49 protein-coding genes and 1 pseudogene (2 of these 50 cut by a window edge) are annotated in these 56478 nt (G+C 71.8%); 18 read left to right on the forward strand and 32 right to left on the reverse strand.

What is annotated here, in order from left to right:
• The 3 genes in view from ACYVMZ_RS24455 to ACYVMZ_RS24465 are tightly spaced (at most 22 nt apart) and all read left to right on the forward strand, a layout consistent with a single transcriptional unit that may run on beyond the window.
• Nucleotides 1–95 carry the final stretch of a YfhO family protein gene (locus tag ACYVMZ_RS24455; protein ID WP_461083097.1) on the forward strand. The gene continues 2728 nt to the left of window position 1, outside the view, so only the last 95 of its 2823 coding nucleotides appear in the window; its start codon lies beyond the left edge, outside the window; its stop codon occupies nucleotides 93–95.
• Between the two features lie 22 nt (nucleotides 96–117).
• Entirely contained in the window at nucleotides 118–1101 is a 984-nt protein-coding gene (locus ACYVMZ_RS24460) for a glycosyltransferase family 2 protein (protein WP_461083099.1), read from the forward strand.
• Nucleotides 1101–1499 (forward strand): GtrA family protein, encoded by a 399-nt coding sequence (locus ACYVMZ_RS24465; protein ID WP_461083101.1) that lies wholly within the window; start codon nucleotides 1101–1103, stop codon nucleotides 1497–1499. Before ACYVMZ_RS24460 ends, ACYVMZ_RS24465 begins: the two co-directional genes overlap by 1 nt.
• Here ACYVMZ_RS24465 and ACYVMZ_RS24470 read toward each other — a convergent pair.
• Complete coding sequence (locus ACYVMZ_RS24470) at nucleotides 1471–2040, reverse strand: TetR/AcrR family transcriptional regulator (protein ID WP_461083295.1); 570 nt, start codon at nucleotides 2038–2040, stop codon at nucleotides 1471–1473. The genes ACYVMZ_RS24465 and ACYVMZ_RS24470 overlap by 29 nt on opposite strands.
• 147 nt (nucleotides 2041–2187) lie before the next feature.
• On the opposite strand from ACYVMZ_RS24470, the gene ACYVMZ_RS24475 reads away from it, so the two are divergent.
• Nucleotides 2188–3081 carry a DMT family transporter gene (locus tag ACYVMZ_RS24475; RefSeq protein WP_461083102.1) on the forward strand — a complete coding sequence of 298 codons (894 nt, stop codon included), beginning with the start codon at nucleotides 2188–2190 and terminating at the stop codon, nucleotides 3079–3081.
• 224 nt (nucleotides 3082–3305) lie between these two features.
• Entirely contained in the window at nucleotides 3306–4508 is a 1203-nt protein-coding gene (locus ACYVMZ_RS24480) for a Cmx/CmrA family chloramphenicol efflux MFS transporter (RefSeq protein ID WP_461083104.1), read from the forward strand.
• A 4-nt stretch (nucleotides 4509–4512) separates the two neighbouring features.
• Here the strand turns inward: ACYVMZ_RS24480 and ACYVMZ_RS24485 are convergent, their stop codons facing one another.
• The 8 genes and pseudogenes from ACYVMZ_RS24485 to ureA form a co-directional block, all read right to left on the reverse strand.
• On the reverse strand, nucleotides 4513–5868 hold the full coding sequence (locus tag ACYVMZ_RS24485; RefSeq protein WP_461083106.1) for a hypothetical protein: 1356 nt from the start codon (nucleotides 5866–5868) through the stop codon (nucleotides 4513–4515).
• 109 nt (nucleotides 5869–5977) lie between these two features.
• A pseudogene (locus tag ACYVMZ_RS24490) lies at nucleotides 5978–6181 on the reverse strand (hypothetical protein); the annotation flags it as partial.
• Between the two features lie 183 nt (nucleotides 6182–6364).
• A complete protein-coding gene (cimA, locus tag ACYVMZ_RS24495; protein ID WP_461083108.1) occupies nucleotides 6365–7969 on the reverse strand; it encodes a citramalate synthase in 1605 nt (534 codons plus the stop codon).
• A 307-nt stretch (nucleotides 7970–8276) separates the two neighbouring features.
• Nucleotides 8277–8411: a hypothetical protein gene (locus ACYVMZ_RS24500; RefSeq protein ID WP_461083110.1), complete on the reverse strand. Its 135-nt coding sequence runs from the start codon at nucleotides 8409–8411 to the stop codon at nucleotides 8277–8279.
• 134 nt (nucleotides 8412–8545) lie between these two features.
• Nucleotides 8546–9091: a TetR/AcrR family transcriptional regulator gene (locus ACYVMZ_RS24505; RefSeq protein WP_461083297.1), complete on the reverse strand. Its 546-nt coding sequence runs from the start codon at nucleotides 9089–9091 to the stop codon at nucleotides 8546–8548.
• 149 nt (nucleotides 9092–9240) lie between these two features.
• A complete protein-coding gene (locus ACYVMZ_RS24510; RefSeq protein ID WP_461083112.1) occupies nucleotides 9241–10287 on the reverse strand; it encodes an agmatine deiminase family protein in 1047 nt (348 codons plus the stop codon).
• Nucleotides 10288–10297: 10 nt separating this feature from the next.
• Nucleotides 10298–11968: an urease subunit alpha gene (locus tag ACYVMZ_RS24515; protein ID WP_461083114.1), complete on the reverse strand. Its 1671-nt coding sequence runs from the start codon at nucleotides 11966–11968 to the stop codon at nucleotides 10298–10300.
• Nucleotide 11969: 1 nt separating this feature from the next.
• Complete coding sequence (gene ureA, locus ACYVMZ_RS24520) at nucleotides 11970–12647, reverse strand: urease subunit gamma (RefSeq protein ID WP_461083116.1); 678 nt, start codon at nucleotides 12645–12647, stop codon at nucleotides 11970–11972.
• 138 nt (nucleotides 12648–12785) lie between these two features.
• Between ureA and ACYVMZ_RS24525 the strand changes: the two genes are divergently transcribed.
• Complete coding sequence (locus tag ACYVMZ_RS24525) at nucleotides 12786–14231, forward strand: cytosine permease (protein WP_461083118.1); 1446 nt, start codon at nucleotides 12786–12788, stop codon at nucleotides 14229–14231.
• Here ACYVMZ_RS24525 and ACYVMZ_RS24530 read toward each other — a convergent pair.
• Together ACYVMZ_RS24530 and ACYVMZ_RS24535 are read right to left on the reverse strand one after the other, a co-directional pair.
• Nucleotides 14228–15316 (reverse strand): branched-chain amino acid aminotransferase, encoded by a 1089-nt coding sequence (locus tag ACYVMZ_RS24530; RefSeq protein ID WP_461083120.1) that lies wholly within the window; start codon nucleotides 15314–15316, stop codon nucleotides 14228–14230. The genes ACYVMZ_RS24525 and ACYVMZ_RS24530 overlap by 4 nt on opposite strands.
• A 282-nt stretch (nucleotides 15317–15598) precedes the next feature.
• Nucleotides 15599–16642 carry a 3-isopropylmalate dehydrogenase gene (locus tag ACYVMZ_RS24535; RefSeq protein WP_461083122.1) on the reverse strand — a complete coding sequence of 348 codons (1044 nt, stop codon included), beginning with the start codon at nucleotides 16640–16642 and terminating at the stop codon, nucleotides 15599–15601.
• Between the two features lie 132 nt (nucleotides 16643–16774).
• Between ACYVMZ_RS24535 and ACYVMZ_RS24540 the strand changes: the two genes are divergently transcribed.
• Complete coding sequence (locus tag ACYVMZ_RS24540; protein ID WP_461083124.1) at nucleotides 16775–18346, forward strand: purple acid phosphatase family protein; 1572 nt, start codon at nucleotides 16775–16777, stop codon at nucleotides 18344–18346.
• An 84-nt stretch (nucleotides 18347–18430) separates the two neighbouring features.
• On the opposite strand, the gene ACYVMZ_RS24545 is transcribed toward ACYVMZ_RS24540, so the two are convergent.
• Nucleotides 18431–18562 (reverse strand): hypothetical protein, encoded by a 132-nt coding sequence (locus ACYVMZ_RS24545; protein ID WP_461083126.1) that lies wholly within the window; start codon nucleotides 18560–18562, stop codon nucleotides 18431–18433.
• A 247-nt stretch (nucleotides 18563–18809) separates the two neighbouring features.
• Nucleotides 18810–19352, reverse strand: coding sequence for a GNAT family N-acetyltransferase (locus ACYVMZ_RS24550; protein WP_461083128.1), 543 nt, complete (start codon nucleotides 19350–19352; stop codon nucleotides 18810–18812).
• 52 nt (nucleotides 19353–19404) lie between these two features.
• On the opposite strand from ACYVMZ_RS24550, the gene ACYVMZ_RS24555 reads away from it, so the two are divergent.
• Entirely contained in the window at nucleotides 19405–20361 is a 957-nt protein-coding gene (locus ACYVMZ_RS24555; RefSeq protein ID WP_461083130.1) for an NADP-dependent oxidoreductase, read from the forward strand.
• A 111-nt stretch (nucleotides 20362–20472) separates the two neighbouring features.
• Complete coding sequence (locus ACYVMZ_RS24560) at nucleotides 20473–21339, forward strand: alpha/beta fold hydrolase (protein ID WP_461083132.1); 867 nt, start codon at nucleotides 20473–20475, stop codon at nucleotides 21337–21339.
• A 278-nt stretch (nucleotides 21340–21617) separates the two neighbouring features.
• Here ACYVMZ_RS24560 and pruA read toward each other — a convergent pair whose 3' ends face one another.
• Nucleotides 21618–23249 (reverse strand): L-glutamate gamma-semialdehyde dehydrogenase, encoded by a 1632-nt coding sequence (gene pruA, locus ACYVMZ_RS24565; RefSeq protein ID WP_461083134.1) that lies wholly within the window; start codon nucleotides 23247–23249, stop codon nucleotides 21618–21620.
• Between the two features lie 43 nt (nucleotides 23250–23292).
• Entirely contained in the window at nucleotides 23293–24219 is a 927-nt protein-coding gene (locus ACYVMZ_RS24570; protein ID WP_461083136.1) for a proline dehydrogenase family protein, read from the reverse strand.
• A gap of 169 nt (nucleotides 24220–24388) precedes the next feature.
• On the opposite strand from ACYVMZ_RS24570, the gene ACYVMZ_RS24575 reads away from it, so the two are divergent.
• From ACYVMZ_RS24575 to ACYVMZ_RS24595, 5 genes are all read left to right on the forward strand, one after another.
• The gene (locus ACYVMZ_RS24575; protein WP_461083138.1) at nucleotides 24389–25657 is read left to right on the forward strand and encodes a PucR family transcriptional regulator; all 1269 of its coding nucleotides are present in this window, start codon (nucleotides 24389–24391) and stop codon (nucleotides 25655–25657) included.
• Between the two features lie 107 nt (nucleotides 25658–25764).
• Nucleotides 25765–27276, forward strand: coding sequence for an ABC transporter substrate-binding protein (locus ACYVMZ_RS24580; protein WP_461083140.1), 1512 nt, complete (start codon nucleotides 25765–25767; stop codon nucleotides 27274–27276).
• Nucleotides 27273–29039 carry an ABC transporter permease subunit gene (locus tag ACYVMZ_RS24585; RefSeq protein ID WP_461083142.1) on the forward strand — a complete coding sequence of 589 codons (1767 nt, stop codon included), beginning with the start codon at nucleotides 27273–27275 and terminating at the stop codon, nucleotides 29037–29039. Before ACYVMZ_RS24580 ends, ACYVMZ_RS24585 begins: the two co-directional genes overlap by 4 nt.
• Nucleotides 29032–29997: an ABC transporter ATP-binding protein gene (locus tag ACYVMZ_RS24590; RefSeq protein ID WP_461083144.1), complete on the forward strand. Its 966-nt coding sequence runs from the start codon at nucleotides 29032–29034 to the stop codon at nucleotides 29995–29997. The genes ACYVMZ_RS24585 and ACYVMZ_RS24590 overlap by 8 nt, the downstream gene beginning before the upstream one ends.
• Nucleotides 29994–30716, forward strand: a complete 723-nt coding sequence (locus ACYVMZ_RS24595; protein ID WP_461083146.1) for an ATP-binding cassette domain-containing protein — start codon at nucleotides 29994–29996, stop codon at nucleotides 30714–30716. The genes ACYVMZ_RS24590 and ACYVMZ_RS24595 overlap by 4 nt, the downstream gene beginning before the upstream one ends.
• Here the strand turns inward: ACYVMZ_RS24595 and ACYVMZ_RS24600 are convergent.
• Nucleotides 30670–31254 carry a TetR/AcrR family transcriptional regulator gene (locus ACYVMZ_RS24600; protein ID WP_461083148.1) on the reverse strand — a complete coding sequence of 195 codons (585 nt, stop codon included), beginning with the start codon at nucleotides 31252–31254 and terminating at the stop codon, nucleotides 30670–30672. The two genes, ACYVMZ_RS24595 and ACYVMZ_RS24600, sit on opposite strands and share 47 nt — an antisense overlap.
• A 95-nt stretch (nucleotides 31255–31349) precedes the next feature.
• On the opposite strand from ACYVMZ_RS24600, the gene ACYVMZ_RS24605 reads away from it, so the two are divergent.
• Nucleotides 31350–32888 (forward strand): MFS transporter, encoded by a 1539-nt coding sequence (locus ACYVMZ_RS24605; protein ID WP_461083150.1) that lies wholly within the window; start codon nucleotides 31350–31352, stop codon nucleotides 32886–32888.
• Between the two features lie 121 nt (nucleotides 32889–33009).
• On the opposite strand, the gene serA is transcribed toward ACYVMZ_RS24605, so the two are convergent.
• The 6 genes from serA to ACYVMZ_RS24635 all read right to left on the reverse strand — a co-directional run bounded on the left by serA (nucleotide 33010) and on the right by ACYVMZ_RS24635 (nucleotide 42998).
• The gene (serA, locus tag ACYVMZ_RS24610; RefSeq protein ID WP_461083152.1) at nucleotides 33010–34599 is read right to left on the reverse strand and encodes a phosphoglycerate dehydrogenase; all 1590 of its coding nucleotides are present in this window, start codon (nucleotides 34597–34599) and stop codon (nucleotides 33010–33012) included.
• A gap of 269 nt (nucleotides 34600–34868) precedes the next feature.
• Nucleotides 34869–35867: a ketol-acid reductoisomerase gene (gene ilvC / locus ACYVMZ_RS24615; RefSeq protein ID WP_461083154.1), complete on the reverse strand. Its 999-nt coding sequence runs from the start codon at nucleotides 35865–35867 to the stop codon at nucleotides 34869–34871.
• A gap of 120 nt (nucleotides 35868–35987) precedes the next feature.
• On the reverse strand, nucleotides 35988–36512 hold the full coding sequence (gene ilvN, locus ACYVMZ_RS24620; protein WP_344605993.1) for an acetolactate synthase small subunit: 525 nt from the start codon (nucleotides 36510–36512) through the stop codon (nucleotides 35988–35990).
• A gap of 29 nt (nucleotides 36513–36541) precedes the next feature.
• Nucleotides 36542–38392: an acetolactate synthase large subunit gene (locus ACYVMZ_RS24625; RefSeq protein ID WP_461083156.1), complete on the reverse strand. Its 1851-nt coding sequence runs from the start codon at nucleotides 38390–38392 to the stop codon at nucleotides 36542–36544.
• Nucleotides 38393–38611: 219 nt separating this feature from the next.
• Complete coding sequence (locus ACYVMZ_RS24630) at nucleotides 38612–41620, reverse strand: putative bifunctional diguanylate cyclase/phosphodiesterase (RefSeq protein ID WP_461083158.1); 3009 nt, start codon at nucleotides 41618–41620, stop codon at nucleotides 38612–38614.
• Between the two features lie 427 nt (nucleotides 41621–42047).
• The gene (locus tag ACYVMZ_RS24635; protein ID WP_461083160.1) at nucleotides 42048–42998 is read right to left on the reverse strand and encodes a 2-hydroxyacid dehydrogenase; all 951 of its coding nucleotides are present in this window, start codon (nucleotides 42996–42998) and stop codon (nucleotides 42048–42050) included.
• A gap of 77 nt (nucleotides 42999–43075) precedes the next feature.
• On the opposite strand from ACYVMZ_RS24635, the gene ACYVMZ_RS24640 reads away from it, so the two are divergent.
• Nucleotides 43076–44074, forward strand: a complete 999-nt coding sequence (locus tag ACYVMZ_RS24640; RefSeq protein WP_461083162.1) for an aldo/keto reductase — start codon at nucleotides 43076–43078, stop codon at nucleotides 44072–44074.
• A 200-nt stretch (nucleotides 44075–44274) separates the two neighbouring features.
• Nucleotides 44275–45444 (forward strand): PQQ-dependent sugar dehydrogenase, encoded by a 1170-nt coding sequence (locus ACYVMZ_RS24645; RefSeq protein WP_461083164.1) that lies wholly within the window; start codon nucleotides 44275–44277, stop codon nucleotides 45442–45444.
• A 50-nt stretch (nucleotides 45445–45494) separates the two neighbouring features.
• On the opposite strand, the gene ACYVMZ_RS24650 is transcribed toward ACYVMZ_RS24645, so the two are convergent.
• From ACYVMZ_RS24650 to ACYVMZ_RS24680, 7 genes are all read right to left on the reverse strand, one after another.
• Nucleotides 45495–45689, reverse strand: a complete 195-nt coding sequence (locus ACYVMZ_RS24650) for a DUF6191 domain-containing protein (RefSeq protein ID WP_461083299.1) — start codon at nucleotides 45687–45689, stop codon at nucleotides 45495–45497.
• Between the two features lie 41 nt (nucleotides 45690–45730).
• Nucleotides 45731–48787 carry a helix-turn-helix transcriptional regulator gene (locus ACYVMZ_RS24655; RefSeq protein ID WP_461083166.1) on the reverse strand — a complete coding sequence of 1019 codons (3057 nt, stop codon included), beginning with the start codon at nucleotides 48785–48787 and terminating at the stop codon, nucleotides 45731–45733.
• 182 nt (nucleotides 48788–48969) lie between these two features.
• Nucleotides 48970–49155 carry a hypothetical protein gene (locus ACYVMZ_RS24660; protein WP_461083168.1) on the reverse strand — a complete coding sequence of 62 codons (186 nt, stop codon included), beginning with the start codon at nucleotides 49153–49155 and terminating at the stop codon, nucleotides 48970–48972.
• 198 nt (nucleotides 49156–49353) lie between these two features.
• Nucleotides 49354–49917 carry a hypothetical protein gene (locus tag ACYVMZ_RS24665; protein WP_461083170.1) on the reverse strand — a complete coding sequence of 188 codons (564 nt, stop codon included), beginning with the start codon at nucleotides 49915–49917 and terminating at the stop codon, nucleotides 49354–49356.
• 35 nt (nucleotides 49918–49952) lie between these two features.
• Nucleotides 49953–50525, reverse strand: coding sequence for a GNAT family N-acetyltransferase (locus ACYVMZ_RS24670; RefSeq protein WP_461083172.1), 573 nt, complete (start codon nucleotides 50523–50525; stop codon nucleotides 49953–49955).
• Nucleotides 50503–52749: an MMPL family transporter gene (locus tag ACYVMZ_RS24675; protein ID WP_461083174.1), complete on the reverse strand. Its 2247-nt coding sequence runs from the start codon at nucleotides 52747–52749 to the stop codon at nucleotides 50503–50505. The genes ACYVMZ_RS24670 and ACYVMZ_RS24675 overlap by 23 nt, the downstream gene beginning before the upstream one ends.
• Nucleotides 52750–52997: 248 nt before the next feature.
• Nucleotides 52998–53414 carry a hypothetical protein gene (locus ACYVMZ_RS24680; protein WP_461083176.1) on the reverse strand — a complete coding sequence of 139 codons (417 nt, stop codon included), beginning with the start codon at nucleotides 53412–53414 and terminating at the stop codon, nucleotides 52998–53000.
• 189 nt (nucleotides 53415–53603) lie between these two features.
• On the opposite strand from ACYVMZ_RS24680, the gene ACYVMZ_RS24685 reads away from it, so the two are divergent.
• Nucleotides 53604–54398, forward strand: coding sequence for an SAM-dependent methyltransferase (locus ACYVMZ_RS24685; RefSeq protein ID WP_461083178.1), 795 nt, complete (start codon nucleotides 53604–53606; stop codon nucleotides 54396–54398).
• A 142-nt stretch (nucleotides 54399–54540) separates the two neighbouring features.
• Here the strand turns inward: ACYVMZ_RS24685 and gatB are convergent, their stop codons facing one another.
• The 3 genes in view from gatB to gatA are tightly spaced (at most 15 nt apart) and all read right to left on the reverse strand, a layout consistent with a single transcriptional unit that may run on beyond the window.
• Nucleotides 54541–56055 carry an Asp-tRNA(Asn)/Glu-tRNA(Gln) amidotransferase subunit GatB gene (gene gatB / locus ACYVMZ_RS24690; protein ID WP_461083180.1) on the reverse strand — a complete coding sequence of 505 codons (1515 nt, stop codon included), beginning with the start codon at nucleotides 56053–56055 and terminating at the stop codon, nucleotides 54541–54543.
• Between the two features lie 15 nt (nucleotides 56056–56070).
• Nucleotides 56071–56310: a hypothetical protein gene (locus ACYVMZ_RS24695; RefSeq protein ID WP_461083182.1), complete on the reverse strand. Its 240-nt coding sequence runs from the start codon at nucleotides 56308–56310 to the stop codon at nucleotides 56071–56073.
• Nucleotides 56307–56478: the end of an Asp-tRNA(Asn)/Glu-tRNA(Gln) amidotransferase subunit GatA gene (gatA, locus tag ACYVMZ_RS24700; protein ID WP_461083184.1), read on the reverse strand. 1322 nt of this gene lie beyond the right edge of the window; only the last 172 of its 1494 coding nucleotides appear in the window; its start codon lies beyond the right edge, outside the window; its stop codon occupies nucleotides 56307–56309. Before gatA ends, ACYVMZ_RS24695 begins: the two co-directional genes overlap by 4 nt.

Below are 56478 nucleotides of genomic sequence, written 5' to 3' on the forward strand. Positions count from 1 at the left end.
TCCTCGGCGCCGTCCGCGGGCGGCGCGTCATGCCCCGCCCGGCACCGCCTACGACCACGACTCGACCGCCCGAGCGCACCACCAGCGCTCTGTGACCGCACCCAGGGGGAGAGAACCATGCTCATCTCGATCGCCGTGCCCTGCTACAACGAGGAAGACGTCCTCGAGCGCTTCCACGACCATGTCCGCAAGGTCGCCGAGGACCTGCTGCCGCAGGGCCACGACATGGAGTTCGTGTACGTCGACGACGGCAGCCGCGACCGGACCCTCGCCGTCCTGCAGCGGCTGGCCGACGTCGACCCGCGCGTGCGGTACGTCTCCTTCAGCCGCAACTTCGGCAAGGAGGCGGCGCTGCTGGCCGGCCTGCGCCACGCCTCGGGGGACTGCGTGGTCGTCATGGACGCGGACCTGCAGCATCCGCCGGAACTGGTCACACGCATGGTGGAGCTGCGCGGGCAGGGCTACGACCAGGTCATAGCCCGGCGCACCCGGACCGGCGACCGGATCACCCGCACCCTCACCGCCCGCCTCTACTACAAGATCGTCAACCGGCTCGTCGACGTCGAACTCGTCGACGGCGCCGGCGACTTCCGGCTGCTGTCCCGCCGCGCGGTGGACGCGGTCCTCGGCCTCACCGAGTACAACCGCTTCTCCAAGGGCCTGTTCGCCTGGGTCGGCTTCCCCAGCACCACCTTCGAGTACGAGAACGCCGTACGGGAACACGGCCGCAGTTCCTGGAGCCTGCGCGCCCTGCTCGACTACGGGCTCGACGGACTGCTCTCCTTCAACAACCGGCCGCTGCGGGCCGCCCTCCACCTCGGCCTGGGCCTGCTGCTGTGCGCGGGGCTCTACACGGCGTGGATCGTGGGCGCCGCGCTCGTCAACGGCGTGCAGACCCCCGGCTATGTCACGACCATCACCGTCGTGACCGCGCTCATCGGCGTGCAGATGGTCATGCTCGGAGTCATCGGGGAGTACACCGGCCGCATCTACTACGAGGTGAAAGGGCGCCCGCACTTCCTGGTGAAGGAGACCAACGTGAAACCGGCGGTGGCGGACGAGTGCGCACCGCGCGGCACGACGCAGGACCTCATTCCCTGATGGCCACGGCACAGGCGCGCCCGATACGCGGCCAGGTCCTTTCCTTCGCCCTGATCGGCGTCGTCAACACGATGACGCACTACGCTTTTTACCTGCTGTTCCTTTACCGTCTGCCGTATCTCGCCGCGCACATTCTGGCGGCCGTCCTCAGCATGATCGGGTCCTTTTTCCTGAACGCCAGGTTCACCTACCGGACGCGGCCGACGTGGCGGAAATTCCTGCTCTTTCCGCTGACGAACGCGTCCAATTTCCTGGTCACGACGGCAGGCGTGTACGTGCTCGTCGACGTGCTGGGCTTCGGGGACCGGTACGCCCCGCTGCTCGCCTCCATGGCGGCGATTCCGGTGACCTTCGTCCTGGCCCGCACGATCATGACGCCGAGGGGTGAGCGCGGCTGAGGAGTTCGCCGGCCTGCTCGCGGGCGTGTGCGAGGGGGTCCGGGAAGACGTGCAGGCCGTGGGCGACGAGCGCCCCCTCGTGCAGCAGCATGAGGGTGCGCCCGAGACGGTCGCCGCCGCCCGGCACGAGGTCCTCGGCGAGGCGTGTGAACAGGGCGAGCATCCACGCCTTCTGGCCGGTGATGATCGGGTGGGCCGGGTGGGCGGGGTCGCTGATCTCGGCGTGGGCGTTGACCATGCTGCACCCCTTGGAACTGTGCTCCGCGGCCCACGCGCGTGAGGCGTCGAAGACGGCCAGGATGCGCGCCCGCGGCGCCGGTGGCGCGGCGTCCAGGTACTGGTCGAGGAACTGCCGCCAGCGCTCGTCGCGATCGGCGAGGTACTCCACGACGATCTGCTCCTTGGCGCCGAACCGGTCGTAGAGGGTCTTCTTCGTCACCCCCGCCTCGGCGGCGATGAGATCCACGCCGACGGCGTGGATGCCGCGCTCGTAGAACAGCCGCGCGGCGGCCGCCAGGACGCGGCGTGCTGCGGGCGTCATCGTGACCCGCCGTGGCTTCTCCGCGGGAACCGCGCCGGCCATCGCCTCCATGCCAACCATCGCATCCATACCCAGAAGTATACCGATCTGTATAGTGGGCACCAGACCCAGGTAGACAGACCTGTTTAGTGGGTGTGGTGACCTGACGTGAACGTTCTTCTCTCGATCGCCTTCGTGGTGTGCTGGAGCTCCGGCTTCATCGGCGCCAAGCTCGGCACGGGGAGCGCCTGCGCGCTCACGGTCCTGATGTGGCGGTTCGTGCCGCTGGCCGTGGTCCTGATCGCGGCTGCCGCCGTCACCCGGGCGTCCTGGCGGGGCCTCACGGCGCAGGATGTCGCACGGCAGGCCGTGATCGGCGTGCTGTCGCAGAGCGGCTACCTGCTCAGCGTCTACTACGCGATCCAGCTCGGCGTCTCCAGCGGCACCACGGCCCTGATCGACGGTGTCCAGCCCCTGGTCGCCGGAGCGCTCGCCGGACCACTGCTGCGGCAGTACGTCTCCCGCCGTCAGTGGCTCGGCCTGTGCCTGGGGGTGTGCGGGGTGGCCGTGGCCACCCTGGCCGACGCCGCGGGCACCGGGGTGACCGCGTGGGTCTACGTCATCCCGTTCCTCGGCATGTTCTCGCTGGTGGCGGCGACGTTCCTGGAGAGCCGCTCCGGCTCCCCCGTCGCGCCCGGCGTGTCGCTGACCGTCCACTGCGCCACCAGCGCCGTCCTCTTCACCGCCCTCGCGGTGAGCACCGGAGCCGCGCGACCGCCCGCCGAGATCTCGTTCTGGGCCGCGATCGCCTGGCTGGTCGCCCTGTCCACGTTCGGCGGCTACGGGCTGTACTGGCTCATCCTGCGGCGCTCGGGCGTCACGAAGGTCAACACCCTCATGTTCCTCATGGCGCCCGTCACGGCGGTCTGGGGCGCCCTCATGTTCGGTGAGCCGTTCGGCCCGCAGACGGCCCTCGGCCTGGCGATCGGCCTCGCGGCCGTCGTCATCGTCCACCGCGGCGGCACGCGCGCACCCCGGACTCGCGCCTCCGCCACCACCTGACCCGGCTTGCCCGACGCCATGGTGCGCCGGGAAATTAGGTGGACCCGCCCTACCGGGTCCGCCTAACCTGCACCTCGTGAACAGCCCCGAGGCATCCAGACTCCGGCCACCGGCTCTCCGGTGGCTGCTCGTGATGCCGGGCTGACCAGCCCTCTCGCTCCGCTGCCGGAAAGCCGTCCGACGTGTCGTGTTCGACGTCGACTTCCGGATGCGGAGTTTTCTTCATGCCGTTCGCTCTTTTCCTGCTGGGCCTTGCCGTGTTCGCGCAGGGAACGTCCGAGTTCATGCTGTCCGGGCTGGTGCCGGACATCGCGCGGGATCTGGGGGTGTCCGTACCGGCGGCGGGGGCGCTCACCTCCGCCTTCGCCGCGGGGATGGTGGCAGGTGCGCCGCTCATGGCCGGGCTCGCCCGGCGGTGGTCGCGGCGGGGAGCCCTGCTGGGGTTCCTCACCGTGTTTCTCGTCGTCCATGTCGTGGGGGGCGTCACCGACAGCTTCGGGGTGCTGCTCGCCACGCGGGTCGTCGGGGCACTCGCCAACGCCGGGTTCCTGGCCGTCGCCCTGGTGGCCGCGGTCGGGATGGTCGAGCCGGGGGCCAAGGGACGGGCGACGTCCATGCTGCTGGGCGGAGTGACGCTGGCGTGCGTGGTCGGGGTGCCCGCCGGAGCCGCGCTCGGGCAACTCTGGGGCTGGCGTGCGGCGTTCTGGGCCGTGGCCCTGGTGTCGATGCCCGCCCTGGTGGCGGTGGCCCGGTCCGTGCCGGGCGGCGCGGCCGACGGCGCACCGCCCGCGCTGCGCGGTGAACTCCGGTCGCTGCGCAGCCCCCGGCTGCTCGTCACCCTGCTGCTGGGCGCTCTCGTGAACGGGGCCACCTTCTGCACGTTCACCTATCTCGCGCCGCTCGCCACCGACGTCACGGGGCTGGAGAGCGCGTGGGTCCCCGGCGTGCTCGCGCTGTTCGGCGCCGGATCGTTCGTGGGCGTCGGTGTCGCCGGGCCGTTCGCCGATCGGCGGCCCGTGCCCGTCCTGGCCGGGGGTGGCGCCGGTCTGTGCGCCGGGTGGTGCCTGCTCGCGCTCGGCGCCGGGAACACCGCCGTCGCCCTGGTGCTCGTCTTCGTACAGGGCGCCTTGTCCTTCGGCGTCGGGTCCACGCTGATCTCCCAGGTGCTCTACGCGGCACCCGGCGCTCCCACGCTGGCCGGCGGCTTCGCGACGGCCGCGTTCAACGTGGGGGCCGCGCTGGGCCCTTGGGCCGGGGGTACGGCGATCGGGGCGGGCCTCGGATACCGGTCGCCGGTGTGGGTCAGCGCGGGGCTGGTCGCCCTGGCGTTCGCCGTGGCGGCGGTGGCGGCGGTGGGTTCCCGGCCGGGCCGGAAGGCAGCCGGGCAGGCGCGCCGACGCCGTACCCCGGCGTCATGGTCGGCATGAACCGTCAGAATCCGCCGCCGAAGTCGCCGCCTCCGCCCCAGTCACCGCCGCCGCCGAAGTCCCCACCGCCGAAGCCGCCCGAGAAGTCGTCGGTGTTGAAGTCGGCGCCGGAGACGTCGCCGCCCTCGTAGCCGCCGAAGTCGCCGTAACCGGCGCCGTAGTCGGCCGCGTAGGACGGGGTGGCCATCATGCTGCCGAGCATGGTGCCGATGAGGAGGCCGGGCAGGAGGCCGCCGCCGAAGTACCCGCCGGCCCAGGGGCCGTAGGCCGGGCCCGCCTCCCAGTAGGGGCGGCGGCCGTACTCGGTGTCGACCTCGCGGATCACCGGGTCGCGGCCGTCGGCCAGGCGGGTGGCGTCGGCCGCGCAGACCGGGACCTCGCGCGTGGCGCCGCCCGGCGGGGTCCAGGTGGCGTCGGCGACCGAGGGGCCGTGGCGCGGGTCGAAGAAGCAGGGCGGGCGGCGTTCGGGCAGCGGACGTCCCTCGCGGCGGGCGGCGAGGGCGGCGAGGGCGAAGCGGCCGTCCTCGATGGCCTGGGTGACGGCCTTGACGTCCTCGGGTTTCACCGCTGCCGCCATCAGCGACTTCGCCTGCTCGTAGGCGTCCAGGGCGTGCTCGTAGTCCGCGCGCATCGCGTCGTCGGCGCCGGGCTCGCCGGGGTGGAAGTCGAGGCGGTCCAGTTCCTCGCCGAAGGCGGTGATGTCCTCGTCGACCACCACCCGCAGCTTCTCCAGGGCCGCGCGCTGCTCCTCCTCGTGGCGGCGCCGGTTGCGCCGCGCCACCGCGTACGCTCCCGCGCCGCCGGCTGCCAGCAGCGCGCCGACGGTGATCAGCCCGCCGACCGGCACGTCACCGCGGGAGCCGTCGGTCCAGGAGCTCGGGGCCGAGCCGCCCACGTTGCGCAGCGCGTCGTCGACGAAGTCGTTCAGCTGGGCCTTGGCGTCACCCGCGTCCTGCACGGCCGTGACCAGGTTGGCCACCGCCTGGCGGCTCAGCACGCTGCTGTCGGCGCGTGCGTCGAACTCGTCGCCGAGGCGGACGCCGTACAGGCCGGTGACGCCGGTCTCGGTGCGCAGGTTCCGGAAGAGGTTCTCCGTGGGGTAGTCGGACGGCAGAACCGCCACGAAGACGGGCCTGTCCGCGTCCTTGATCTTGTCGGCGAGCGCGTCGGCGTCGGCCTCCGACAGCACGTCGGTCGCGGCCGGGTCCACGTAGACGGGGCTCTCGCGCAGCGCATCGGCGACTTTCGAGAGGTCGGTGGCCGCGTGCGCCCCCGGCGCACCGACCATCAGCGCCGCCAGTACGGCGGCGACCGGCACGATCAGCAGGCGTACGAGGGTACGCACCAGCGCGGCCTTCATAGGTTCGAAGCTACCTGAATCGGCAAAGAAACGGCATAGGAAGGCATAGGAAGAGACATCGGTCCTGGTGGGGACTTTCCCACCAGGACCGACACAAGGGACGTCCGCCTCAGGCGGCCTCGTACGCCGCCGTCAGTTTCTCCACCGCCTTCCCGCACCCGCCCGGCCGGTCTCGTCCGCGCCCGAGCGCCCTGAGGGTCGCCGCGCCGCCTTCCGGGACCTCGGTCAGGATGGTCCGGACCCAGCCGTACGGGAACTGCGGGTCGTACGAGGCGTCCCCGACGTTGATCGGCACTTGTGCACCACGGCCCGGTGCGCGGCGGACCCGATCCGCGAGGCGCCGGAGGTGTCCGCGCACGGCCTCTCGAACAGGCCGAGCCGGAACGGCGTCCCGCGACCCGTCAAGGCTTCACCCGCGGACCGGTGCATGCCCGACCCGCGTCCGGCTCAGGCACATCGCCCGTTCAACTGTGGACGCGCCCTGCTCGCAGCCCGTTCACTCCGCCGGAGCGACCCCCGCCCGCAGCAGCCCGTACGTGTAGGCGTCCTCCAGCGCCTGCCAGGACGCGGCGATGACGTTCTCGGCCACGCCGACCGTGGACCATTCGCCGGTGCCGTCGGAGGTGGAGATGAGGACCCTGGTCGTGGACTGGGTGCCGTGCACGCCCTCCAGGATGCGGACCTTGTAGTCGACGAGGTCCAGCTTGGCGAGCTGCGGGTAGATCTTCTCCAGGCCCACGCGCAGGGCACGGTCCAGGGCGTTGACCGGGCCGTTGCCCTCGGCGGTGGCGACGATGCGCTCGCCCTTGGCCCAGAGCTTGACGGTGGCCTCGTTGGCGTGGGTGCCGTCGGGGCGGTCCTCGACGATGGCGCGCCAGGACTCGACCTCGAAGTAGCGCAGCGGTTGGCCGTGGACCTCAGCGCGCAGCAGGAGCTCGAAGGAGGCGTCGGCGGCCTCGTAGGTGTAGCCCTTCAGCTCGCGTTCCTTCACGCGCTCCACGACGCGGCCGACCAGCTCCCGGTCGCCACCGAGGTCGATGCCGAGTTCCTTGCCCTTGAGCTCGACGGAGGCACGGCCCGCCATGTCGGAGACCAGCATCCGCATGGTGTTGCCGACCAGCTCGGGGTCGATGTGCTGGTACAGGTCCGGGTCGACCTTGATCGCGGAGGCGTGCAGGCCGGCCTTGTGCGCGAAGGCGGAGACGCCGACGTAGGGCTGGTGCGTGGAGGGGGTGAGGTTGACGACCTCGGCGATGGCGTGCGAGATGCGGGTCATCTCGCGCAGGTGGCCCTCGGGGAGGACCTTCTTGCCGTACTTCAGCTCCAGGGCCGCCACGACGGGGAACAGGTTGGCGTTGCCGACGCGCTCGCCGTAGCCGTTGGCCGTGCACTGCACGTGGGTGGCGCCCGCGTCCACGGCCGCGAGGGTGTTGGCGACCGCGCAGCCGGTGTCGTCCTGGGCGTGGATGCCGAGGCGGGCGCCGGTGTCGGCCAGGACGGTGGAGACCACGGCGTGGACCTGCGCCGGGAGCATGCCGCCGTTGGTGTCGCACAGGATCACCACGTCGGCGCCGGCCTCGGCGGCCGTACGGACCACGGACTTCGCGTACTCCGGGTTGGCGCGGTAACCGTCGAAGAAGTGCTCGCAGTCGACGAAGACGCGGCGGCCCTGGGAGCGCAGGTAGGAGACGGTGTCGCGGACCATCTCCAGGTTCTCGTCGAGGGTGGTGCGCAGGGCCAGTTCCACATGGCGGTCGTGGGACTTGGCGACCAGGGTGATGACCGGGGCGCCCGAGTCCAGCAGTGCCTTGACCTGCGGGTCCTCCGCCGCCTTCGCCCCCGCCCGGCGCGTGGCGCCGAAGGCCACCAGCTGGGCGTGCCGGAACTCGATCTCCTTCTGGGCCCGGGCGAAGAACTCGGTGTCCCGGGGGTTGGCGCCCGGCCAGCCGCCCTCGATGAAGCCCACACCGAAGTCGTCCAGGTGCCGCGCGATGGCCAGCTTGTCGGCGACGGTGAGGTTGATGCCCTCCCGCTGGGCGCCGTCGCGCAGGGTCGTGTCGAAGACGTGGAACGAGTCGTCGAGCTCGCTGGTTTCCGTCATGGTCGTGAAGGCTCCTGTGTTGGATCTCGGTCTACCGGAATGACCGGCTCCACCGTCCACTCATGGTCCCTCGCGCTCTCGCCTCCGGCTGTGGGTGGGCCAGAAATACGAAAAACCTCTCGCGGGTGCGAGAGGTCTGCGCGCGGGTCGAGGACGACGGTGTCCGCCCGTACCTGGTCGTACGTGACGGTCACTGCGGACCGGCGCGCCTGCTGCCAATAATCGTGGCGAACGAGAGCACGGAGGCAGTCTGGCACAACCTGCCCCCGTGCTCACCGTCCGTCTCAGGATGCGAGCAGCTGCGTGATCATCGCAGGTGGCGGACGATGCCGTCGCGGCTTGCGTCGGTGTCGCCCGGGGCGAGCCGGGCGGAGTCGCCGCCGAGGCCGACGTGCCTGCCTCCAGCGCTCACCGAGGAGACCGCCACGGCGGCGTTGGTCACGGACCCTCCGGCGACGGACGCGCTGACCAGACGGGTGGTGCCGGTGCGCAGGTCGCGGAGGTGGACGTCGACCGGCCCGAGCCACCCGTCCGCCGGCCGCGGCTCCGGTTCCGGCTCCGGTAGGTGACGTGCGCTCAGGTGTCCGCGAGGAGGCTGTCCGTCAGGAAGTCCCGTACGTGGCCGAGGACTTGTGCCCGGTCCGTGCCGCGCAGGCCGATCGCCACGTGGATGGAGAAGCCGTCCAGGAGCGCCCGCAGGCGGGCGGCGAAGCGGTCCGGGTCGACGGCCCGGAACTCGCCGCGGGAGATGCCCTCGGCGAGCAGGGCGACCAGGTCTCGGTGCCAGGCGCCCTCGATGGCGGCCTGCCGGTCGCGGGCGTCGTCGTCGGCGTTCTTCGAGCGGTTCCAGACCTCCAGCCACAGGGTCCAGTGCGGGTCGCCGTGGCCGTCGGGGACGTACAGGTCGACGTAGGCGTCGAGGCGTTCGCGGGCCGTGGCGGGGCGGGTGAGCAGGCGGCCGCGTTCGGCGCCGAGGCGGCCCTCGCTCCACTCCAGGGTCTGCAGCAGCAGTTCGTCCTTGGAGTGGAAGTAATAGAGGAGATGGCCGCTGCTCATGCCGACCTCGCGGCCCAGCGCCGCCATGGTGAGCTGCTCCAGACCGCGCTCGGCGATCATCTCCATGGCGGTGGCGAGGACGTCCTCGCGGGGCGGGGCGGTGTTGCGCCTGCGGGTCACGCGCCGGCCTCCCCGGGCATCGCGTCGAGGACCCGGACGGGCTCGGTCAGGCGGCGACCGCAGGCCGCGCGGAGCAGTACGTTCACCCGTACGTTCTACCTGACGCCGGCCTTCGGCTGCTGCTGCGTGATGCAGTGGATGCCGCCCCCGCCGGCGAAGATCGTCCGGGCGTCCACCAGGGTCACCGTCCGCTCGGGGAAGAGACGGCGGAAGATGCCGGCCGCGAGTTCGTCGCGCGGGTCGTCGAAGCCGCACAGCACGACGCCGCCGTTGCAGACGTAGTGGTTGATGTACGAGTAGTCGGCCCAGTGGCCGTCGGCCTCCAGGACGGTCGGGGCGGGGACCTCGACGACCTCCAGGCGGCGGCCCCGCGCGTCCGTCTGCGCCTTCAGCAGGCCGATGACCTCCTTGGTCACCTCGTGGTCGGGGTGGGCCGGGTCCGGCTGCGCGTGCGCGACCACCACTCCGGGGCGGGCGAAGGCGGCGACGATGTCGACGTGGCCGAGGGTGCCGTAGCCGTACGGGGGGTAGTCGCCGGTCAGGCCGCGCGGCAGCCAGATCGCCTTGCGGGTGCCCAGATGGGCGTGGATCTCCGCCTCGACCTGCTCCTTCGTCCAGCCGGGGTTGCGCTCGGGGCCGAGCTGCACGGTCTCGGTCAGCAGGACGGTCCCCTCGCCGTCGACGTGGATCCCGCCGCCCTCGTTCACGAGCCGCGAGGTGTACGTCCGCGCCCCCGCGAGGTCCGAGACGTGCGCGGCGATCTTGGCGTCGTGCTCCCAGCGGGCCCAGTCCTGGGCGCCCCAGCCGTTGAACGTCCAGTCGACGGCGGCCAGTTCATGCCCGTTCGTCAGGAACGTGGGCCCGATGTCGCGCATCCAGGCGTCGTCGAGGTCGCGTTCCACGGTCTCGACGCCCTCGCCCAGCAGGCCCCGCGCCTCGGCCGACTGTCCGGGGCCGCACACCACCGTCACCGGCTCGAAGCGGCGGACCGCCCGGGCCACCGCGGCCCAGGCGATACGGGCGGCGGCCAGGTCCTCGGCGTCGTCGAAGGTGGGGTTGGGGCCCGGCCACGCCATCCAGGTGCGCTCGTGCGGGGCCCACTCGGCGGGCATGCGGAAGCCGTCGGCGGCAGGCGTGTTCATGGCGGGGTCCTTAGAGGAAGTACAGGCGGTTGAGGGAGACGGACTCGGCGGGCTCGGAGCGCAGCGGTTCGCCGTCGAGGGTGACCAGGCCGGTGCGCTGGTCGACGTCGACGCTTCCGGTACGGGAGTTGAGGCGCAGGTCGGCCGGGCCGATGCCGCGGGTGCCGCGCACGGCGACCCTGCGGCGGCGGGTCGGCATCGTGTCGTTGCCCTGGTCGAGCGCGGCCTGCGCGACGAAGGCGACGGAGATGTCGGCCGGGGTGGCGCCGTGCGCGCCGAACTGCGGCCCCAGCACCAGGGGTTCGCACGTGTCCGTCGCCGCGTTGGGGTCGCCGACCACGCCGTACGCCGGGAAGCCGGCCTTGAGGACGAGCTGCGGCTTGGCGCCGAAGTACTCCGGCCGCCACAGCACGATGTCGGCGAGCTTGCCGACCTCGATGGAGCCGACCTCGTGCGCGAGGCCGTGCGCGAGGGCGGGGTTGATGGTCAGCTTGGCGATGTAGCGCAGGACCCGTTCGTTGTCGTGGTCGTCGGGGGCGCCGAACTCGGCCTTCATCTTCCCGGCCATGGCGAAGGTGCGGCGGACCGTCTCCCCGGCCCGCCCCATGCCCTGCGCGTCCGACGAGGTGATGCCGATCGCGCCCAGGTCGTGCAGCACGTCCTCGGCGCCCATGGTCCCGGCGCGGATGCGGTCGCGGGCCATGGCGGCGTCGCCCGGCAGGTCGGTCTTCAGGTCGTGGACGGAGACGATCATGCCGTAGTGCTCGGCGACGGCGTCCCGGCCGAAGGGCAGGGTGGGGTTGGTGGAGGAGCCGATGACGTTCGGCACGCCCGCCATCTTCAGGACGTTCGGCACATGTCCGCCGCCGCAGCCCTCGATGTGGAAGGCGTGAATGGTGCGGCCCTCGAGGACGCGCAGGGTGTCCTCGACGGACAGGCACTCGTTCAACCCGTCGCTGTGCAGGGCGACTTGGACATCGTGCTCCTCGGCGACGCGCAGCGCGGTGTCCAGCGCACGCGTGTGCGCGCCCATGTCCTCGTGCACCTTGAAGCCGGACGCGCCGCCCTCGGCCAGCGCCTCGATCAGCGGGGCCGCGTGCGACGACGAACCCCGCCCGAGGAAGCCGATGTTGACGGGCCACGCGTCGAAGGCGTTGAACGCGTGCCGCAGCGCCCACGGCGAGTTGACGCCGACGCCCCACACCGGCCCGAACTCCTGCCCGATGATCGTGGTCACCCCGGACGCCAGCGAGGCCTCCATGATCCGTGGCGACAGCAGGTGGACGTGGGTGTCGACGGCCCCGGCGGTGGCGATCAGGCCCTCGCCGGACACGATCGACGTGCCGGTGCCGACCACGACGTCCACGCCGTCGAGGGTGTCGGGGTTCCCGGCCCGCCCGATCGAGCAGATCCGGCCCTCCCTGATCCCGATGGACACCTTCCGGACGCCCTGCACGGCGTCGATCACGACGACGTTGCTGATGACGACGTCACAGGTCTCCCGGACGGCCGCCGCCTTCAGGTGCAGCCCGTCGCGGGCGGTCTTGCCGAACCCGGCGAGGAACTCGTCGCCGTACCGCTGGGCATCGGACTCGACACGGATCACCAGACCCGAGTCACCGAGCCGGACACGGTCGCCGGCCCGAGGGCCGTGCACCGAGGCGTACTCATGAGGATCCATCTCACGCTCCCAGATATCCGCAGGCCACAGCCCTGCGCAGGGCCTCTTCCCGCGCGCCCGGCGCGTCCAGCGGCCCGTCGACGAGCCCCGCGAACCCGATCGCGACCCGCTCGCCCCCGATCGGCACCAGCCCGACCTCGACGCGCTCGCCGGGCCCGAAACGGACGGAGGATCCGGCGGGGACGGCGAGCCGCATCCCGTAGGCCCGGCCGCGGTCGAAGTCGAGCCGCGGGTTGGCCTCGAAGAAGTGGAAGTGGGAGGTGACCGAGACAGGGACGGTCGCGGTGTTCGTGACCGTCAGCCGCACCGCCGCCTCGGGCTCGGCGTGCTCCGGCCCCGGCAGCAGCGCACCCGGGCCCCGCTCCCCCAGCCCGCCGCCGGTGATCGGGTCGGAGACGACCGCGAGCCGCGAACCGTCGTCGAAGACGGCCTCGACGTGCACCTCGGTGACCACGTCCGCGACACCCGGCAGGACGTCGTCCGGTCCGAGCACCGACCGGGCGCGCTCGATCGCCTCGGCCAGCCGGGCGCCGTCGCGGGCGGCCTCGCACACGGTGTCCGCGATGAGCGCGGTCGCCTCGGGGACGTTCAGCCTGAGCCCTCTGGCCCGGCGGGCGCGGGCCAGTTCGGCGGCTCCGAAGAGCAGCAGCCGGTCACGTTCCGTGGGGGTCAGTCTCATGACGCGGGCACCTCCTTGCCTCCCACACATTAGAGCATCACTCTAACCTCGGATTCTTTCGGCGGAACCATTGACGAGCGAGCGCGGGCAACACCAGATTGAACGGCGCTCTAATTTCCGAGGCGAAGGAGACCGGCCATGCCGATAGAACAGCGCGGAGTCGACACCATCCCCGAGGAGGAGCGCACGAGCGGGCCACGCGATCTCGTGTCGATCCTGCTGGGCTCCAACCTCTGCCTGGGCGTGATCGTCTTCGGCTGGCTGCCGCCGTCCTTCGGACTGGACTGGTGGGCGTCGGTCAGCGCGGTCGTCGTCGGCACGGTGGCGGGCACGGCCCTGACGGCCCCGCTGGCGCTGATCTCGCTGCGCACGGCGACCAACCTGTCCACGTCCTCCGGCGCCCAGTTCGGCGTGCGCGGCCGGCTCGTCGGCTCGGTGGTCGGGCTGCTGCTGGCACTCGGTTACACCGCGCTGACCGTGTGGATCGGCGGCGACGTGATGGTGAGCGTGCTGGGCCGGCTGGTCGGGCTGCCGGCGAGCGGAGTGTCGTACGGCCTCGTCTACGGGCTGCTCGCGGCGGCGACGGTCGCGGGCGCGGTGTACGGCTACCGGGTGCTGCTCGCGATGTCCCGCGTCCTGGCGTTCGGGATGACGGCCCTGCTGGTGCTGGGGCTGATCGCGTACGCCCCGGACTTCACGACCGGTGCGCTGCCGGAGGCGGGCGGCTATCTGCTGGGCGGGTTCTGGCCGACCTGGTTCCTGGCGATGGTGGCCGCCGGGCTGTCCGGCCCGGTCGCCTTCATCACCCTCCTCGGCGACTACACCCGCTACATCTCCCCGGCCCGCCACTCCTCCCGCCGCGTCCTGCACGCGACCTGGCTGGGCCTGATGCTGGGGCTGCTGGTGCCGCAGCTGTTCGGCACGTTCACGTCGTACGCGGCCCGTGCGGCCCTCGACTACGCGGACCCGCTGGTCGACGCGGCCCCCGCCTGGTACCTGGTCCCGCTGCTGCTCGCGGCCTCCGCGGGCTCGGTCGGCAACGCGGGGCTGATGCTGTACTCGATGGGCCTCGACCTGGACGCCATCGTGCCGCGCGTCTCCCGCGCCACGGCCACGTACACGGTCGCCGTGGTGGCCACGGCCTGCGTCTTCGCCGGCCACTACGCGTCCAGCGCCCAGGAGGCGATGACGTCGTTCGTACTGCTGCTGACGGCGATCGGCACCCCGTGGGCGGTCATCACCCTCATCGGCTTCGCCCGCTGCCGCGGGGTGTACGACGCCGACGCGCTCCAGGTCTTCAACCGCCGTTCGCGGGGCGGGATCTACTGGTACACGGCCGGCTGGAACATCCCCGCCACGGTGTCCTGGGCGCTCGGCGCACTGGTCGGCCTGCTCGCGGTGGCCCTGCCGTCGTACGAGGGTCCGCTGCTGGCGTGGACCGGCGGGGTGGACTGCAGCTTCCTGCTGTCGGGGGCCGTCGGCGGGGTGGTCTACCTGCTGCTGACGCCCGCCCGGGAACGCGCCGGGGCCGCCGCGGACACCGAGTCCGGGGCGGCCCTGAGCGTCAGCGGCGGCGAAGGCTAACCCAGCTTGTGCATCCAGCCGTGCTTGTCCTCGGCCGTGCCGCGCTGGATGTCGAGGAGGGCCTGGCGCAGGCGCAGGGTGACCTCGCCGGGCTCGCCGCCCGACTGCTGCCACTCGGCGCCGGCCCGCTTGACCGTGCCGACCGGGGTGATGACGGCGGCCGTGCCGCAGGCGAAGACCTCGGTGAGGGTGCCGTTCTCCGAGTCGCGCTGCCACTGGTCGACGGAGACACGGCCCTCCTCGGCCTCGTAGCCGAGGTCGCGGGCGACGGTGAGGAGGGAGTCGCGGGTGACGCCCTCCAGGATGGAGCCGGTCAGCGACGGCGTGACGATCTTGTCGCCGTAGACGAAGTACAGGTTCATGCCGCCGAGCTCCTCGACCCACCGGTGCTCCACGGCGTCGAGGTAGCAGACCTGGTCGCAGCCCTTGGTGGCGGCCTCGGCCTGGGCGAGCAGGGAGGCCGCGTAGTTGCCGCCGGTCTTGGCGTCGCCCATGCCGCCGGGGACGGCGCGGACGCGGTCCTCGGAGACCCAGATGGAGACCGGCTTGACGCCGCCCGGGAAGTAGGCGCCGGCCGGGGAGGCGATGACCAGGAACAGGTACTCGTTGGCGGGCTTCACACCCAGCCCGACCTCGGTGGCGATCATGAACGGGCGCAGGTAGAGGGACTGCTCGCCGCCGTGCGCCGGCACCCACGCCTTGTCCTGCTTCACCAGGGCGTCGCACGCCTCGATGAACGTCTCGACCGGCAGCTCGGGCATCGCCAGGCGGCGCGCGGAGCGCTGGAAGCGCTCGGCGTTCTTCTCCGGGCGGAAGGTCGCGACCGAGCCGTCGGGCTGGCGGTAGGCCTTCAGGCCCTCGAAGATCTCCTGCGCGTAGTGCAGGACCGTGGTGGCCGGGTCGAGGGAGATCGGCGCGTACGGGACGAGCTGTCCGTCGTGCCAGCCCCGGCCTTCCGTCCACTTGATCGTCACCATGTGGTCGGTGAAGTGGCGGCCGAACCCGGGGTTGGCCAGAATCGCCTCGCGCTCTGCGTCGGAGAGCGGGCTGGCGGAGGGCTTGAGCTCGATCGTGGGCGTCGTCATGGGTTGATGTCCTTCACCGGTTGTAGTGACGGGCCGCGCTCACGCCCGTACTGCCAGTGGCCAGTGCTAGGACGTCCGAGCATTCCCTCATTCGGCGGCTCCGCGTTCGATTATCGCAAGCGGAGTCCGCGGAAGAAATCGGCGTGAACGCGGTCCGGATGGTTGATGGTGACACCCGGCGGACACATGGGGAAGCCGCCGGATGCCTGATGACCCGGCGGCTTCGAGTACTTCGAGGAGCCTGGGGGTCCGTCCCCCCAGGCTCGTAAGGCTCTGGGAGGGTCAGCCGGCTACTCGTACGGCGAGCGCGTCGCCGATCTCCGAGGTGCTGCGGGCGGGCTTGCCGCCGCGCTCCGCGAGGTCGGCGGAGACCGCGTCCTCGATGCGGGCGGCCTCGGCCTCGTGGCCGAGGTGGCGCAGCAGCAGGGCGACGGACAGGACCGTGGCGGTGGGGTCGGCCTTGCCCTGGCCGGCGATGTCCGGGGCCGAGCCGTGCACCGGCTCGAACATGGACGGGAACTCGCCGCTCGGGTTGATGTTCCCGGAGGCCGCGACACCGATGCCGCCGGAGACGGCCGCGGCGAGGTCGGTGATGATGTCGCCGAAGAGGTTGTCGGTGACGATCACGTCGAACCGCTCGGGCTGCGTGACGAGGTAGATCGTCGCCGCGTCGACGTGCATGTACTCGGTGGTGACCTCGGGGTACTCCTCGGCCACCTTGTTGAAGATGTTCGTCCACAGGTGACCCGCGAAGGTCAGCACGTTGTTCTTGTGGATCAGCGCCAGCTTCTTGCGCGGGCGGGCCTGGGCGCGGGCGAAGGCGTCGCGCACCACGCGCTCGACACCGAAGGCCGTGTTGACGGAGACCTCGGTGGCGACCTCGTGCGGGGTGCCCTTGCGGATGGTGCCGCCGTTGCCGGTGTACGGGCCCTCGGTACCCTCGCGGACGACGATGAAGTCGATCTCCGGCTGGCCGGCGAGCGGGGTGGCCACACCCGGCAGCAGCTTGCTCGGCCGCAGGTTGACGTGGTGGTCGAAGGCGAAGCGGAGCTTGAGCAGGAAGCCGCGCTCCAGGACGCCGGAGGGGACCGACGGGTCGCCGATGGCACCGAGCAGGATGGCGTCGTGCTTCTTCAGGGCGTCGAGATCGGCGTCGGTGAGGGTCTCACCGGTGGCGTGGTAGCGCTGCGCGCCGAAGTCGTACTCCTTGGTCTCCAGCTTCACATCCTGCGGAAGGACGGCGGAGAGGACTTTGAGACCTTCGGCCACGACCTCCTGGCCGATGCCGTCACCGGGGATCACTGCGAGATTGATGCTGCGAGACATGCCGGGCACCCTACTCCTCGTCCCATGGGATGACACGCATTGTCCGCGATGCGGACAGGCCACGCCAGGGTGTCGGCTGCCGTTCACCCATGCGTGGGGCGGGTGTTGGCGTTCGCTGGGAAGTTCCCTTCCATGGAGATCCCCGACTTCGGCATCCCGCCCCGGCTCGCGCGCCGGATGAGCATGGCGGAGCAGCACGAGTACCTGCGCGCCCGCCTGTCCCGGCGCCGCACGCTGGTGACGGCGGGCATGGTGGCGGGCGGGCTGCTGACCGGCTGTTCCGGTTCGGGACCGGGTGCGAGCGGTACGGCGACCAGGAGTCCGTCACCGGCCACGTCCAAGGCCCCCGGCTCCTTCGTCACCCCCTTCGGCCGGCACCTCGCCTTCGGCGCCGACCCCAGGACGCAGATGCGGATCTCCTGGCAGGTGCCGCTCGCGGTGCGGAAGCCGTACGTCCGCATCGGTCTGCGCCCCGACGACCTGGGCCGCACAGTGGAGGCGGAGCTGCGCGACCTGCACACCCCGGAGCTGAAGGGCGTACGTCCGGCGGTCGAGCAGTACTACCTGCACGCGGCCCTGGACGGCCTGCGGCCCGGCACGACGTACTACTACGGCGTCGGCCACGAGGGCTACGACCCCGCGTCCCCGCAGCACCGGTCGGCCATCCACTCCTTCCGCACGGCACCGGCGAGTCCGCCGGAGCGCTTCGTGTTCACCGCGTTCGGCGACCAGGGGGTCGGCAGGGAGGCGGCGGCCAACAATCCCGTGCTGCTGCGCCAGAACCCGGCCTTCCACCTGCACGCCGGCGACATCTGCTACGCGAACCCCACCGGCAAGGGCAAGGAGTCGGACGCGTTCGACGCCACGCGGTGGGACCTGTTCCTCAAGCAGACCGAGCCGGTGGCGCGTTCGGTGCCCTGGATGGTGACGACCGGCAACCACGACATGGAGGCCTGGTACTCCCCCGACGGCTACGGCGGCCAACTCGCCCGGTTCTCCCTGCCGGACAGCGGCTTCGACCCGCGCACGGCGCCGGGCGTGTACGCGTTCACGTACGGCAACGTCGGCGTGGTCGCGCTGGACGCCAACGACGTGTCGTACGAGATCCCCGCCAACTTCGGCTACACGGAGGGCAGGCAGACCAGGTGGCTGGACCGGACGCTCGGTGAACTGCGGGCGTCGCGGGACGTCGACTTCGTGGTCGTCTTCTTCCACCACTGCGCGTACTCGACGTCGTCGCACGCCTCCGACGGCGGGGTGCGCGCCGCGTGGCTGCCGCTGTTCACGAAGCACCGGGTGGACCTGGTGATCAACGGGCACAACCACGTGTACGAGCGCACCGACGCGATCAAGAACGGCGAGGTCGGCAGGCCGGTGCCCATCGGCGGGTCGACGGATCCCGGGCGGGACGGGATCGTGTACGTCACCGCGGGCGGCGGCGGGAAGGACCTGTACGGCTTTCCGGCGGGCGTGAAGGAGAGCTACGAGGGGAACGTCGCCGACCGCGAGGCGGTGGACACCTTCCGGTGGACGAGGTCACGGCTCGCCAGGGCGGAGTCCGTGGAGTGGTCCCGGGTGCGCTACCGGGGCTTCTCCTTCCTCGCGGTGGAGGCGGTCGGCGGCAGCGCTCCGCGGCTGAAGGTGTCGGCGCTGGCGCAGAGCGGCGAGCGGATCGACCACTTCGAGGTGCGGCGCGGGGCATAGCGCCCCGCACCGCGCCCCGCGGGTGCGGCTCCCGGCAGGTGGGTTTCCGGCAGGTGGGTTTCCGGCAGGTGCGTTTTCCGGCGCTCAGTGGCCGGTCGCGCCGCCGTTGTCCCGGCGGTCGAGAGCGCGCTGGAGGGCGGCGGCGGCCTGCTTGCGGTCGGACTCGCTCGTACGGGAGACGTGACGGACTCGGCGGCGGACGGTCGTCTCGGCCATGGGAAATCGACTCCTTCGAGAACCTGGAGTGCGGAAAAGGGCTGTGAGACGCCGGATGGGGCGGGGAGCGGTGCCGCAGGGGTTGCCTGCACGGGGCCCGGCTCACGACCGCCATTCGCTTGATCGAGCGAGACGTTCGGCTCCTACAAACGTAAGGCAGGCCGGGGCGTCTGTCTCCACAATTACTCGGACTTCCTACTATCTGAGACAGTGCAGTGGCTCACACAGCGCTGAGCTGCGCAGATACTTACAGGACGTCGCCGTCGCGCCAGTCGAAGAGCAGTTCGCGGGCGGGGTCGAGCGGACCGGCGAGGGCGGGGCGGACGTACGTACTGCCCTCCTCCTCCGGCAGGCGGACGATGCCGTCCTCGGGGCTGAGGGCGTGCACCTGGCCGCTCCACAGCTGCCAGCCACGGCCGGTGTAGAGCCGGGCGCCGTCGTCGCTGGCGGAGAGGGCGCCGAGGTCGTAGGCGCGGTCGACGACGCGTTCCAGCTCGGCCATCACCCGGCCGCCGAGTCCGGTGCGGCGCACGTCGGCCCGTACGGCGACGTTCTCGACGTAGCCGAGCCGCAGCCACCGCCCGCGGTGCCGCACCCGGCGCATGACGACCGCCCCGTGCGCGGCGAGCCCGGCGTGGTCCTCGACCAGGGCATGCATGCCGCCGAGGCCGTGGTCCCAGTCCTCGTCGCCGAAGTCGCCGTCGAAGGCGGCGTCCAGGAGGGCACGGACGGCGCGGAGTTCGGCGGGGCTGAGGTCGGCGGTGTGGGCGGTGCGCAGTCGGGTGGTCATCGCCTCAGTATGCGAGCAGGATGGAAGGGTCCGGCTTCGGGAGGGAGACCCGATGACGACGGAACACCCCCGCACCCAGGTGATCACCCAGCACCGCTTCGGCGAACCGGAGGTCCTGGAGCTCGCGGAACGGCCATGTCCGGAGCCCGCCCCCGGTGAGATCCTGCTCCACGTCCACGCGGCCGGCGTCAACCCGGCGGACTGGCTGGCGCGTTCGGGGGCCGCCCCGCTGTACGGCGAGCCGCCGTTCACGCTCGGGCAGGACGTGTCCGGGGTGGTGCAGGCGGTCGGGGCGGGCGTCACGCGGTTCCGGCCCGGCGACGAGGTGTTCGGCCGGGTCGAGGGCGGCGGCCACGCCACGCACGTCACCGCGCCCGCCGGGCACTTCGCCGCCAAGCCGCCCTCACTGGACCACGTCCACGCGGCCGCCGCCCCGACGCCGGCCCTCCTCGCCTGGCAGGCCCTGATCGACATCGCCCGGGTCGGCCCGGGCAGCCGGGTGCTGATCCACGCGGCGGCCTCCGGCAGCGGACACGCGGCGGCCCAGCTGGCCAAGGCGCAGGGCGCGTACGTCATCGGCACCGCACGCGCCGAGGACCACGACTTCCTGCGCGAGCTGGGCGCCGACGAACTCGTCGACGACACGACCACCGACTTCGCCGAAGCCGTGCACGACGTCGACGCCGCCCTGGACCTGATCGGCGGCGACCACGGCCCGCGCACCCTGAACACCCTGCACCCGAACGGCATCCTGCTCTCAGCCGTGCCCGCCGACCTGGGCCTGTCCCCCGAGGACGCGGAGGCCCGCGGCCTGCGCTTCGCCGTCGTCGAGGCGAACCCCTCGGGGGAGCGCCTGACCAAGATCGCCTCCCTGCTCGCCGACCGGCGCATCCGGCTCCACGTGGCGGTGATGCTGCCGTTCGCGGAGGCGGCGAAGGCACATGAGCTGGGGGAGGCGGGGCGCACGAGGGGCGGGATCGTGCTGGTGGCACCCCACCTGACCGCCTAACCGCCTAACCGCCTAACCGCCTAAAGCAGCTTGACCGGTTGCAGGCATCCGTGATGCACTCACCACCGCAACCACCAAAGTGCGATTCACGGGTTAGAAGGGACGCCGGTCATGCCCACCCACCACCGCACCACCACGGTCCGCGGCCACGAGGTGTACTACCGCGAGGCGGGCCCGGCCGACGCCCCGGTCCTGCTGCTCCTGCACGGCTTCCCGACCAGTTCGCACATGTTCCGCGACCTGATCCCGCTCCTCGCCCATCGGTACCGGCTGATCGCCCCCGACCACATCGGCTTCGGCCGCTCGGCGACCCCCGCCCCGGCGGAGTTCCCGTACACCTTCGACGAACTGGCCGCCGTCACCGGGGAGTTCACCGAGCAGCTGGGCCTGACGGAGTTCGCCCTGTACATCCAGGACTACGGCGCCCCCATCGGCCTGCGCCTCGCCCTCGCCCACCCGGAGCGCGTGAGCGCGATCGTCACGCAGAACGGCAACGCCTACGAGGAGGGGCTGGGGCAGGAGGCCTGGGCGCCGGTGCTCGCGCTGCTCGCCGGGCGGACGCCCCAGACCGAGGCGCCGGTACGCGAGATCTACACCCTCGACGGCATCAAGTGGCAGTACCTGCACGGCGTTCCGGACCCGACCCTGGTCAGCCCGGACGCGTACGAACACGACGCGGCGCTGCTCGCCCGCCCCGGCCAGACGGAGATCCAGCTGGCCCTGATCTCCGACTACGGCGCCAACTTCGCCCTCTACCCGGCCTTCCAGGACTACTTCCGCACCAGCCAGGTCCCGCTCCTGGCCACCTGGGGCGCCCACGACGAGATCTTCGTCCCGGCCGGCGCGCTCGCCTTCCAGCGGGACCTGCCGAATGCGGAGGTGCACCTGCTGCCCACGGGGCACTTCGCGCTGGAGACGCACGCGGACCGGATCGCGTCGCTGATCGGCGACTTCCTCGGCCGGCACGTCAGCCCGTGAGGGCCCCTGCCACCGCCCCTCCCGGAAGCCCTCGGGGTGCTCGACCCGCGGCAGGTGCCCGGCCTCCTGGAACACCACCCGGGTCACGCGCGGCAGGGCCCGCTCCAGCGAGTCCACCGCGGAACGCGGCCGGATGTCCCGTGCGCCGTCGACGACGAGCACCGGCACGTCGTCCCGGACTTCGAACTCGGTCTTCGCCCCGGTCATGACGGCAGTCCGTCCGGCGGACACGCGGACGGGCCAGGTCGCACGACCTGGCCCGTCATCGCCCGGGGGTCTCAGCCCATGTGCGGGTAGGTGTAGTCGGTCGGCGGGACCAGCGTCTCCTTGATGGCGCGGGTCAGGGTCCAGCGCTGCAGGTTCTGCGGGGCGCCGGCCTTGTCGTTGGTGCCGGAGCCGCGGCCGCCGCCGAAGGGCTGCTGGCCGACGACGGCGCCGGTCGACTTGTCGTTGATGTAGAAGTTGCCGGCCGCGTAGCGCAGCTTCTCGGCCGTGTAGGCCGCCGCCGCACGGTCGTTCGCGATCACCGAGCCGGTCAGCGCGTAGTCCGCCACCGACTCCATCTGCGTCAGCATCTCCTCGTACTTGTCGTCCTCGTAGACGTGCACGGCGAGGACCGGGCCGAAGTACTCGGTGCGGAAGACCTCGTTGTCCGGGTCGGTGCACTCGATGACGGTCGGGCGGACGAAGTAGCCGACCGAGTCGTCGTAGGAGCCGCCCGCGACGATCGTGCAGGCCGGGTCCTCCTTGGCGCGGTCGATGGCGGCCTTGTTCTTGGCGAAGGCACGCTCGTCGATGACGGCGCCGATGAAGTTGGACAGGTCGGTGACGTCGCCCATCTTGATGCCGTCGACCTCGGCGGCGAACTCCTCCTTGAAGCCGGAGTTCCAGATCGACGCCGGGATGTACGCCCGGGAGGTGGCCGAGCACTTCTGGCCCTGGTACTCGAAGGCACCGCGGGTCAGGGCCGTCTTCAGCACGGCGGGGTCGGCGCTCGGGTGGGCGACGAGGAAGTCCTTGCCGCCGGTCTCGCCGACGATGCGCGGGTACGAGCGGTACTTCTCGATGTTGGCGCCGACCGTCTTCCACAGGTACTGGAAGGTCTTGGTCGAGCCTGTGAAGTGGATGCCGGCGAGGTCGCGGTGCTCCAGGGCGACCTCGGAGACCTCGATGCCGTCACCGGTGAGAAGGTTGATGACGCCCTTGGGCAGGCCCGCCTCCTCCAGCAGCCGCATGAGGAGGACGGCCGCGTGGGTCTGGGTCGGCGACGGCTTCCAGACGACCACGTTGCCCATCAGGGCCGGGGCCGTCGGCAGGTTGCCCGCGATGGCGCTGAAGTTGAACGGCGTGATCGCGTAGACGAAGCCCTCCAGCGGCCGGTGGTCGAGGCGGTTCCAGACGCCCGGGGAGTTGGCCGGGGGCTGCTCGGCCAGGATCTGGCGGGCGTAGTGGACGTTGAAGCGCCAGAAGTCGACCAGCTCGCAGGGGGTGTCGATCTCGGCCTGCTGGGCGGTCTTGGACTGGCCGAGCATGGTGGAGGCGGCCAGCGTCTCGCGCCACGGGCCCGCCAGCAGCTCGGCGGCGCGCAGGATGATCGCCGCGCGGTCGTCGAAGGACATGGCGCGCCAGGCGGGCGCGGCGGCCAGGGCCGCGTCGATGGCGTCCTGGGCGTCCTGCCGGGTGGCGTTGCGGTACGTGCCGAGCACGGCCTTGTGGTTGTGCGGCTGGACGACCTCGAAGGCCTCGCCGCCGCCCATCCGCTTCTCCCCGCCGATGGTGCAGGGCAGGTCGATCGGGTTCTCGGCCAGCTCCTTCAGCTTGGCCTCCAGCCGGGCGCGCTCGGGCGAGCCGGGGGCGTAGCCGTGCACCGGCTCGTTGACGGGGGTGGGGACCTGGGTCACAGCGTCCATGGGTTCCGTAACTCCTTAGTGAGCGGTGAGCGGTGTGTCGGGCTCAGCCCTTGGTGAGGATCGAGCGTGCGAAGAAGCGGAGGTTCGCCGGCTTCTCCGCGAGGCGGCGCATGAAGTAGCCGTACCAGTCGGTGCCGTACGCCGTGTACACGCGCACGCGGTGGCCCTCGGCGGCGAGCCGCAGCTGCTCGTCGGTGCGGATGCCGTACAGCATCTGGAACTCGTACTCGTCCAGTTTGCGCCCGGCGCGGTGGGCGAGCTCCTGGCCGATGGAGATCAGCCGCGGGTCGTGGGACCCGATCATCGGGTACCCCTCGCCGTCCATCAGCGTCCGCAGGATGCGCACGTACGCCTTGTCGGTCTCGTGCTTGTCCTGGTACGCGACGGACGCGGGCTCCTTGTACGCACCCTTGACCAGCCGCACCCGGCTGCCGTCGGCCGCGAGGCGGCGGGCGTCGGCCTCGGTGCGGAACAGGTAGGCCTGGATGACGCAGCCGGTCTGTGGGAAGTCCTTCCGCAGCTCCTCGTGGATGGCGAACATCGAGTCGAGGGTGGTGTGGTCCTCCGCGTCCAGGGTGACCGTGGTGCCGATCTCGGCGGCGGCCTCGACGACCGGGCGGACGTTCTTCAGCGCCAGCTCGTGGCCGTCGGGGAGGGCCTGCCCGAACATCGACAGCTTCACCGACAGCTCGGCGCGGGGGCCGAGCTCCAGCGGCTTGAGCCGGTCGATCAGCTCCAGGTACGCGTCGCGGGCGGCGGCGGCCTGCCCGGGGGTGGTGATGTCCTCGCCGACGACGTCCATCGTCAGCTCCAGGCCCCGGCCGGTCAGCTCCTGGATGACCGGCAGGATCTCGTCGACCGTCTCGCCGGGGATGAAGCGGTCGACGACCTGCCTGGTTCCCGGGGCCGCCGAGATCAGGCGTCGCATCCGGTCGCTGCGCGACGCGGCGAGAATCACGGGACCCAGCACGGGGCACCTCCACAGACAAGCAGCAGATGGCCGAACCCCGAAGGTGATGTTCCGGGTACGGCACGGAGAACCACCGTGAAACCTAAGGATCCCTCCGATCGTCGGCCATCGACAGCTGTCACGCATCCGTGCCGCAGATCTCAGACAGATGTATGAAGGCCGCGCGGTCATGGGGGAGAATGCCCGGGTGACGTCGGATGGTGCACCTTTTAACTACGCGGGCGACTATCAGGAGCTGGTCGACGAGATCTCGGAGCTGCTCGGCGCACCGGCCACGCTGGAGAACCGCGACTTCGAGCTGATCGCCTTCGGCGCGTACGACAGTGAGGGCGACCTCGATCCGTCGGCGCTGGACCCGGTGCGCACCCGCTCGATCCTGACCCGCCGCTCGACGGCCGCGGTCCGCGCCTGGTTCGAGGGCTTCGGCATCACGCGGGCCATCGGCCCGGTCCGTATCCCGCCGTCGCAGGAGGCCGGGGTGTACCGGGGCCGTATCTGCCTCCCGGTACGCCATCGCGGTGTCGTCCACGGCTACGTCTGGCTGCTGGACGGCGACCCGGGGCCGAGCGAGCGGCAACTGGAGGCCGCCATGCGGGTCACGGCCCGGATCGGCGCGCTGCTCGCCGACGAGGCGCAGCACGGCGCGGATCTCAGCAGGGAGCTGCGGGCGGTTCTCACCGCCGAGCGCGACTGGCAGCGGGACATGGCGATCGCCGAGCTGCGCACCGCCCTCGGGGCGCGTGCCGACGGGCTTCACACGGTGGTGTGCGTGGCGCCCTGGCCCTCGGCCGACCCGGACGACGCCCCGTCGGTCCGTACGGTGCCGGGGGCGACGGCACTGTGCACGGTGCCGTGGGCTACGACGGGCCAGTGCCTGGCACTGCTGATGCGGCTGCGATCGACGGACGTACTGACCCCGGCGATCTCGGCGGCTTCGCGGCTGCTGGAGCGGGCACGCCCCGGCATCCCGGCCGGACCGGCCGGCCGGTCAGCCAACAGCACCGACCCCACAGCTGCCGGAAGCACCGCCGCAGCCGCCGGAATCGCCGCCCCCCGCACCGGCCTCGCCGACCTGGGCGCGGCCTGGCGCGAGGCGTCCGCGGCGGCGCGCGCGGCCCTGGCCGAGCCCCGGTTCGGCCCGGTCGCCGAGTGGACGTCGATCGGCCCGTTCCGCCTCCTCACGGCCCTGCCCCCGCAGGCCGCCCACGACCCCGCCGTCCGCGCCCTCCTCTCCCCCGCGCACCGCGAACTCGCCCGCACCGCCGAGGTGTACCTCGACTGCGCCGGCCAGGCCGGCCGCACCGCCGCCGAACTGGGCATCCACCGCCAAACCCTGTACTACCGCCTCTCCCGCGTCGAGAAGCTCACGGGCCTGGACCTGGACGACGGGGAGGACCGGCTGCTGCTGCACATGGCGCTCAAGGGGGCGCGGCTGTGACCGGACCGGTGTGATCCAGTCGGCCCGGTCGGCGCTTCTGAAAACGATTGTCATCATGCTACGGTCGTGGCGCGTTCAACCTTTAACCACCCTTTACGGAGTGTCCCGTGCGCGTCCCCGCCCGTCTCCTTCCGCTCTCCGCGGTCACCGCGGCCTCCGCCCTGCTGACCGGCTGCTTCTCCTCGGCCGGCACCGAAGGGGCCGCCTCCGGCGACGGCAAGCGCATCCGCGTGGCGATGCTGCAGCCCCCGCGCTCGGGCCTGTCCCCGCTCTCCGACGACGCGTTCAAGCTTTCCCGCTGGTCCACCGCCGAGACGCTGGTGAAGCTGGACGCCGAGGGCGATGCCCGGCCCGCGCTCGCCACCAAGTGGACGCAGTCCGGCAGGACCTGGACCTTCACCCTCCGCGACGGCGTCACCTTCCACGACGGCACCGAGCTCACCGCCGAGGCCGTCGTCAACTCCCTCACCAAGGCCGCCACCGCCTCCCCCAAGCCCCGCATCCTCGACGGCGTGGACCTGACCGCGAAGGCCGGCGGAAACGGCGGAAACGGTGGAAACACAGTCACCGTCACCACCGCCACCGAGGACCCCCTGGTCCCGCAGCGGCTGAGCTCCCCTCAGCTGTCGATCCTGGCGCCCAAGGCGTACAAGGGGAAGACGGTCGACCCGGTCGGTGCCGGCACCGGCCCCTTCGAGCTGACGAAGGTCAACGGCACCTCCTCCGCCGGCCTCGACCGCTACGACGACTACTGGGGCAAGAAGGCCAAGGCCCCCGGCATCGACGTGAAGTTCGTGCCGGACGGCACCGCCCGCGCCGCCGCCCTGCGCAGCGGCGAGGCCGACATCGTCGAGGCGATACCGGTCTCGCAGGCCGCCGTCCTCGACCAGGACCTGATCACCGAGGTCCCGATGCCGCGCACCAACACGCTCTACCTGAACACCGAGAAGGGTGCCTTCACGGAGCCCGCGCTGCGGGCGGCGGCCCGCGAGGCGATCGACGCGGAGGCGATCGTCAAGGGCGTGTACGAGGGACGCGCCGATGTCGCCAAGGGCCTGCTGGGACCGGCGCTTCCGTGGGCGGCCGAGCTGCGGAGGCCCGTCACACGGGCCGCCAAGGCCGGCGACCCCGCCGGGAAGACCATCACCGTCGGCACGTACACCGACCGCTCCGAGATGCCCGAGGTCGCCGCCGCGCTGCAGCAGCAGCTCCAGAAGGCCGGGTTCAAGGTGAAGCTCGACGTCCGTGAGTACGCGAACATCGAGTCCGACGTGCTCGCGGGCAAGTTCGACGCGTTCATCCTCTCCCGGGCCACCGTCCTGGACTCGGGAGACCCGGCCGCCTACCTCTACAGCGACTTCGCCTCCGACGGCACCTTCAACCTCTCGCAGTTCTCCGACAAGGAGGTCGACGCGGCGCTGAAGAAGGCCGCCGCGACCCCCGTCGGGGACGACCGCCGCAAGGCGATCATCGAGGCCGAGGCCGCCGTGCTCGCCGAGGACGCGGCCGTCCCGATGCTGCATGAGCGCGTCATCCAGGGCGACGCCGCCGGTGTCGTGAACGCCGCGCACGACCCGCGCGAGCGTGAGCTCGTCACCGCGGACACGTACGTCAAGTGAAGGCCGTAGCGAGGAAGGTGGTCAGTTGGGCCGGGCTGACCCGCCTGGTCTGTCTCGTCGCCGTCCTGGCCACCGTCGGCCTGCTGCCCTGGCTCTCCCACAAGGACCCGGCGCTCACCGTGCTGCGTGCCCGGTCGGCGGAGCAGGAGGCGACCGACGAGGCCCTGTCCGCGATCCGCGAGGACCTCGGCCTGGACGCCGGTCCCCTTTCCCTGCTGGGCAAGTGGGCGGCCGGCCTGCTGCGCGGCGACCTCGGCACCTCCTGGGTGTCGGGCACCGATGTCCTGCCGTCCGTCGTCTCCGGCCTGCAGGTCTCGCTGGGCCTGATGGGCGCGGCGCTCGGCGTGGCGTTGCTGCTGGCCGCCGCGCTGGTGGCGCCCGTACTGGTCCGGGGACGCGGCTCGGCCGGGGCGTTCGCCGCCATGCTGGCCGCCGTGCCCGAGTTCCTGCTGGCCGTCATCGCGCTGCTGGTGTGCGGCGTGTGGCTGGGATGGCTGCCGACGTCCGGCTGGGCGGGCCCCGAGAACCTGGTCCTGCCCGCGATCGCCCTGGGCGTCCCGGCGGGCGGTCTGCTCGGCCGGCTGGTCGCGGACGCGCTGCCCGCCGTGCTCGACGAACGGTGGGTGGAGCTGTGGCGGGGCGCCGGGGTGAGCCGGCCCCGGATCGCGGGGGCCGCGCTGCGGCGCGTGCTGCCGCCGCTGGTACCGCAGTTCGGCATGGTCGCCGTCGGCCTGACCGGCGGCGCGGTCGCGGTGGAGGTGGTGTTCGCGGTGCCCGGCATCGGGCGCAGCGCCCTCGGCGCGGCCAAGTCGCAGGATCTGCCGCTGCTCCAGGGTTCGGTCCTCGCCCTGCTGCTGCTCGGCCTGGTCGCGGGCGCGCTGGCCGCGCTGCTGCGGCGCCGGCTGCTGGGCCCCGCCCTGCGCGACGCCGGACTGACGCTGCCCCCGGCCCGCCCGGTCCGCGCGCACCCCGCGATCCCGCTGGTGCTCGCCGCCGTCCTGCTGCTCTCCATCGGCTGGGGCCTGCTGCGCGATCCGTACACGGTGGAGACGACCGCCCGCCTCGCCGCCCCCTCCTGGGCGCACCCGCTCGGCACGGACGCCCTCGGCCGCGACGTCCTCGCCCGGCTCGGCCACGGCGCCGCCTCGACGGTCGGCACGTCCGCCGTCATCTGCCTGTTCGCCCTGGTGACCGCGCTGGCGCTGGGCTTCGTCCCCCGTATCGCGGCGGGCGCGGCGGACATCGCCAACGCCCTGCCCCCGGTGATCGTCGGCATCCTGGTCGCGGCGGCCGTCGGACCCGGCACCGGCGGCGCGGCCCTCGCGGTCGCCCTGATCTCCTGGCCGGCGCTGTCCGCGCACGCGGCGGCGCTGGTTCAGGAGGTGCGGGCATCGGCGTTCCTGACCGCCCAACGGGCCATCGGGGCCGGCCCGTTGTGGATCCTCACCCGGCACGTCCTGCCGTCCGTCGCCGCGCCGGTGGCCCGCCACGCCTTGCTGCGCCTGCCCGGCATCGCCCTGGCCCTGGCGTCCCTGGGCTTCCTGGGCCTGGGCGCCCAGCCGCCCGCCCCCGAGTGGGGCCTGCTGCTGGAGGAGTCCCGCGCCTACGTGGAACGCGCTCCGTGGGCCGCCCTCGCCCCGGCGGTGGCGCTGGCCCTGCTGGCGGGGCTGGCGGTGTCGGGGGCGGCGGTCGCCCAGGGCCGGAAGGCCACGCGCGCCACGAACACGCGCGTCACGAAGAAGGAGACTCCCGTCGGTGTCTGACGTCCTGCTCTCGGTACGCGAACTGCGCATCGCCTTCGACGGCGTCGAGGCCGTACGCGGCCTCTCCTTCGACGTCCGTCCGCGCGAAGTGCTCGCGATCGTCGGCGAGTCGGGCGCGGGCAAGTCCCTCACGGCCCGGGCCCTGCTCGGCATGCTGCCGCGCGGCGCCACAACGAGCGGGACGATATCGCCGGACCTCTCCGCCCACCGTGGGCGCCGCATCTCCCTCGTCCCCCAGGACGCCCTGTCCGCCCTCTCCCCCGTTCACCCCGTGGGCGATCAACTCGCCGCCGCCGTACGGTCGGTGGCGCGCGTCTCCCGCAAGGAGGCCCGGGCCCGCGCGGTCGCGGCCCTGGACCGCGTCGGCATCCCGGACGCCGCCCGCACGGCACGGGCGTACCCGCACGAGTACTCCGGCGGCATGCGGCAGCGGGCGGTGATCGCCATGGTGACGATCAACGAGCCCGAGCTCGTCGTCGCCGACGAACCCACCACCGCGCTGGACGAGGACCGCCGCGACCAGGTGCTGCGGGTGCTGGCCGAGCAGCGTGCAGCGGTCGGCGCGGCGCTCGTCCTGGTCACGCACGACATGGACGTCGTACGCGAGCACGCGGACCGCGTCCTGGTCATGTACGCCGGACGTCTCACCGAACTCGGCCCGGCGGACGAGGTGCTGGGCCGCCCCCGGGCCCCCTACACGGCGGGCCTGCTCGCCTCCCTCCCGCGGCACGCACCGCCCGGCCACCGCCTGCCCGCCCTGCGCGGCACCCCGCCCGCCCCGGGCGCTCTGCCGCCGGGCTGCGCGTTCGCCCCGCGCTGCCCGCTCGCGGCGGACGCCTGCCACGAGACGGAACCGGGACCGCGGCAGGCGGCCGGACGCCTGGTGGCATGCCACCGCTGGGAAGAACTCCCCCACCCGGCCACCGAGTTGTTCCTCCAGGAGCGGCAGCCCGCATGAGTGATCCCCTACACCCCCTGCTCGACGTACGCGACCTCGTCGTCCGCTACGGCTCCGTCACCGCCGTGCACGGCATCTCCTTCTCCCTGGCCGCAGGTGAGACCCTCGCCCTGAACGGCCCCTCCGGCTGCGGCAAGTCCTCCACGGCGCTGGCGGTCCTCCAGCTGCGTCGCCCTCAGGCAGGCGAAGTGCGCTTCGAGGGACGGGAGTTGACGAAGCTCACCGAGCGCGAGCTGCGCCCGTTGCGCCCCCGCATGCAGCCGGTCTTCCAGGACCCGTACGGGTCGTTGAGCCCCCGCCACCGCATCCGGGACGCGATCGCGGAACCGCTGAGGGTGCAGGGCCGCTGGCACCCCACCGACGGCCCGGCCCGGGTCGCCGAACTCCTCGACCGGGTCGGCCTGGACCCATCGTACGGCGAGCGCCGGCCGCACGAGCTCTCCGGCGGGCAGTGCCAACGCGCCGGAATCGCACGCGCGTTGGCGTCCGACCCACGCCTGCTGATCCTCGACGAGCCGGTCTCCTCCCTCGACCCCTCGGTCCGGGCCGGCGTGCTCAACCTGCTCGCCGACCTCCAGGACGACCTCGGTCTCGGCTACCTGTTCATCTGCCACGACCGGGCACTCGTACGGCACTTCGCGGACCGGGTGGTCGAGATGGCCGACGGGCGCGTCACCTCCGAGTGGCGGCCTCGATCACCTGACGCAGCCCTGCGGTGAGTTCCTCCGCGCTGGGCGCGGTCTTCGGATCGAAGATCCACTGGGCGATGAGCCCGGTCATCACGGTCATGTAGAACTTGCCGAGGGTGTCCGCGACCTCGTCGGACACATCCTCCTCCCGTCCGCCCATGAGCAGCGGGATGAACCCGCGCCCGGCCTCCCGCTGGGCGCGCGCCAGATGGTCGCGGACCTCGGGCATCTGGTCGCCCATGGTCACGATCTCCATGCTGAGGTGCCACATCGAACCGGGCTCCCGCATGGTGCCGATGACGTTCGCCCACACCTCCTGGAACCGTTCCAGGGAGCCGGGCTCGGTGGTGCTCTCGACGCCGCCGTCGCCCTCGAAGGCGCCGCCCATCCCCTCGACCAGCGACACGTACGCCTGCGCGAGCAAGGCGTCCTTCGAGCCGTAGTGGTAGCCGATCGACGCCAGGTTGGTCCCCGACTCCTTGACGATGTCGCGCGCCGTCGTGCGCGCGAAGCCCTTGGCCAGCAGGCAGCGCTTGGCGCCCTCCAGCAGATCCTCACGGTGTCCCATGAGCCCACCCTACTCCGATGCATACAGACGTCCCATACGACCGTTTTATACGATCGTACTAGACAAGCGTTTAAGACGTGCGTACATTCACCGGCATGACGACGAACCCGACGAGCACCACCCCGCCCGTCCGCGCCGGCCGCCGCGAATGGACCGCGCTCGGCGTGCTGATGCTCCCGCTGCTGCTGGTCTCCATGGACGTCTCCGTCCTCTACTTCGCGATCCCCGAGATCAGCGCGGACCTGGAGCCGAGCGGCACCCAGCAGCTGTGGATCTTCGACATCTACGGCTTCGTCCTGGCCGGCCTGCTGATGACGATGGGTTCGCTCGGCGACCGCATCGGCCGCCGCCGGCTGCTGCTGATCGGCGCGGCCGCCTTCGGCGCCGCCTCCCTGACGGCGGCGTACGCGAACAGCGCCGAGGCCCTCACCGCGGCCCGCGCGGTCCTCGGCATCGGCGGCGCGACCCTGATGCCGTCGACGATGGCGCTGGTCCGCACGATGTTCACGGATCCCGGCCAGCGCGCGCAGGCGATCGGCCTGTGGTCCGGCGTGATGACGGCCGGCATCGCGCTCGGCTCGGTGATGAGCGGAGTCCTCGTCGAGCACTTCTGGTGGGGTTCGGTCTTCCTGGTCAACCTGCCCGCGATGGTGCTGCTGCTGATCCTCGGCCCGGTCCTGCTCCCGGAGTCGAAGAACCCCCGGCCCGGCCGCTTCGACCTGCTGGGGGTGCCGCTGTCGATGGCCGCCGTGCTGCCCGTGATCTACGGTCTGAAGGAGATCGCGTCGCAGGGCTGGAACGTGCGATACGTCGTGTCCGTGACGGTCGGTCTGCTCTTCGCCGCCCTGTTCGTCCACCGGCAGCGCACGGCGGCCTCCCCGCTGATCTCCCCGGCGCTGTTCCGGGGCCACGGCTTCACCCCGGCGGTCGTCCTCAACCTCGTCGCCGCGTTCGGCATGATGGGCTCGGCCTACTTCACGACGCAGTACATCCAGTCCGTGCTGGGCAAGAGCCCCCTGGAGGCCGCGCTGTGGAGCCTGCTGCCGTCGGTGCTCATCGGCTTCACGGGCCCCGTCACGGCCCAGCTCGTCCAGCGGGGCGTGCCCCGTGCGTACGTCGTCGGCGGAGGCTTCGCGGTCACCGCGTGCGGCTACGCGATGCTGGCCCTGACCGGCACGGACTCCCTCTGGCTGCTGCTGGCCGCCTGCGGTGTCCTGGCCTCCGGGGTCGTCGCCGTCATGTCCCAGCTGGCCGACCTGGTCATGAGCGCCGCCCCGGTGGAGAGGGCGGGCGCGGCCTCGTCCCTGCTGGAGACAGGCACGGAGTTCGGCGGCGCACTGAGCATGGCGTTCCTCGGCTCCATCGGTATGGCGGTCTACCGCCACGAGATGCCGTCCTCGGCGCCCGCCGCGGCCCGGGAGACGCTGGGCGGCGCCCTGGCCGTCGCCGACCGGCTGCCGGACCGCGCGGGCGACGCCCTGGCGACTGCGGCGCGGGAGGCGTTCACCAGCGGAATGCACGGAGCGGCGATCACGGGTGTGGTGCTGCTGGTGGGCGCGGCGGGGCTGGCGGTGGTGACGCTGCGGCGGGTGCCGGAGCCCGCGGCGCCGGAGCCGGAGAAGGTGGCCGTCTGACACGGACGGCATACGGCGGACGCCGGGCGGGCTGAGGTTCCTCAGCCCGCCCGGCGTCCGCGTCGATCAGATCAGTTCAGATCAGTTCAGATCGGATCAGATCAGATCAGATCAGATCAGATCAGACCAGGTTCACCGACCGGGCCGAGGTCGCCCCGATCTCCGCGGCGACCTCGGTCAGCACAGCCTGCGGCACCGTGTCGTCGACGGTGAGCACCGCGAGCGCCTCGCCACCGGCCGCCGCCCGCGACACCTGCATCCCGGCGATGTTGATGCCCGACTCGCCGAGGATGCGGCCGACGGTGCCGACGACACCCGGCCGGTCCTCGTACTTCAGCACGACCATGTGGTCGGCGAGCGCGAGGTCGACGTCGTAGTCGCCGACCGCGACGATCTTCTGCAGGTGCTTCGGGCCGGCCAGCGTGCCGGAGACCGAGACCTCCTCGCCGTCGGCGAGGGTGCCGCGCACGGTGACGACGTTGCGGTGGTCGGGCGACTCGGAGCTGGTGGTCAGCCGCACCTCGACACCGCGCTCCTGGGCGAACAGCGGGGCGTTGACGTACGACACCGTCTCGTCGACGACGTCCTCGAAGACACCCTTGAGGGCGGACAGCTCCAGCACCTTCACGTCGTGCTGGGTGATCTCGCCGTACACCTCGACGTCCAGGCGGACCGCGACCTCACCGGCGAGCGCGGTGAAGATCCGGCCGAGCCGCTCGGCGAGCGGCAGGCCCGGCTTGACGTCCTCGGCGATGACACCGCCCTGCACGTTCACCGCGTCCGGGACCAGCTCACCGGCGAGGGCGAGCCGCACCGACCTGGCGACGGCGATACCGGCCTTCTCCTGCGCCTCGTCCGTCGACGCGCCGAGGTGCGGGGTGCACACCACCTGGTCGAACTCGAACAGCGGCGAGTCCGTGCACGGCTCCTTCGCGTACACGTCGAGGCCGGCACCGGCGACCCTGCCCTCCTTGAGGGCGGAGTACAGCGCCTCCTCGTCGACGATCCCGCCGCGCGCCGCGTTGATGATGCGCACGCTCGGCCTGACCTTGCGCAGCGCCTCCTCGCCGATCAGGCCCAGCGTCTCGGGGGTCTTCGGCAGGTGCACGGTGATGAAGTCGGAGACCTCGAGCAGCTCGTCCAGCGACAGCACCTTCACGCCCATCTGCGCGGCCCGGGCGGGCTGCACGTAGGGGTCGTAGGCGACGACCTTCATGCCGAAGGCCGACATGCGCTGTGCGACGAGGGCGCCGATCCGGCCCAGACCCACGACACCCAGGGTCTTCTCCGCCAGCTCGACGCCCGTGTACTTGCTGCGCTTCCACTCGCCGTTCTTCAGCGCGGCATTCGCCTGCGGGATGTTGCGGGCGGTGGCGAGGATCAGACCGCAGGCGAGCTCGGCGGCGGTCACGATGTTCGAGGTGGGGGCGTTGACGACCATCACGCCGGCCTTGGTGGCGGCGGCGACGTCCACGTTGTCCAGGCCGACGCCGGCTCGTGCGACGACCTTGAGTTTGTTCGCGGCGGCGATCGCCTCGGCGTCGACCTTGGTGGCCGAACGGATCAGGATCGCGTCCACGTCGGCGATGGCCGGGAGCAGCTCGGCTCGGTCCGCTCCGTTGCAGTGGCGGATCTCGAAGTCCGGCCCGAGTGCGTCGACGGTGGCGGGCGACAGCTCTTCAGCGATGAGTACGACGGGTTTCGAGCTCACGTGAGTCCTCACAAGTCCAGTGCTGCGGACGGCCGTCCCGACGGCCGCAGGCGGTGGAGGGGTGGTGGCCGCGTGGAAGACGCACGACGCTGTGGGCCTGACGCGTATTAGTGCAGCAGTGTAGTGGCGCCGAGGGCATCGTCCTGCGCCGCTTCGGAAGGATCACCCGTCTGTGGCTGGACGGGGTGGACAACGCCATACCTCCGACGTTACCCGGGGTTCGCCGAAGGGGCCGGAGCATGCTGCTCCGGCCCCTTCGGGCGGTCGGCTTACGCCTCCTCGTTGACCCAGCTCATGAGCTTGCGCAGCTCCTTGCCGGTGGTCTCCAGCAGGTGCTCGGAGTCCTGCTGCTTGTACTCGTTGTACTTCTTCAGACCGCCGTGGTACTCGTCCATCCACTTCTGGGCGAACGAGCCGTCCTGGATCTCGGCGAGGACCTTCTTCATCTCGGCCTTGGTGGCGTCGGTGATGATGCGCGGGCCGGTGACGTAGTCGCCCCACTCGGCGGTCTCGGAGATCGACCAGCGCATCTTCTCCAGGCCGCCCTCGTACATGAGGTCGACGATCAGCTTCAGCTCGTGCAGGCACTCGAAGTAGGCGATCTCCGGCTGGTAGCCGGCCTCGGTCAGCGTCTCGAAGCCCGCCTTGACCAGCGCGGCCGTGCCACCGCAGAGGACGGCCTGCTCACCGAACAGGTCGGTCTCGGTCTCCTCGGTGAAGGTCGTCTTGATGACGCCGGCGCGGGTGCCGCCGATGCCCTTGGCGTACGACAGGGCCAGCGCGAAGGCGTTGCCCGTGGCGTCCTGCTCGACGGCCGCGATACAGGGAACGCCGCGGCCCTCCTCGTACTGGCGGCGCACCAGGTGGCCCGGGCCCTTCGGGGCGACCATGCAGACGTCGACGCCGGCCGGGGGCTTGATGAAGCCGAAGCGGATGTTGAAGCCGTGGCCGAAGAACAGGGCGTCGCCGTCGTTCAGGTTCGGGGCGATGTGCTCCTCGTAGACCTGGGCCTGGATCGGGTCCGGGACGAGGATCATGATGACGTCGGCCTCGGCGGCGGCCTCGGAGGGGGTCACCACGCGCAGGCCCTGCTCCTCGGCCTTGGCCTTGGACCTGGAGCCCTCGTGCAGACCGACGCGCACGTCGACGCCGGAGTCGCGCAGCGACAGGGCGTGGGCGTGGCCCTGGCTGCCGTAACCGATGACCGCGACCTTGCGGCCCTGGATGATGGACAGGTCGGCGTCGGCGTCGTAGAACAGCTCGGCCACTTTGGGTTCTCTCCTTGGGAGTGCAGGTGTTGCGTCCCACCGTATGACGGTGGGGTGACGGGAGGTTTCGGGGTCTCGGAATACGGGCGGCCGGAATCCCCCGGCCGCCCGAACGCGTCCTTACGCCGACCGGTCCAGGGCGCGCAGCGACCGGTCCGTGATCGAACGGGCGCCGCGGCCGATCGCGATCGTGCCGGACTGGACGAGCTCCTTGATGCCGTACGGCTCCAGCATCTTGAGCATCGCGGACAGCTTGTCGCTGCTGCCGGTGGCCTCGATGGTGACGGCCTCCGGGGAGACGTCGACGGTCTTGGCGCGGAACAGCTGGACGATCTCGACGATCTGGGAGCGCGTCTCGTTGTCGGCGCGCACCTTCACCAGGACGAGTTCGCGCTGCACGGCCTGCGCCGGGTCCAGCTCGACGATCTTGAGCACGTTGACGAGCTTGTTGAGCTGCTTCGTCACCTGCTCCAGGGGCAGGTCCTCGACGTTCACCACGATGGTGATGCGGGAGATGTCGGGGTGCTCGGTGACGCCGACGGCGAGCGAGTCGATGTTGAAGCCGCGGCGGGAGAACAGTGCGGCGATCCGGGCGAGGATGCCCGGCGTGTTCTCCACCAGGACGGAGAGCGTGTGCTTGGACATGTCTGGTTGCTCTTCCTTGCCTGTTGAAGTCAGTCGTCTTCGTTGTCGCCGAAGTCGGGGCGGACGTCCCGGGCGGCCATGATCTCGTCGTTGGAGGTGCCGGCGGCGACCATCGGCCAGACCATCGCGTCCTCGTGGACGATGAAGTCGACCACGACCGGGCGGTCGTTGATGGAGTTCGCCTCTTCGATGACCTTGTCGAGGTCGGCGGGGTCCTCGCAGCGAATGGCGTAGCAGCCCATGGCCTCCGACAGCTTCACGAAGTCGGGGACGCGGGTGCCCTGGCTCGGCTGCTTGCCGTCCGCCTCGGGACCGCTGTGCAGCACGGTGTTGGAGTACCGCTGGTTGTAGAAGAGGGTCTGCCACTGGCGGACCATCCCGAGGGCGCCGTTGTTGATGATGGCGACCTTGATCGGGATGTTGTTCAGGGCGCAGGTGGTGAGCTCCTGATTGGTCATCTGGAAGCAGCCGTCGCCGTCGATCGCCCAGACCGTGCGGTCCGGTGCGCCGGCCTTGGCGCCCATGGCGGCCGGGACGGCGTAGCCCATGGTTCCGGCGCCGCCGGAGTTCAGCCAGGTGCCCGGCTTGTCGTACTCGATGAAGTGGGCGGCCCACATCTGGTGCTGGCCGACGCCCGCCGCGAAGATCGTGCCCTCGGGGGCGAGCCGGCCGATGCGCTCGATGACCTGCTGCGGGGAGAGCGAGCCGTCGTCGGGCTGGTCGTAGCCGAGCGGGTAGGTCTCGCGCCAGCGGTTGAGGTCGCTCCACCAGGCGGTGTAGTCGCCCTGGTGGCCCTCGCTGTGCTCCTTCTGCACGGCCTGGATCAGGTCGGCGATGACCTCGCGGGCGTCCCCGACGATCGGCACGTCGGCGGCGCGGTTCTTGCCGATCTCGGCCGGGTCGATGTCCGCGTGGACGATCTTGGCGAACGGGGCGAAGCTGTCCAGCTTGCCGGTGACACGGTCGTCGAAGCGGGCGCCGAGAGCGACGATCAGGTCGGCCTTCTGGAGGGCGGTGACGGCGGCCACCGAGCCGTGCATGCCGGGCATGCCCAGGTGCTGCGGGTGGTTGTCGGGGAACGCGCCGAGTGCCATCAGCGTGGTGGTGACGGGCGCGCCGGTCAGCTCGGCGAGGACCTTCAGCTCGGCGGTGGCCCGGGCCTTGAGCACGCCGCCGCCGACGTACAGCACGGGCCGGCGGGCCTGGGTGATCAGCTTGGCGGCCTCGCGGATCTGCTTGGCGTGCGGCTTGGTCACCGGGCGGTAGCCGGGCAGGTCCATGGTGGGCGGCCAGGAGAAGGTGGTCTTCGCCTGGAGGGCGTCCTTGGCGATGTCGACGAGGACCGGGCCCGGGCGGCCGCTGGAGGCGATGTGGAACGCCTGCGCGATCACGCGCGGGATGTCCTCCGCCTTGGTCACCAGGAAGTTGTGCTTGGTGATCGGCATGGTGATGCCGACGATGTCCGCCTCCTGGAAGGCGTCCGTGCCGATCGCCTTGGACGCGACCTGGCCGGTGATCGCGACCAGCGGCACCGAGTCCATGTGGGCGTCCGCGATCGGGGTGACCAGGTTGGTGGCACCGGGGCCGGACGTCGCCATGCAGACACCGACCTTGCCGGTGGCCTGCGCGTAGCCGGTGGCCGCGTGACCGGCGCCCTGCTCGTGGCGGACCAGGACGTGGCGCACCCTGGTGGAGTCCATCAGCGGGTCGTAGGCCGGAAGGATCGCACCGCCGGGAATGCCGAATACCGTGTCGGCGCCGACCTCCTCGAGAGAGCGGATGAGGGACTGCGCGCCCGTGACGTGCTCGGGGGCGGAGTGCTGTCCTGAGGATCGGGGCCGCGGCTGCGGGTGAGGGGCCCCGGTGGCCTGCTCGGTCATCGGCATTCTCTTCTCGATGCTGAGGGTTTTTGCGAAGTTTGGGAGAAGTGCGGCTGCTGCCTGTGCAACAAAAAACCCCTCGTGCCATAAGGCAAGCGAGGGGAGCGCGCCGGGTGGGGTCGCTGAGCGATCGAGGGCTCAGCGTCAGCCGACGCGCTGTCCAAGTACGAGAATTCGGGTGCGCATGGCACAGACCCTCCCCCCGGCACGCACTCACTGTCAAGTGGGTGGGACGGGAGTCTCATTATGTGAACGCAGGGCGGTCCCGCCTCCGATGACGGCGGACACACCCCCGGTGTTCACGCCCCCGGTGTACACCCGCGGGGCGCCGCCCGCGAACGCGGGCTCCGCCGGTCCGTGCGGCACCGGATAGCGGCCGTTACCGAGCGCCCGGCGCAGCCGGTACTCGTCCAGCGGCCCGGAGAACGCCATGCCCTGCCCGTGCGTGCACCCCATCGCGCGCAGGGCGACGACCTGCTCCGGCTGGTCGACCCCGTCGGCCACGGACTGCAGTCCGAGGTCGGTGGCGATGCGCAGCAGCCCACTGGTGATCTTGTGCAGCCGCGCGGACTCGACGACGCCCTCGACCAGGCTGCGGTCGAGTTTCAGCACGTCGACGGGGAGCCGCCTGAGAGCCGTGATCGCCGCGCAGCCGCTGCCGAACCCGTCCAGCGCGATCCGGACGCCGACCCGCCTGAGGGCGTTCAGGCGGCGCTCCAACTCGTCGAGACAGACCCGGGGATCGGTGTCGGACAGCTCGATGACCAGCGACCCGGGCGGCAGTCCGTGCCGGGTCAGCAGCGCCTCGATCGAGCCGAGCGGCATCGACCGGTCCAGCAGTCGGAGGGGGCTCGTACGGACGACCACGGGCACGGACTGGCCCGCCGCGTGCCGCTCGGCGGCCTGCTCGACGGCCTCCTCCAGCATCCACCGGCCCAGCTCGGCCGTCTTGTCGCTGTCCTCGGCCACGCGCAGGAACTCCGCGGGCGTGAAGAGCACCCCTTGCGAGGAGCGCCAGCGCGCCTGCGCGTACACCGACGTGATCCGGCCGTCCGCCAGGCACACCACCGGCTGGTGCAGCAGCGCGAACTCGCCGTCGTGCAGTGCCGCACGCAGACGCGTGGCCAGCTCCGCCTTGCGTACGACGTCCTGCTGCATCTGCGGCTTGTACAGCTCGACGCGGCCCTTGCCGCCGGCCTTGGCGCGGTACATGGCGAGGTCGGCGTTGCGCAGCAGCTCACCCGTGCCGAGGCCCGGCTCGGCGAAGGCGACGCCGATGGAGGCGTTGACGCGGACATCGTTGCCGTCGATGACGTACGGCTGCGACAGCGTCACCCTCAGGCGGTCGGCGAGCTCCAGGATGTCCCGTTCGCGGGCGGCGCGGTCGCGTGTGTTGTCCCCGACGATGAGGGCCGCGAACTCGTCACCGCCCAGCCGGGAGGCCGTGTCGCCCTGCCGGACCGCGTCCTGGAGTCTGCGGGCGGCCTGGACGAGCAGTTCGTCCCCGGCCTGGTGCCCGATCGTGTCGTTGACGGCCTTGAAGCCGTCGAGGTCGATGAAGAGCACGGCCGTGTTGCGCAGGGCGAGGCCCCGGTCGGAGGCGCGGCGGCCGGACAGCGCCTGCTGGACGCGCTTGGTGAACAGGGCGCGGTTGGGCAGGTCGGTGAGCGGGTCGTGCTCGGCGTTGTGCTGCAACTGCGCCTGCAGCCGCACTCTTTCGGTCACGTCCCGGCTGTTGAAGATGAGGCCGCCGTGGTGGCGGTTGATGGTCGATTCGACGTTCAGCCAGCCGCCGTCGCCGGACCGGAAGCGGCACTCGATGCGCGTAGTGGGTTCCTCGACGGGGTCTGCGGCGAGGAAGCGGCGCACCTCGTGCACGACGCAGCCCAGGTCCTCCGGGTGGATGAGGTTGGCCAGTTCCGTCCCCACCAGCTCCTCCGCGGAGCGGCCGTAGACACCGGCGGCGGCCGGGGAGACGTACCGGAGGATGCCGTTGGGCGCGGCGATCATGATGACGTCGCTGGAGCCCTGCACCAGGGAACGGAAGTGGTTCTCCTTCTGCGCCAGCTCCTGGGTGAGGGTGATGTTGTCGAGCAGCATGATCCCCTGCCGCACGACCAGCGCGAGCACCACCGTGCCGCCGGTGATCAGCACCACGCGGTCGACGCTGCGGCCGTTGAGGACGTTGTAGAGGATCCCCAGCGTGCACACGGCGGCCGCGAGGTACGGCGTGAGGGCGGCGAGGGAGCCGGCGATGGGCCGGGCGGCCGGATACCGGCCCTGCTCGCCTCCCGGCGCGGGCAGGTGGTGGTTCGGTCCCCTGCGCTGCCCGGGCACGTGCTCGTGCACCACGCGCGCGTGCCCCTCGTCCTCCGGCTGTCCGCCCGGGCGCCCCGCCCACGGTGCGTACGCGAGGAGCAGCGAACCGGCGAACCAGCCCGCGTCGAGGAGCTGGCCGGAGCGGTAGCTGTCGTGCATCAGCGGCGAGATGAACAGGGCATCGCACATCACGGTCAACGCGAGCCCGCCGACCGCCGTGTTGACCGCGGTGCGGTTCACCGCCGAGCGACGGAAGTGCAGCGCGAGCACCATGCTGACCAGGGCGATGTCGAGCAGCGGGTACGCCAGCGACAGCGCGGTGTGCGCCACCTCCGGCCCCTCCGACTTCGCGGCCTGGGCGAGCGCCAGGCTCCACGCCAGGGTGAGCAGCGAGCCGCCGATCAGCCAGGCGTCCAGCGCGAGGCAGACCCAGCCGGCCTTCGTCACCGGCCGCTTGGCGAGCACCAGCAGCCCCACGATGGCAGGCGGCGCGAAGCACAGGAAGAACAGGTCGGCGTAGGAGGGGGTGGGCACGGGCTGCCCCAGGACGACCTCGTACCACCCCCAGACCAGGTTGCCCAGGGCCGCCATCGTCGAGGAGAGGCCGAACAGCAGCCAGGCGGGGCGGAAGCGGGTGTGGCGGCTGCGGGCGTACAGGACGCAGGACACGGCGGCGGTGCCCGCCGCGGCGCTCAGCCCGAAGTCGCCCATGATCAGCGCGAGGCGGTCCGAGCCCCAGCCGAGCGCGGCACCGACGGCGTAGGTCGCGCAGACCAGGGCCAGGACGAGTTGGGGGACCGTGCCCGGCCGGCGAACAGAGGCCGACGACGGACGGGGCGGCAGCGCCCCCGGCGAAGGCTGTGCCCGCAGCGCTCCGTCGAGGGTGGGGGTGGGAGACGGCGCGCTCACCGTGACCTCCCGGTCCGCGCCGCTCCCGGGTCCCGCGGGTCCCGGTGCGCTGGGTGGGCATGCCTCCTGCGGAGGCCCTGCCTGCGGTGGTCAGAGCTCTGACTGCTGCTGTGGTGGCCGCTGTGAGGGGTGTGGTGGCCTCCGTGGTCGCCGTGGTGACCGCCTCTGCGCGCGGCAGCGCGCCAGGGTCGCAGCCGACTGCCCCGCCGCGTCGGATCGCTCGTCCATAGGCCGTGCATCGCCCGTCGCCCCCCTCACAGTCTGAAGTGCTCCATCCCCGGCGCCGAACGGTGCGCGGCGCAGCCCCTGTCGGGACGATACACCAGTCTCGTCACTCAGCGACATAGGTTCTCTACTCTCCGTGACGATCAGTCCGAATACGAGTACCCACCGCGTCCAGACGATTGCGGACGGTACCCGAAGTGGATTACGCGCCTGTTGCGCCCGTCGTCAGGATCACGTTCCGCAGCGGCTCCCGGTTCATGAAACGCCTCAACTGGTCCACCAACAGCCGCCCGGCGCGCGGCAGGAAGGCGGAGGTGGGCCCGCCGACGTGCGGGCTGATGAGCACGCCCGGCGCACGCCACAAGGGGTGTTCGGCGGGCAGCGGCTCCGGATCCGTGACGTCGAGAGCCGCGGTGATGCGGCCGGTCTCCAGCTCGGCGAGCAGGGCCTTGGTGTCGACGACGGGCCCTCGGGCGACGTTCACGAGGAGCGCGCCGTCCTTCATCCGCGCCAGGAAATCCGCGCCGGCCAGGCCGCGGGTGGCCTCGGTGAGCGGCGTGGAGAGGATGACGACGTCCGCTTCCGGGAGGAGGGAAGGCAGTTCGGTGAGCGGGTGCACCGGCCCGCGCGCCGTGGTGCGCTCGGAGCGCGCGACGCGCGCCACCCGCGCCACCTCGAACGGAACGAGCCGGTCCTCGATCGCCGCGCCGATCGAGCCGTATCCCACGATGAGCACGTTCTTGTCCGCCAGCGCGGGCCGGAACCCGCCCAGCCACTCCCCTGTGTCCTGCGCCCGGACGAAGTCGGGGATGCCGCGCAGCGAGGCCAGGATCAGCGCGAGCGTGAGTTCCGCGGTGCTGGCCTCGTGCACCCCGCGCGCATTGCACAGCAGCACGCCCGGCCGCAGATGCTTCAGCCCCGGCTCCACGTGGTCGATGCCGGCCGACAGCGTCTGCACGACCTGGACGGAGCTCATGTGCGGCAGGGGGCGGACGCACAGCGGGCTGGGCTTCATGTAGGGGACGACGTAGAAGGCACAGTCGGCCGGGTCCGCGGGGAAGTCCTCGGCACCGTCCCAGAAGCGGTAGTCGGGCCCCTCGGGGAGCCCCTCGATCTCGTCCGGCGGGATGGGCAGCCACACGTCAGCAGTCATGCTTCGGAGGCTATGTCAGGAGCGTCGGGCGGCAGAGGTTAGGTTGGGGTGGCCGTACGAGGGAGGGTCACGACCAGGTGGAGCGCAGGACGATCGGGGCGGCGGCACTCGCGGTGGGGGCCGTCGGACTCGGGTGCATGCCGATGAGCTGGGCGTACAGCGCGTCGCGGCAGCGCGGCGAGGAGTCGCTCAGGGCGGTGCACCGGGCGCTCGACCTGGGCTCGACCCTGCTGGACACGGCCGACATGTACGGCCCGTTCACCAACGAGCTGTTGCTGGGGCGGGTGTTGAAGGAGCGGCGGGCCGACGCGTTCGTGTCGACGAAGGTCGGTCTGCTGGTGGGCGACCAGCACATCGTGGCCAACGGCCGCCCCGGGTACGTCAAGCGGGCCTGCGACGCGTCCCTGCGCCGCCTGCAGACGGACGTCATCGACCTCTACCAGCTGCACCGGGCGGACCCGGAGGTTCCGGTGGAGGAGACCTGGGGCGCGATGGCGGAGCTCGTCCAGGCCGGAAAGGTACGGGCGTTGGGACTGTGCGCGGTGGGCGCCCGGTCGGCCCGGCGGCCCGGGGCGCGGCTGCATGACGCGACGATCCGGCAGCTGGAGCGGGTGCAGCAGGTCTTCCCCGTGAGCGCGGTGGAGGCGGAGCTGTCGGTGTGGTCGTCGGAGGCGCTGGAGGCGCTGCTGCCGTGGTGCGAGGCGCGCGGCGTCGGCTTCCTCGCCGCGATGCCGCTCGGCAACGGCTTCCTGACCGGCACGCTGACGCCCGGCGAGGGCTTCGAGGCGGACGACGTCCGGGCCCGGCACCCCCGCTTCACGGCCGAGATGATGGCCGCGAACCAGCCGATCGTGGTGGGCCTGCGCCGGATCGCGTCCCGCCACGGCGAGCACGTCACCCCGGCCCAGGTGGCACTGGCGTGGGTGCTGGCCCAGGGCCGGCACGTGGTGCCGGTGCCGGGCACCAAGCAGGAGCGGTGGGTCACGCAGAACGCGGCCGCGGCGGACCTGCGCCTGACGCCGGAGGACCTGACGGAGGTGGCGGAGCTGCCGGCGGCGCAGGGGTCGTGGGACTGAAGCCCCGCATGTGGCGGGGAGGCCCCGCACGTGGTGCGTGGAAACCGCGTGTGAGGGGCGGAAACCCCGTGTGCAGTGCACGTGTGAGGGGCGGAAACCCCGTGTGTGGTGGGTGTGCCGCTGGTTCGGGTTTCGGTGATCGGGAACCTGTGAGGCGCGAGCGGTGTAAGACAGGTAGAACCCGCCGCGTCGAAGGGACCATGATCGTGCAACGTCGAGCCGTGACGGCCGTGTTGGCCGCGGCCACGCTCCTGCTGACGGCCGGCTGCTCCTCCGACGACGGAGGATCGTCGGGCGGCGTCGGGAACGCGCCCCCGAGCAGTACGGCCGGGCAGGCGAAACCCTCGGAACAAGCCACCGAACAGGCACCTCCCGCGAAGGGCTCGGTGAAGGTGGTCCGCACGGTCGCCACGGGCCTGCGGAGCCCCTGGGGCCTGGCCCCGCTGCCGGACGGCGACCTGCTCGTCTCCTCCCGGGACGACGGGACGATCATCCGCGTCGACGGCAGGACGGGCCGGAAGACGGAGCTGGGCGAGGTGCCGGGCGTCTCCCCGGCCGGCGAGGGCGGCCTGCTCGGCATCGCGCTCTCCCCCGACTACGCCTCGGACCACATGGTCTACGCGTACTTCACCTCGGCCTCGGACAACCGCATCGTCCGCATGCTGTACGACGACAAGAAGCCCTCCGGCGAGCAGCTGGGCGCGCCCGACACGGTCTTCAAGGGCATCCCCAAGGGCGTGGTCCACAACGGCGGCCGGATCGAGTTCGGCCCGGACAAGCTGCTGTACGTGGGCACGGGCGAGAGCGGTGACACGGGCCTGTCCCAGGACAGGGACTCCGTGGGCGGCAAGATCCTGCGCCTGACCCCGGAGGGCGAGCCGGCCCCCGGGAACCCGTTCCCGGACTCCCCCGTCTACTCGTACGGCCATCGCAATGTGCAGGGTCTGGCCTGGGACACCAAGCAGCGCCTGTTCGCCTCGGAGTTCGGGCAGGACACCTGGGACGAGCTGAACGCGATCAAGCCGGGTGACAACTACGGCTGGCCCCAGGCCGAGGGCCGGTCCGACGACACGGACTTCCACGACCCGATAGCCCAGTGGACCACGGCGGAGGCCTCCCCCAGCGGCATCGCCTACGCCGAGGGCTCGATCTGGATGGCGGGCCTGCGCGGACAGCGCCTGTGGCGCATCCCCCTGAAGGGCACGGAGGCCTCGGCGGACCCGCAGGCCTTCCTCGAGGAGGAGTACGGCCGGCTGCGCACGGTGGTCCCGGCGGGCGGCGACAAGCTGTGGCTGACGACCAGCAACACGGACGGCCGGGGCAACCCGAAGGACGACGACGACCGGATCCTGGAGGTGCGGGTGAGGTAGCACCGGGCCCTGGGCAGGCGGGGGCGGCAGCAGTCACGCGGCCCCGGCGCTCAGTCCTCCAAGGACTCCGCTTCGGATCCGGGCTGTGCGGGTGGCCGTACGACGACCTTCCCGGACGTGAGGTCTATCGGCCCGCGTCCGGGGTCGCCGTCCCCGACGTCCTCACGGGTCAGCTCCAGCCGGTTCTGCTCGTCGCGGGTGTGCTTGCGGCCGGGTGCGAACAGTTCCTCGAAGACGTTGAACACGAAGGCCTCCCTCGGCCGCGGCATCCCTGACAGCGTAAGCCTCAGCCCGCGCTCCGGGACGTGAGTGTTTCGGCCGGGAACAGTCCCACCCGGTGGGCCACCGCCGCCGCCTCGCCCCGGCCCGAGACGCCGAGCTTGGCGAGGATGTTGGAGACGTGGACGCTGGCCGTCTTCGGGGAGATGAAGAGTTCCTCGGCGATCTGGCGGTTGGTGCGGCCGGCGGCGACCAGGCGCAGGACGTCGCGTTCCCGGCTGGTGAGGCGGAGCGCCTCGACGGGGTCGGCGGGGGCGAGGGCCGCCTCCGGGGCGTGGCTGATCGGGAGGCGGGCGCGCTGGGCGAGCAGCTCGGCGGCCTCGGCGAGCGGCCGGGCGCCGAGGTGGCCGGCGACGGCGTGGACGAGGCGGAGGAGTTCCGTGGCGCGGGCCCGCTCGTCCTCGCCCGGGCCGGAGGCCAGGAGCGCCTCGGCGAGACGGAAGCGGACGCGCGCGAGATCGTACGGCCGCTCCAGCGGCTCCATGGCGGCGACGGTTTCGAACCACTCCTCCGGTGCCGTCCGGCCCTCGGCGCGCAGCAGTTCGGCGCGCAGCCACTGGTCGTGCGCCCGCCAGACGGGGACGCCGGTGGCCAGGGTCTTCGCGGCCTTGCGGATGCGTTCGAGGATGTCCGGGCGATCGGGTTCGGCGGCAGGGAGCCCGTAGGCGTCGGCCTCGGCGGTGGCGGCGGTGAGCAGCAGCGGCCAGCCGTAGCGCTGGGTGCCGGGCGGGAAGCCGACCGCGAGGACGGTGAGCAGTTCCGCTCGGGCATCCGCGAGGCGGCCCTGGGCCGCGGCCACCCCGATGGCTATGGAGCTCATCGGCAGCGTGTACTGCGGCATGGGGTCGTGGGTGCCGAAGCAGGAGCGGGCGGCGCTCAGATGGCGGGCGGCCTCGGTCAGGTCGCCCCGGTCGAGGGCGAGGTGGGCCAGCCGCATCAAACCTCCGGAGCGCGGCTTGGCGCTCTGCTCGACGCGCTGGGCGTTGGTCGCGGCCTCGGCGGCCTCCTCCCAGCGGCCGAGCGAGTGCAGCGACTCGGCGAGGTTGCCCCACACCCAGCCGTCGGAGTCCAGCCGGCCGAGCCTGCGGGTGAGCCGGACGCCCTCCTGAAGGATGCCGACCGCCTCCTTGGAGCGGCCGACGCCCTCCAGCACCGAGGGCAGGTTGATGTAGCTGCGGCTGAGCACGCCGGTCGCGCCCAGCTCCGCCGCCCGGTCCTTGACCTCGTACATCTCGGCGAGCCCGCGGTCGATGTCGCCCGCGTCGGTCATGAGGCCCCCGAGGGTGAGCCGGGCGTTGAGCTCGATGTCGTGGGCGCCGACCATACGGGCGTACTCGACGGCACGCTCGGCGGCGGCCATGGCCTCGGGGCCCGGCTCGTGCAGCATCGACCAGCCCGCGACCATGGCGAGCACCTCGGCGTGCACCTCGGAGGGGGGCAGTCCGCGCACCAGGTCCTGGGCGGTGGCGAGCTCCGCCCAGCCGTCGCCGCGGGCCAGGCCCTGGGTGAGCCGGGAGCGCTGCACCCAGAACCAGGCGGCCCGCACCGGGTCCGGTTCCTCCTCCAGGAGCCGCAGGGCGCGCTTGGTGATCTTCAGGGCGCGTTCCCGTTCCCCGCACAGCCGTCCGGCGACGGCGGCCTCGGCCATCAGGTCGAGGTAGCGCAGCGGGGTGGTGGCCGGGTCGCAGCCGCAGGGAGGGTAGACCTCGGTGTAGTCGGCCGGGCGCAGGGTCTGCCGTACCTCGGCGGGGACGGCGTCCCACAGCTCCATCGCCCGTTCCAGGAGCCGTAGTTGCTCGGAGTAGGCGTGGCGGCGGCGGGCCTCGACGGAGGCGTCGAGGACGGCGGGCAGGGCCTTGGCGGCGTCGTGGGCGTGGTACCAGTAGCTGGCCAGGCGCATGACCCGTTCGTCGGCGGGGACGAGCGTCGGGTCGGCCTGAAGGGCTTCGGCGTAGCGGCGGTTGAGGCGGGAGCGTTCGCCGGGCAGGAGGTCGTCGCTGACGGCCTCGCGGACCAGGGAGTGGCGGAAGCGGTAGCCGTCGCCGCCGGGTGCGGCGCTGAGGATGTTGGCGTTGACGGCGGCCCGCAGCGCCTCGATGAGGTCGTCCTCGGCGAGCCGGGCGACGGCGGCCAGCAGCCGGTACTCGACGGTGGAGCCGCCCTCGGCGACGATCCGGGCGACCCGCTGGGCGCTCTCCGGCAGGCCCTCGACGCGTACCAGGAGCAGGTCGCGCAGGGTGTCGGTGAGGCCGGTGCGGCAGCCCTCGTGGGCGGCGACGGCGAGTTCCTCGACGAAGAAGGCGTTGCCGTCGGAGCGTTCGAAGATCTCGTCGACCTGGGCCGGCTCGGGTTCGTGGGCGAGGATGCCGGCGATCTGGCGGCCCACCTCGTCACGGGTGAAGCGGCTCAGCTCGATACGGCGGACCGTGCGCAGCCGGTCGAGTTCGGCGAGCAGGGGCCGCAGCGGGTGGCGGCGGTGGATGTCGTCGGAGCGGTAGGTGGCGAGGACGACGAGGCGGCCGGTGCGCAGGGTGCGGAAGAGGTAGGCGAGCAGGTGGCGGGTGGAGGCGTCCGCCCAGTGCAGGTCCTCAAGGACGAGGGCGACGGTGTGGTCGGCGGCGACCCGCTCCAGCAGGCGGGCGGTGAGTTCGAAGAGGCGGGCCATGCCCTCCTCGTCGTGCCGGGCGGCGTCCCGGCCGGCGGCCGTGCCGAGTTCGGGCAGCAGCCGGCCGAGTTCCTCCTCCTGGCCGGCGGCCGCGGCGGCGAACGGGGCGGGCATTTCGCGGCGCAGGGCGCGCAGCGCGGTGGAGAAGGGGGCGAAGGGCAGCCCGTCGGCGCCGATCTCGACGCAGCCGCCGAGCGCGACGAGCGCGCCCCCGCGGCGGGCGGCGCCGGCGAACTCCTCGACGAGGCGGGTCTTGCCGACGCCGGCCTCGCCGCCGATCAGCACCGCCTGCGGCTCGCCCGCGGCGGCACGGGCGAGCGCGTCGTTCAGCGTGTCCAACTCGCCGGTGCGGCCGACGAACACGGGACTGACGGACCTGGTCTCCACGGTCCCGAGCATCGCACGCGGGGCGGGCGGAGCGGCACCGAGTTTCGGGAGGACGGCCGCCGGTCCCGCGGGGAGGGCAGGTGTCGTACCGGCGTGCCCGGGTGGGCGCGTACCGGTGCCTCCGGCAGGGCGCGTACCGGTGCCCTGGGGAGGACGGCCGTCCCCCGCGCGGCCGTCCTCCCCCGCCCCGGCGGTCACGCGGCCCGGGCGAACCAGTGCCGGCGGGAGCGGCGGGTATGGCTGTCGGCCTCGGAGGTGCGTCGTGCCGCTTCCCGGCGGGCGGCGCGGCGGGCCCGGACGGCCTCGCGGACCAGCCGCTGGTGCTCGGCCCGGCGGATGAGGTCGGCGGAACGGGACTGCTGGAACTCGTACGCGTACACGGCGTCTCCCTGGTGAGAGGTAGGTTTCCGGCTTCGCTCGCTGCGATGCCTCCACCTTCGTCTCCCAGGTGGGGCGGCCACATCGGGAGAGTTCCGCATCTTCGGCGGCGGTCGGGGGCCTTAGACGCGCATGAGGGGTCTCAGGGCCTCCGTAAGGTGCGTACGGAGGGCCTAAGACCCCTCAGGGCCTGCGGTGACTCAGCTCGTGGAGGGCAGTCCGAGCAGGACGTCGGTGTACTTGAGGACGGCCAGGAACAGGCCGATGACGCCGATCGAGACGCCCGCCCAGGCGACCGACTTGATCCACGGGGCCTGCGTCCGGCCGGGCGCCCCGAAGGCGGGCCGGGCGAGCACCACGACGCCGACGATCAGCGCGGTGAGCGCGAACAGGCCGCCCCACAGCGCGCTGGTCTGCCAGGCGTCGCCGTACACCTCCTTGACCTGCTTGGCGACGCCCGCGGAGGACGCGGTCTGAAGCTGGCCGATGAGGGTCTCGCGCGCGGCGGCCACGGTGCCGACCCAGCTGCCGGTCAGCGAGACGATGCCGAGGGCGACGGAGACGACGGCACCCGCCCCCTGTCCGACGCCGGAGGGGCCTTCCTCCCGGCTCTCGGGCTGCTCGGCGCCGCCCTCGGACCCGGTCACGTCGTCGGACGTGTTCACGTCGTCGGACCCGGCGTCGTCGGACTTGGTGGTGTCCACCGCCTCCTCGTCGGTCCTGGCCTCGGCGGCCTCGGTCTCGTCCACTGCTTTCGTTGCCATGCCTCGCACCGTACGGTCGCTGTCTGAGAGGTTGCTTAATGATCGTTGTGAGCGGCACGCGCGCGTGCCGCGCGCCACTCGGGCGCCAGCACGGACCACACCTCGAGGTCGTGCCGCACGCCACGATACGGGTGGGCTTCGCGCCGTACCCCGTCGCGGGTCATGCCCAGGCGCCGGGCGACGTTGATGCTCGGCTGGTTGCCGGAGGCGGCGACCCACTCGACGCGGTGGATGCCGCGTTCGTCGACGGCCCAGTCGATGAGGACGCGCATCGCGCGCGTGACGAGGCCGCGTCCGGTGCCGGCGGGTTCCAGCCAGCAGCCGACCTCGCAGTTCCCGTTCGCCGCGTCGAAGTTGAGGAACAGGACACCGCCGACGAGCTTGCCCTCCAGCCACAGGCCGTGCAGGGACCCGGTGTCGGCGGCGCGCATGTCGGCGTACCGCTGGAGCACCTCCCGGGCGCCGGCCACGTCCGTGGCCTGGGAGCCGAAGGGGATGTACTGGTTGATGAACTCCCTGCCCCGCTCCAGGTGTGCCAGGAACTCCTCGGCGCGCCAGGGCTCCAGCGGCCGCAGTTCGGCGTCGTCACCCAGTGGTATCGCGTACATCCCGCTTCCGCTCCTCCTGAGCCAGGACGTCCGCCACCTCGGCGTCCGTCGCGGCGGCCAGCCTCTCATGGGCGGCACGGGACTCGGGCGGCTCGATGCTGATGCGGGGCAGCCACTTGCCGAGCCGGCGGGGCAGCCACCAGTTGGCGCCGCCGAGCAGGTGCATCAGCGCGGGGACGAGGAGCGTACGCAGCACGAAGGCGTCGAGGGCGACGGCGGCGGCCAGGGCGATGCCGAACATGGCGATCACGCGGTCGCCGCTGAGCACGAAGGCGAGGAAGACCGAGATCATGATCACGGCGGCGGAGTTGATCACGCGGCTGGTCTCGGCGAGGCCGACCCGGACGGCACGCCGGTTGTCGCCGGTCTCCAGCCACTCCTCGTACATCCGGCTGACCAGGAAGACCTGGTAGTCCATGGAGAGCCCGAAGAGGACGGAGACCATGATCACGGGCAGGAAGGGCTCTATGGGGCCCGCACTGCCGAGGCCGAGCAGTTCGCTGCCCCAGCCCCACTGGAAGATCGCGACGACGACGCCGAAGGCGGCGGCGACGGCGGCGACGTTCATCGCGGCGGCCTTCAGCGGGATGCCGACGGACCGGAAGGCGAGCAGGAGCAGCAGGCAGCCCAGGCCGATGACGACGCCGACGAAGACGGGCAGCTTGTCCACGATGACGGCGGCGAAGTCGTCGTAGCCGGCCGTCACGCCGCCGACGTGTACATCGAGCGAGGTGCCCGCCTCGGCGCGCGGCAGCACCTCGGAGCGCAGCCGGTCGACGAGGTCGCTGGTGTCCTTCGACTGTGGCGAGGACTCCGGTACGACGGTGAGGTACGCGGTGTCGCCGCCGGAGTCGTACGTCACCGGCGTCACCGACGCGACGCCCTCGGTGGAGCGGAGGCTGGTGTCGAGGTTGTCCAGGGCGAGCCGGTCCTCGGCGCCGTGCACCTTCGTCACGAGGGTGAGGGGGCCGTTCACACCGGGTCCGAAGCCGTCGGCGAGGAGGTCGTAGGCCTGGCGGGTGGTGGCCGTCTTCGGGTCGTTGCCCTGGTCGGAGGTGCCCAGGTGCAGGGAGAGCGTGGGCAGCGCGAGGACGGCCATCACGACGAGGGCGACGGCGCCGAGCACCTTGGGGTGGCGCTCCACGAACGCCGACCAGCGGGCGGCGAACCCGGTCGGCAGTTCGGGCTCGGGCCCGTGCTCCGCCAGGCGGCGCCGCTCGCGGCGGCTCAGGGCGCGCACGCCGATGAAGGACAGCAGGGCGGGCAGCAGGGTCACGGAGGCCGCGACCGACAGGATCACGGTGAGCGAGGCGGCGATGGCGACGCCGTTGAGGAAGCCGAGCCGCAGGATCAGCATGCCCAGCAGGGCGATGCAAACGGTCGCGCCCGCGAAGACGACCGCCCGTCCGGTGGTGGCGACGGCGTTCGTGGCGGCCTCGGTGACGGACAGGCCGCGTTTCAGGCCGCGCCGATGTCTGGTGACGATGAACAGCGCGTAGTCGATGCCGACGCCGAGCCCGATGAGCATGCCCAGCATGGGCGCGAAGTCGGCGACCGTCATGACGTGCCCGAGCAGCACGATCCCGGCGTAGGCGGTGCCGACGCCGACCAGCGCGGTGGCGATGGGCAGCAGCGAGGCCGCGAGCGAGCCGAAGGCGAGGAAGAGCACGACCACGGCGACGAGCACACCGACGACCTCGGCGAGGTGTCCGTCGGAGGACTCGGTGAGCCCTATGGCGCTGCCGCCCAGCTCGACCTGGAGTCCGTCGGTCTCGGCGGACTTGGCGATGTCCACCACGGCCTGCGCCTCGGATGTGTCGATGTCCTGGGCCTGGTCGTCGAAGGTGACCGTGGCGTACGCCGTACGGCCGTCCTCGCTGATCCGGGCCGTGCCGTGACCGTCGTAGGGGCTGGTCACGGCGGCCACGCCGGGCAGGTGCTCGATCCGGTCCAGGGTGCGGGTCATCGTCTGCTCGACGTCGGCGGCGCGGACGGTGCCGGACGTGGTGTGCCAGACGACGGTGTCGCTGTCGCCGCCGAGGCCGGGGAAGCCGTCGTGCAGCAGCTGGGTGGCGCGGCCGGACTCGGTGCCGGGGACCTTGTAGTCGTTCGAGTAGGCGGAGCCGGCGACGGAGGCGGCGGCGGTGATCCCGCCGAAGGCGAGGAGCCACAGCAGGACGGCGACCAGGCGGCGTCGGACACACCAGCGTGCAAGGGCTGCCACGAACGAGCTCCCAGAGTGACTGTTTGTGGATCTTTGGCCGGGAACAGTGGTCCATGAACTGAACGGCCCGCAAAGAACGCATGAGCAATGCCTAGCCACTCTTGCAGGGCGTCGTGATCATTTGTCGCGTTCGTGGGCTTACTCACAGGAGTGCGAGGCAATTCACTGGACAACCCAGTGCACTCTGTCGCCCGGCACGGCGACTCCCACGTCCCTACGGCCCTGCACCGGGAACGTCTCGGTGTCCCTCAGTCGAACTGGTCCCCCAACGCCATCACCATCACCCCGGCGATCAACAGCCACAGCGCCCGCCGGGTGCGTCCCCGGGCACCCAGGACGGCGGCGAGGGCGCACACGGCGGCCCCGCAGGCGTACGCGACCGGGACGAGCGCGGGGGCGGAGCCGGTGATGCGGAGCAGTGCCGCGGCCAGGCCCGCCAGCGCCAGCACGGCCCCGGTCCCGGCCGCCGTCCAGCGGGCCCGCCGCGCCTCCCCTGCCGGCTCTTCGGCGTCCTCCTGCGCTATGTCCTCCCCGGCGTCCTTCCCCCCGGTCCCTGCGACGTCCTTCCCCCCAGTCCCTGCGGCGTCCTCCCGCGCCGTGCCTTCGGCGTCCTCCTGCACCTCGGCCATCTCTGAGTGCGTGTCGGAATCAGCGCGTCCACTCATGGCGCGGGAGCGTAGCGCGTCGGGCTGGGAAACCAGGTGCGAGGCCGCCCCGTCGGTTGTTACCGTCCGCCCGTCCGACCTCCGCGGCGCCCCCCGCCGCCCGACCGAAGCAGGTGCATTGTTTGACGGCCCGACCGAGCTCCGACGCATCTCTGTTCCCTTGCCCGGACTCAAGGAGCCCGTTCACCCATGTCGGACAGCACAGACACGAACCACCTCGCTAGCCGCCTGAACCACCCCCGCTACCCCCGCAGCAGCGCCTACGACGCGCGCTGGACCATCGACAACCAGATGGGCCCGCACGCGCTGTGGCTGCTGGAGTGGCTGGCCCCCGCCCTCGGCCTCGACACCCTGCGCCCCGGCGCGCGCGTGCTCGACCTGGGCTGCGGACGCGCCATGACGTCCGTCTTCCTCGCCAGGGAGTACGACGTCCAGGTCACCGCGGCCGACCTGTGGGTCAAGCCCGACGAGAACGCCGCGCGCATCGCCGAGGCCGGCGTCGCCGACCGCGTGCTGCCGGTGTCCGCCGAGGCGCACGACCTGCCGTTCGGCGAGGGCGGCTTCGACGCGATCGTCTCCATCGACGCGTACCAGTACTTCGGCACCGACGACCTGTACCTGCCCACGCTGACCAGGCTGCTGAAGCCGGGCGGGCGGATCGGGGTCGTCGTACCGGCGCTGCGGGAGGAGATCGACGACCTGGAGCCGCCGGAGCACCTGACGCCGTTCTGGGAGCCGGACTTCTGGTGCTTCCACTCGGCCGCCTGGTGGCGGCGCCACTGGACCCGCAGCGGTGCCGTGCAGGTCGAGGCCGCCGACTGGCTGACCGACGGCTGGCGCGACTGGCTGCTGTGGTGCGAGGTCGTCGCCGAGGAGAGCACGGACGACTTCCACGTGCGGATGTCCCGCCGGTGCGCCGAGATGCTGCGCGTGGACGAGGGGCGCACGCTGGGCTTCGTACGTGTGGTCGGGCGCCGTCCCTGATCACGTGCCGAGGTCTCTGATCAGCTGCCGAGGTCTCTGATCACATGCCGAGTCAAGGTCTGACCGCATGCCGAGGTCTCTGACCACATGCCGAGGGGGATGCACCGGGGCCGGTGCATCCCCCTCGGGGCGCCTGCGAGGATCAGCCCTCGCCGACCCCCAGCTTCTCCAGGATCAGCTCCTTGACGCGGGCCGCGTCGGCCTGCCCGCGCGTGGCCTTCATGACCGCGCCCACCAGGGCACCGGCCGCGGCGACCTTGCCGCCGCGGATCTTGTCCGCGATGGCCGGGTTGCCGGCGATGGCCTCGTCGACGGCGGCGGTGAGCGCGCCCTCGTCGGAGACGACCTTCAGACCGCGCTTGTCGACGACCTCGTCCGGGGTGCCTTCGCCCGCGAGGACGCCTTCGATGACCTGGCGGGCCAGCTTGTCGTTCAGGTCGCCGGAGGCCACCAGCTCGGTGACGCGGGCCACCTGCTGCGGCGTGATGGCCAGCTCGTCCAGCGCCTTGCCCGACTCGTTGGCGTTGCGGGCCAGCTCCCCCATCCACCACTTGCGGGCGGAGGCCGCGTCGGCACCGGCGTCGATCGTGGCGACGATCAGGTCCAGCGCACCGGCGTTGAGGATCGCCTGCATGTCGGTCGCGGAGATGCCCCACTCCTCACGGAGCCGGTTGCGGCGCACCAGCGGCAGCTCGGGCAGGGATGCCCGCAGCTCCTCGACCCACTCCCGGGAGGGCGCCACGGGCACCAGGTCGGGCTCCGGGAAGTACCGGTAGTCCTCGGCCTCCTCCTTCGTCCGGCCGGAGGTCGTGCTCCCGGTGTCCTCGTGGAAGTGCCGGGTCTCCTGGATCACCGAGCCGCCGCTGTTCAGCACGGCGGCGTGGCGCTGGATCTCGTAGCGGCAGGCGCGCTCGACGGACCGCAGCGAGTTGACGTTCTTGGTCTCGCTGCGGGTGCCGAACTTCTCGGTGCCCTTCGGCATCAGCGACAGGTTCACGTCGCAGCGCATCTGGCCCATCTCCATACGGGCCTCGGACACGCCGAGCGCCCGGATGAGCTCGCGCAGCTCACGGACGTACGCCTTCGCCACCTCGGGAGCACGCTCACCCGCGCCGACGATCGGCTTGGTGACGATCTCGATGAGCGGGATGCCGGCGCGGTTGTAGTCGAGGAGCGAGTGCGAGGCGCCGTGGATGCGGCCCGTCGCGCCACCGACGTGGGTCGACTTGCCGGTGTCCTCCTCCATGTGGGCGCGCTCGATCTCCACGCGGAAGGTCTCGCCGTCCTCCAGCTGTACGTCGAGGTAGCCGTTGAAGGCGATCGGCTCGTCGTACTGGGAGGTCTGGAAGTTCTTCGGCATGTCCGGATAGAAGTAGTTCTTCCGGGCAAACCGGCACCACTCGGCGATCTCGCAGTTCAGCGCGAGACCGATCTTGATCGCGGACTCGACGCCGGTCGCGTTGACGACCGGGAGCGAGCCGGGCAGGCCGAGGCAGGTGGGGCAGGTCTGCGCGTTCGGCTCGGCGCCGAGCGCCGTCGAACAGCCGCAGAACATCTTCGTCTTGGTGCCGAGTTCGACATGGACCTCAAGGCCCATGACGGGGTCGTACGTCGCGAGTGCGTCCTCGTACGACACCAGGTCGGTCGTGATGGTCACGGTGAAACTTCCCTCTCAGCCCAGCAGAACGTCGTCGTCGCCGAGGCTCTTCAGCTCCCGGTAGAGGATCGCGAGATTGGTCACGACCGCGGCGCCGGTGACGATGGCGTCGACCAGCCGCAGCGTGTCGCTCTCGGTACGGGCCTTCTTGATCTGCTTGACGACACCGATCACACCGAAGGCCGACGTGGCCATCGACACATACAGACCGGACTTGGACTTCTTGAAGCCTTTGGCCTTGGTCAGCGCACTCACAGCGACGGAGCCTCCTCGAGCAGCGGGTGGCCCCACTTTCCCACGAAGGCGGCCTCGACGGCGGCGCCCACCTTGTACAGGCGGTCGTCCTTCATGACCGGGGCGATGATCTGCAGACCGACCGGGAGGTTGTCCTCCGGCGCGAGGCCGCAGGGCAACGACATGGCC

This window comes from Streptomyces deserti (assembly GCF_054782695.1).

What these genes read in the sequence shown, in the direction of transcription:
- ACYVMZ_RS24655 (WP_461083166.1), bottom strand. Translation starts at nt 48,787, where the DNA reads ATGCTCGGGACCGTGGAGACCAGGTCCGTCAGTCCCGTGTTCGTCGGC.
- ACYVMZ_RS24555 (WP_461083130.1), top strand. Translation starts at nt 19,405, where the DNA reads ATGACGACGGAACACCCCCGCACCCAGGTGATCACCCAGCACCGCTTC.
- ACYVMZ_RS24560 (WP_461083132.1), top strand. Translation starts at nt 20,473, where the DNA reads ATGCCCACCCACCACCGCACCACCACGGTCCGCGGCCACGAGGTGTAC.
- ACYVMZ_RS24685 (WP_461083178.1), top strand. Translation starts at nt 53,604, where the DNA reads ATGTCGGACAGCACAGACACGAACCACCTCGCTAGCCGCCTGAACCAC.
- ACYVMZ_RS24530 (WP_461083120.1), bottom strand. Translation starts at nt 15,316, where the DNA reads ATGACGACGCCCACGATCGAGCTCAAGCCCTCCGCCAGCCCGCTCTCC.
- ACYVMZ_RS24600 (WP_461083148.1), bottom strand. Translation starts at nt 31,254, where the DNA reads ATGGGACACCGTGAGGATCTGCTGGAGGGCGCCAAGCGCTGCCTGCTG.
- cimA (WP_461083108.1), bottom strand. Translation starts at nt 7,969, where the DNA reads ATGACGGAAACCAGCGAGCTCGACGACTCGTTCCACGTCTTCGACACG.
- ACYVMZ_RS24605 (WP_461083150.1), top strand. Translation starts at nt 31,350, where the DNA reads ATGACGACGAACCCGACGAGCACCACCCCGCCCGTCCGCGCCGGCCGC.
- ACYVMZ_RS24595 (WP_461083146.1), top strand. Translation starts at nt 29,994, where the DNA reads ATGAGTGATCCCCTACACCCCCTGCTCGACGTACGCGACCTCGTCGTC.
- ACYVMZ_RS24550 (WP_461083128.1), bottom strand. Translation starts at nt 19,352, where the DNA reads ATGACCACCCGACTGCGCACCGCCCACACCGCCGACCTCAGCCCCGCC.
- ACYVMZ_RS24540 (WP_461083124.1), top strand. Translation starts at nt 16,775, where the DNA reads ATGGAGATCCCCGACTTCGGCATCCCGCCCCGGCTCGCGCGCCGGATG.
- ACYVMZ_RS24575 (WP_461083138.1), top strand. Translation starts at nt 24,389, where the DNA reads ATGGGGGAGAATGCCCGGGTGACGTCGGATGGTGCACCTTTTAACTAC.
- ACYVMZ_RS24470 (WP_461083295.1), bottom strand. Translation starts at nt 2,040, where the DNA reads ATGACGCCCGCAGCACGCCGCGTCCTGGCGGCCGCCGCGCGGCTGTTC.
- ACYVMZ_RS24515 (WP_461083114.1), bottom strand. Translation starts at nt 11,968, where the DNA reads ATGGATCCTCATGAGTACGCCTCGGTGCACGGCCCTCGGGCCGGCGAC.
- ACYVMZ_RS24505 (WP_461083297.1), bottom strand. Translation starts at nt 9,091, where the DNA reads ATGGAGATGATCGCCGAGCGCGGTCTGGAGCAGCTCACCATGGCGGCG.
- ACYVMZ_RS24645 (WP_461083164.1), top strand. Translation starts at nt 44,275, where the DNA reads ATGATCGTGCAACGTCGAGCCGTGACGGCCGTGTTGGCCGCGGCCACG.
- ACYVMZ_RS24670 (WP_461083172.1), bottom strand. Translation starts at nt 50,525, where the DNA reads ATGTACGCGATACCACTGGGTGACGACGCCGAACTGCGGCCGCTGGAG.
- ACYVMZ_RS24510 (WP_461083112.1), bottom strand. Translation starts at nt 10,287, where the DNA reads ATGAACACGCCTGCCGCCGACGGCTTCCGCATGCCCGCCGAGTGGGCC.
- ACYVMZ_RS24545 (WP_461083126.1), bottom strand. Translation starts at nt 18,562, where the DNA reads ATGGCCGAGACGACCGTCCGCCGCCGAGTCCGTCACGTCTCCCGTACG.
- ACYVMZ_RS24635 (WP_461083160.1), bottom strand. Translation starts at nt 42,998, where the DNA reads ATGACTGCTGACGTGTGGCTGCCCATCCCGCCGGACGAGATCGAGGGG.
- ACYVMZ_RS24680 (WP_461083176.1), bottom strand. Translation starts at nt 53,414, where the DNA reads ATGAGTGGACGCGCTGATTCCGACACGCACTCAGAGATGGCCGAGGTG.
- ACYVMZ_RS24465 (WP_461083101.1), top strand. Translation starts at nt 1,101, where the DNA reads ATGGCCACGGCACAGGCGCGCCCGATACGCGGCCAGGTCCTTTCCTTC.
- ACYVMZ_RS24460 (WP_461083099.1), top strand. Translation starts at nt 118, where the DNA reads ATGCTCATCTCGATCGCCGTGCCCTGCTACAACGAGGAAGACGTCCTC.
- ACYVMZ_RS24480 (WP_461083104.1), top strand. Translation starts at nt 3,306, where the DNA reads ATGCCGTTCGCTCTTTTCCTGCTGGGCCTTGCCGTGTTCGCGCAGGGA.
- ACYVMZ_RS24525 (WP_461083118.1), top strand. Translation starts at nt 12,786, where the DNA reads ATGCCGATAGAACAGCGCGGAGTCGACACCATCCCCGAGGAGGAGCGC.
- pruA (WP_461083134.1), bottom strand. Translation starts at nt 23,249, where the DNA reads ATGGACGCTGTGACCCAGGTCCCCACCCCCGTCAACGAGCCGGTGCAC.
- ilvN (WP_344605993.1), bottom strand. Translation starts at nt 36,512, where the DNA reads ATGTCCAAGCACACGCTCTCCGTCCTGGTGGAGAACACGCCGGGCATC.
- ACYVMZ_RS24665 (WP_461083170.1), bottom strand. Translation starts at nt 49,917, where the DNA reads ATGGCAACGAAAGCAGTGGACGAGACCGAGGCCGCCGAGGCCAGGACC.
- ACYVMZ_RS24625 (WP_461083156.1), bottom strand. Translation starts at nt 38,392, where the DNA reads ATGACCGAGCAGGCCACCGGGGCCCCTCACCCGCAGCCGCGGCCCCGA.
- ACYVMZ_RS24485 (WP_461083106.1), bottom strand. Translation starts at nt 5,868, where the DNA reads ATGAAGGCCGCGCTGGTGCGTACCCTCGTACGCCTGCTGATCGTGCCG.
- ureA (WP_461083116.1), bottom strand. Translation starts at nt 12,647, where the DNA reads ATGAGACTGACCCCCACGGAACGTGACCGGCTGCTGCTCTTCGGAGCC.
- ACYVMZ_RS24535 (WP_461083122.1), bottom strand. Translation starts at nt 16,642, where the DNA reads ATGTCTCGCAGCATCAATCTCGCAGTGATCCCCGGTGACGGCATCGGC.